The organism is Porphyrobacter sp. ULC335 (genome assembly GCF_025917005.1).
Classification (GTDB): Bacteria; Pseudomonadota; Alphaproteobacteria; order Sphingomonadales; family Sphingomonadaceae; genus Erythrobacter.
The window spans coordinates 1973656-2030417 of record NZ_CP078091.1 but is presented as its reverse complement, the minus strand read 5'-3'; the positions used below and the strand labels follow the sequence as shown (position 1 = coordinate 2030417).

Below are 56762 nucleotides of genomic sequence, written 5' to 3'. Positions count from 1 at the left end.
CAGGTCGAGCAGCTCGCCCATCGGCATCTTGCGGTACTTCTTCAGGTTCTCGCGGATGCGGTCATAGACCACGATGGTGTCGTTCAGCGAGTAACCGATGATCGCAAGGATCGCCGCGACGATCTGGAGGGAGAACTCCATCTGCGTCAGCGCGAACAATCCGACCGTCACCGACACGTCGTGCACCAGCGCGAACATCGCGCCGACGCCGAACTGCCATTCGAACCGGATCCAGATGTAGAGCGAAACCGCCGCCATCGCCGCCAACAGCGCGAGGATCGCCTGATCGCGGAACTCGCCTGCGACCTTGCCCGAGACAGTGTCGTTACCGTCGCGGCGCGCGTCGGGGTATTCGGCCTTGATCGTGGCGATCACCTTGTCGCCGATCGCGTCTGCGGCACCGGATTGATCCTCGACCCCCTCAGGCAGGGCCACGCGGATCGACACCTGATTGGGCGCGCCGAATTCCTGCACCACCGGATCGCCATAGCCGAGGCCGCCGACCAGTTCGCGCAAGCTCGCAATCGGTGCGGTCTGGCGCTGCTGGAAGGTCATGCGCACTTCCTGCCCCCCGGCGAAATCGACGCCGAAGTTGAGGCCGTTGACCGCCACCGCAGCCCAGCTGCCGATGATCAGCACCAGGCTGAGCACGAAGAACGGCACGCGCAGCTTCAGGAACTTGATGTTGGTATTGTCGGGGACGAGCTTCAGGAGTTTCATCGTCTCGTGCTCCTCAAATGTTGATGTCGTTGGGGCGCGCCTTGCGCAGCCAACCGGCGACGAACATGCGGGTCAGCGTCACGCCGGTGAACACCGAGGTCATGATGCCGATAATCAGCACCACCGCGAAGCCCTTGACCGGCCCCGAACCGAAGGCGAACAGCGCGACCCCGGAAATGACGTTGGTGAGGTTCGCGTCCCAGATCGCGCGGCTTGCTTCCTTGTAGCCGGTCTCGACCGCCGCGATCACCTTGCGGCCGCGTGCGCGTTCCTCGCGGATACGCTCGTTGATCAGCACGTTGGCGTCCACCGCCGCGCCGATCGTGATGACAAAGCCCGCGATCCCCGGCAGGGTCAGGGTGAACCCGCCCGCGGCCATCAGGCCAAGCAGCATCAGCACGTTGAACACCAGCGCGACGGTCGCATAGACGCCGAAGCGGCCATAGGTCGCGATCATCAACGCGATCACCGCAAGGCTGCCGATGCCCATCGCCAGCAGGCCCTTGCGGATCGAATCCGCGCCAAGGTCCGGCCCGACGGTGCGTTCCTCGACAATCGCCAGCGGCACCGGCAGCGCGCCGGATCGCAGCGCAATCGCCAGCTGGTTCGAGCTTTCCGGCGTGAAGCTACCCGAAATCTGCGCGCGCCCGCCCTGGATCGGTTCGTTGATATTGGGGGCCGAAAGCACCTGCCCATCGAGAATGATCGCAAAGGGCTTGCCGACATTCTCGGTCGTCAGCTTGGCGAACTTGGCCCCGCCTTGCGCATCGAAGGCAATGTTGACGACGCTCTGGTTGCTCTGCGGATCGACCCCGGCCTGCGCGCCGGTCAGATTGTCGCCGCGAATGCCGCCGAGGCGTCGGACCGCGATGAAGCTGCCCTGTTCCGGCGTGCCGGGGGCGAAGGGGAAAATCTCGCTACCAGCCGGGGCGATGCCCGCCTGCACATTGCTGGGCAGGGCATTGAGATCGACCAGCTTGAATTCGAGCTGCGCGGTCTGGCCGAGCAGGTTCTTCAAGGCCTCGGGGTCCTGAAGGCCCGGCACCTGCACCACGATGCGGGTGTCGCCCTGACGAATGATCGTCGGCTCGCGCGTGCCGAGTTCGTCGATACGGCGGCGCACCACTTCGGTCGCGCTGTCCATCGCATCGTCGATGGCCTGATTGACCCCGGCATCGGTCTGGCTGAGCACCATGCGCTGGCCATCGACCACCTTCAATTCCCACTCGCGCACGGTAGTCTGGCCCTGCATGGTCGGCTCGATCAGCCCGCGCGCACGATCAATGTCGGCCGCGCTTTCGAGCATGAAGGACAGCTCGCCGCCCGCGGTCGACACGTCGCCGATGCGGATGCGCGGCTTGGCGTTGCGCATCAGCTGGCGGACGGTCTCTTCCATGTTGGTGAGCCGCTGGGCGCGCACATCGCCCGCCTTGGCTTCGAGCAGCAGGTGCGAGCCGCCGGCAAGGTCAAGCCCGAGGTTGACCTGCGGGTTCGGCAGTGACGCGGGCCAATCCAGCCCCGCCACATTGAACAGCGAAGGCAGCGCCAGCAGCGATGCCGCCAGCGTTGTCGCCCACAGGGACAGCTTTTTCCATAAGGGGAAGTCGAGCATTGCGTCAGGGTCTCACACGCAAAGGGGGAGAATGGCGGGCGCCGCGCGCCCGGCCGGATCAATCGTTGGCGGGGCTGCCGCCGGGAGGGATGATGTCGCCGATGGTGGCCTTGATCGCCTTCACCCGCACATTGGTGCCCAGTTCCAGTTCGACATAGATGTCGTCGACCTTGATCACCTTGCCGACGAGCCCGCCCGCGGTGACGACCTGATCGCCCTTCTTGACGGCGGCGATCTTGGCCTGATGCTGCTTCTGCTTCTTCATCTGCGGAGCGATGATCAGGAACCAGAAGATCGCGATCATGCCGATAATCGGCAGGAAGCTGATCCATGCGGGCGGTGCGCCAGCGGCACCTGCGGCGGCGGCGAGAAGGTCGAATGTCATGCGTTAAAGCCTGTCAGGATCCCGTTGAAGATATCGGGGGCTGCGCTGTCCCGCACGCACCCGAAAATGCGGCAGTCCGGCGTCCCCTCCCGTTCAAGTGGGCGCGCCTAGCAGCATTGCAAGCGACCCGCAATCGCGCGGGGGCAAGAGCGGTGCATCGCAGCCACACCACTTCCCCGCCAAACCCGCTTGCAACCCTTGGCCCTCCCCCCTATAGGCCCCCCTCCACTGGTGACGGGACGTAGCGCAGCCTGGTAGCGCATCACACTGGGGGTGTGGGGGTCGGAGGTTCGAATCCTCTCGTCCCGACCAGTGGAATTTTCTTTTTTGCAGGCAAGATCAGGCGGCTGGGCCGCTGGTCTAGGCCGTCGGGGCGGCACCGCCCGTCGCACCGCCGCCGGTCGCCGCACCGCCTGTTGCAGCACCGCCTGTTGCCGCTCCACCTGGCGCAGCACCGCCTGTTGCTGCACCCCCGCCTGAACCGCCTCCCGACGCACCACCCGTTCTAGTCGGCAGAGTCGGCGCCGTGGGAACCTCGCCGGGCGCGAGTTCAGTCCGCTCGCGGCTGGCCCGCGCCGTATCGACCGCCTGATTGGCGCTGATCCGCGCGCGGTCGGTCTCGCCCGCTATCTCCATTTCGCGTTCGGGGTTGAGGGTGTTGAGCCGCAACCGGTCGACTGTTTGCGAGGAGGCAATCCGGTCAAGCGGCACCTGATCCGTGCGGAACTGTAATTCGACCGAGGAATTGAGGTCAGCCGAGGCATTGGTGCGCTCCTCGGTCTGGGTGTCGGTGGTGCGCACGAAGCCGATGCTCGAACTGACCGCGGCCGAGGCGCTGAACGGTCCCCACCCGCCAGAGGCACTGGCCGAAACCGAATGCCGCGTGTCAAACCCGGTATGCGCCTGTTCTGCCGCCGCCGAAGTCGCGTCGATATGAAACCGCATCGAAGCATGGATGCGCCCGGAATCGATCACGATCCGCTGCATCCCCATCTGGATCATCGTCGCCAGCATCCCCTGCCGGTTGCGCGCCAGCGAGCGTTTGACGAAGGCAACCAGATCCTGCGGACTGGTGGGCACTTCGGCATCGGCTTCTGTGCCCAGCGCGGCGCGGATCGCATCGGCGCTGGGGGCCGCACCGCGCGTGGTCAGCCGGATCGGATCAAGCTCCTCCTCGGGATCGAGCCGGGCGCGCTCCACATCCTCGGGATCGGGCTCTTCGATGGCGTAGCTTGATGGGAATTGCTCCGCCAGCCAGCGCTTTGCCGCGTCGTCACCCCCGCCCCCCAGCGAGGCATAGCCATCGAGCGACTGCGAGACTGCGCGCACCAGATCGAGATATTGCTGCAACTGCGCCTGATTGGTTTCCAGCATCGCGCGGAACACGCCCTGGATCAGTTCGGAGACAAATCGCGGGAAGCTGATCGCCTGGAGCGTGCGGCGCGCGGTATCGGCCATGTTGGCGACCGCGTTGCCACCATAGGCTCCGGCCGCATTCATTCCCCGAGCAAGAGGCTTCGCAGGCGGTGCGGCGGGCGTCGTGCCGTCGGAATCGAGCAATTGCGCGGCATGGGCGATGCGCACCAACGCGCGGGCAATGTCGCGGCGCTCGTCCTCGCCCAGTGCTTGTGCCGCACCGTCCCGCGTCAGCGCCTCGCGCACGGCGAGGCGGAGTTCGGCCGGGGGGCGCTCAAGCTCGGGCAGCGGCATGGGCCTAGCGCCCCAGATCGTGCCAGCCCGAGCTCGCCTGCGGCCTGCGTTCGGCGGGTGCAGCCGGAGGGCCATCGTCGCCGCGCACGATCGAAAGCGTTTCGTCAATCCAGTCGATTGCGGCATCGACCACCAGATCGCCGGCCGCGACCATGGGCCCGCCCGAAGATTCGAGCCGGTCGACATTGTCGGCAAGCCAGGCCAGCAGTGCCATACCCGCCCGCCCGCGCCGCAGATGGGTCAGGGTCGGGCGGGCAGGCCGTTTGAGGCGGCGGTCGATAGAGGCGACCGCATCCCACATCGTGCGCCCGCCAAGCATCATGCGCAGATCGGGGTGATTGAGGATCGCCACCGCTGCCGACAGGCTGGAGAGTATCTCGCCCGCCAGCATCTGCACCACGCCATTTGTGGCCTGCGCCAGATTCTCAGCGAGCGTAAGCGCCGCCGAACGCACCCGCGCATGGCTGCCACCCTCGACCGCTTTCATCAGCGCATCGCACAGGTTGAGCAACAGCTCCTCGAATTCGTGGTTGGAGCCGGTGGCTATGTCCTGCGGCCCTGCGGGCGCGCCGAACAGGCGGTCGAACAGCGCCAGCCGCTCGGTCTCGCTGGCGCGCTGGTGACGGTCGTCCCAGAAGGCCTCGATCAATGGGGCGGCCGTGCCGGGATCGCCTTGCACCGCGCCGCTGCGCAGCAGCCGGGTGAGATCGTCGGCCGCCTGGATCACGCCTGCCGCCTCCAGCGTCGAGGCGAGGTAGAGGCTTGCCGCCGCACGCAGCTGGATCGCGTCGGCGCGCGCGGCAGGAGGGAGTTCGGGCAAGTCGAGCTCGGCGAGCATCGTCGATTGCAGCTCGCACGACAGCAGCAGCGCGCCTGCCTCGTCCAGCGCCCGGCGCAGGCCGAACGGCGCGGTGGTATCGAGCGCGGCGACCATCCGTGCGTTCATGTTGTCCCCCCTGCGGCCGGCGCCGCTGCGGGCGCGCCTGCCGGCATGGACCGCGGCGCAGTCGGCTGGGCATTGCCCTGGATCGCGCCGATCATTTCAGGCGTCGCCATCTTTTCAAGCGGCAGGTAATCGGACTTGAAGTTGACCCGCACCTCGCCCTGCAACCGCGCCGACATTTCGAGCTTGGACTCGCTGGTCTCGTCCACCCCGGTGCTGACCGTGGCGACATGCGACTGTTCGTTGACGTTCACCGATCCGCCGCCAAAGCCGAGGAAAGTCCCGCCGAAGGCTGATGTGTTGCGGTTGCGGCTGGTTTGACGGTCGGAGGCCGATGCGCGGTATTGCCGCTTCGCCTCGTCGGTGGAGCGCATGTCGAACTTCACCTTGGCGTTGATCGTGCCGTCGGTCACGACGATGCGGTTGATCCCCAGCATCACCATCGAAGCGAGCAATTGCTGGCGGGATTTCGCCATCTGCAACCGCGCGGCGTTGACGAACACCGTCTCCGCTTCGGCATCACTGATGTCGGTCACCGGCTGGCCCGGCATGCCCAGCGTGTTGTGGATCTCGGTCAAGGCAGTCTCGCCGTCCTCGGCGATCACCTTGAGTGATGAACTGCCATCCTCGCCCACTTCGACGTCGACCAGATCGGGAAAGCGCTGCGCCAGATAGTCGCGGCCCTGCCCCATGCCGATATTCTCGGCCATGTATTCATCGGCCGTCTTGGCCACGGCGGCGACGAGTTCGCCGTAAGCCCGCATCTGCTCGATCGAGGTCTCGACGATCACCTTGAAGACATTGTTGATCAGCCCGCCGACGAACGCCGGGAAGTCGACCGTCTTGACCAGATTGCCGAACTGTTCGGTGCCTTCGCGCGCCGCCCCGCCGACAAAATCCTTGCCCGCAAAGCCGGGTGACCGGGAGAGGTTCTGGCGGGTCTGCTCGTTGGCATCGGGCCGGCGGTTCTGCGCTTCGGCGAGCGGCGCAGGGGACGCGGAGGATTGTTCGACCACCCGGTTGGGGTCGTTCATATAGGCCAGCACCTTGACCATGTCGTGCGCCAGCTTGCCCTGCTCTTCGCCGCTCAACTGGGCATAGGCGGGGATGCGGGTCAGCATCGCCTGCACCTGCGGGCGCACCGCTTCGAGCGATTGGGCCGATATGCCCGGCGGCGCCGTGGGGGTGACCGCGCTCATGGCTCAGGCCCTTGCCGGTACGGGTGCCGGTGCCGCCGCAGCGGCGGGCGCGGGTGCTCCGGGTGCCGGCGCGGGGGCTTGCGCCGGACCCGGAACATATTGCGGCTTGTTGTGATCGATCGGCTTCGAGCGCATCTGGATCGCCGCCATCATCTCGGGCGTCGCCATCTTTTCGAGCGGCAGATAATCCGATTTGAAGTTGACCTCGACGGCACCCATCAGGCTCGCTTTGGCCGAGAAGTTGTCGGTCTGCGTCTCGCTCGCCATCGATTGGGCGGTGATGATCGGCTTCTGGGCGTACTTGTATTTGCCCTTGGTGTAGTAATCGGCGTCGTAGCTGCCGGTGTAGGTGCCCTTCCCGCTTTCGTAGGTGTAATCGCGGGTGCGCTTTCCCTTGTCGCTGGTCTCGCTTTCGCCTTCCTCTTCGGTCGTCAGGATCATGTTGCCCTGCGCGTCGCGGGCAAAGTCCCGCGCCTGCGCGCTGCGCGACAAGACCCGCTGGCTGGACGCATTGAAATCGTACATGATCTTGGCCTGGATCTTGCCGTTGGTGACGACAATCCGCGACAGGCCCATCAGCACCATCGTTGCCAGCAATTGTTGGCGCGAGGTCGCGATCTGCTGGCGCGAGGCGAGGATCAGCGTCTGGGCGACTTCGGGATCGGACACATCAATGGATTCGATCGCGCTGTCAGTGTGCTGGCCCAGTGACTGTTGCACCTGCGCGAGCGCCGCGTCCTGATCGACCCCGTCCTTCAGTTTCAGCGTCGGTTCGCCTGCGCCCGTCAGCGCGTCGACGCCGATGTCGAACACGTCGGGGAAGGCATCGACCAGATTGTCCTTGCCGTCGTCGGACGTGGTGTTGTCATCGCGAAACTGGTTGAGCGACTTCGACACGTCGGCGACCATCTTGGAATAGGCTTCCATCTGCTGGATGTTCGACGTCACAATCGAATTGAACACCCCGTCGATCAGGCCGGACACGAATTCGACGAAATTGACCTGCCGCATGAACTCGCCCGCGACCGCCGCGCCCTCGCGCGCCGCGCCGGCGGTGAAGGGGTCTTCGCCGATGGCGGCGACAGCTTCCTGGTTCGACTCCCACTGGTCGTTTCCGCCCGCCATCGCCTGCGAGGAGACGGACGCAGCGCCCGGCACCTGACTACCCACCAAGGCATCAGCAATCAGCGCGGTGTCGCGCGCCACTTGCTGCTGGCGCGCGGGCGGCAGCTCGTGGAACGAGGGAGAGGCGCGGAGCAGATCGTGCACCTTGGCGCGCACTTCCGGGCGGGGCGCGGGCAGATCGGCGGCGGCAGGATCGGGCGATGGGGCAAAAGCAAGCGCGGTCATGGTGGTCATCCTTCAGAGCCGCTCGCCTCGGACAGCGACAGCGGCGGCGGGAAACTCAGGCGAGCGCGGGCGGAGTGCTGGCCGTGACCAGCGCGGCTGCGGGGCTGATTTCGAACTCGATCGGTCGCAGCGACAAGCCGATGCGCGGCGGGCCGGATGGGCCGATGCGGATCGTCAGGATGCTGAAGCGGCCGGGCCAGATGTTGTCTTCCGGCGTGAAGGCTTCGAGGAATCGTTCCAGCGAGGCCAGCTCGCGCGGGCGTTCGCGCAGGTTCATCGTCAGCAATTGCAGGAAGTTGGGCGGCACATCGGGGATCGCGTCGAGCATCACCTGCAGTTCGAGGCTGACCCCTTCCGGCCCGCGCCCGAAGGCGACCAGCGCCGCGCCCGACGGAATGTCGAACCGTCCGCCCAGCGCCACGCCCACCACCTGAAGGATCCCGGCAAGCCGCTGACCCAGCCCCAGCTCGTCGAGCATCGGCTGCATCTCCACCAGCCGGAAGCCGTTGGTGAGCAGGAACGTCACCCACTGGCTGCCGTAATCGCGGCCTGCGACCAGCGTGGTGAACAGCGGCCGCAGCCCCGGCATCGCCGACATCGAAGCCATGACAAGCCGCGCCAGATCGGGATTGATGCTGGAATGGCTGCCCACCCCGCCTTCATAGGTGATGGTCGCGCTTTGCAGGCCATCGCCATCGAAGCTCGACCCGAAGAACGCGCCGTAGTTCATAGCGCCGCGCCGGCAGAGCGAACGTTCGCTTTCGCTGGCCCTGTCGAGCCAGTGGAGCGCCGCATTGCCGAAGTTGTCGCTGACCAGCCGCCGCATCTCGCGGGTTGCCCCGTCGCGCCGGTCGGTAGGCGAGGCATCGGGGCCGAGCGGTTCGAGCGCGAAGGACAGCACCCGCTGCTGGGCGGATTCGTACTTCGGCAGGAACGGCGCGGCGCCCTGGACCAGATGATTGCGCAAGTATCGGCTGTCACCCATCGGCAGGGCGAAGCTGTCTTCGAGCAACCCGTTGACGTAACTCATCGGATTGGCCGTCCGCAGGGTTCGCGCCGCGTTTTGCAAGCGGGACTTGAGCGGTGCACTGAGCGGTTCGAAAGGCATGGCCTGTCTCCTGTGCGAGGGTGTCAGTAGACGCCGTAAGAACGGCCATTGGCGCGCGCCGGAGCTGCGCCATTGCCATTGCCGTATCCGCCGCCGTAACCGCCGCCGTATCCCATCCCCAGGCCCAGCCCCGTGCCTTCGAGCAGATCGCGCGCGATGCTCGGGATCTGGATCGGACGGCTGGAATGCTGCGGGCTTTCGCGCGGTTCGGACAGGATCGCCACCCGGTCCTCGCCCATCGCTGAATCCGCCAGCCACATCTCGCAGGCATTGACGAGATCATAGTCGGTCGGGTTCGATACCGCAGTCGCCCCGGAGGCGCGGGCCGGCGGATAGGCGACGTTCTGGAGGTCGATCATCGGCAAGGTCGGATCGCGCAGCCGGTCGGCATGATCGGCGATCCAGTTGGTGATGATCGCGCCCGACGTCGCCAGCATCCGGTACTTGGACGAATTGCGCGCCCCGCCCAGTTCGGTCTGGGCGACCTGCTCGATCACGTCATAGGGGCTGGTCGCGCCGAATACGCGCTGGAGCTCCTTGTTGCTGAGCAGCTGGATGATCTCGTTGATCTGTTTGTTGAGATCGGCCGCGGCATAGAACGCCATGCCGTAGCCGCGCGAAGACATGTTGTGCGCCAGATCGCGGGCCGCTTTCTTGACCTGTTGCTGGTTGACCGCCAGCGGAATGTTCGACCGCAGCAGGTTCTCCACCCGGCTTTCGCGCACCAGTGTCGAGATCGAGGAGACGAACCGCAGCCACAGGTCCTGGAAATCGGCGTTGACGCCGACGCCCGGCTGACCGGTCGGCAGGCCGAGGGTCATGGCGTAGAAGTTCTGGCGTTCGACCTCGCTCATCCGGTTCGGCGCCTCGCGCCAGTAATTGTAGAGCTGGGTGCCCGCCGGTCCGCGCATCAGCGGAATCTCGCCGCGCTGTGACAGCTCCACCAGCTTGTCGACCACCTGGAAGGCCTTCAACTCCTCGAAGGCGGAGGCGAAGATGAACGATCCCATCAGGCGGCAATGTTCGGGGATCACCTCGATATCGGTCGCCGCTTCGAGATCGGGCAGGTTGAGCACGAATTCATGCAGCGGCGTATCGGCACCGATGCGCTGGACGCGCTCGAAAGCGTCCTCGATCTGGAGCTTGATGCTCGGGTCGGAGACCTGCACGTCCCTGTCGAGCAGCTTCTCGAATGTCTTGGCGAAATCGACCGTCGAGATGTCGGGCGAGCGACGGTCTCCGGGAACGTTGACCGCATCGACCAGCGTCTTGAGCGTATGCGCCGCCAGCGGCAGGTTGGCCGAAGCGCGCGCCATCGCCCGCACCATCACTTCGCCAAAGCTGCTGTAGTTCTGGTGGGTCTTGTCCGGCACGGCATTGTCGGACTTGTCGGCCACAAGACGCGGGACCGGCGCGCCCCACAATTGCAGCAGGCCGAGCGTCAACGCGACGCGGACGACCTCGTTGCTCTGATCGGGTTTGGCGAGCGAGGGGAACTTCAGAACCGCCTCAGGCACCTTGCCGGTAAAGACATATTCGACATCGATCGGGTTCAAGCCGAAATTGTTGCTCGCCAGCAGCGTGCGGACCGAGGCGAACAGCGGGTCGATGAACTGCGGGGGCTTGCCAACCGTGCCATCGGCGATCGCCTTCAGGCTGGTCAGACGGGCGTATTCCAGCTGGTCGGCCGTGCCGAGCGTGCCGTTGCCGCTGGTGTTGCCACTCCCGTTATTGTTTCCGGCACCCTTGCTCTTGCGGTTGTCCAGCCGCTGCCATTCGTTCTCGAGACGGGCACGGGCTTCGATCTCCCGCTCGGCGAGATCGTAGAAACGGATATTCATCATCTTGAGTCCTCCTGAACCCGGTGAAGCACTGCGTCCGCCGGACCCGCCGCCGCCGCCCGAACCGCCACCGGTTGGCGGCGGAGGGGGTGGGGTCGGCGGAGGCGTGGGACCTCCGGTGGTTGCGGTTGCGGTGACGGGCGGGGGCGGCGGCGGGGCAGATGCCGCAGCAGTCGCGGGGGTGGGCGTTGCAGCGCTGCTGCCAGAAGTGGTGGGTTTAGCCATGATCGGTCCTTCCATTCGGAAAAGTTGCAACAAAAAGCGTGGTCGAGGGGTGCGGGTCATCCATCATCGGCGCCCCCGAATTCGGTGGTGTCATCGGCGTCGATCGCGGCATCGAGCAGTTCGAGCGCGCGGGCGGCATCGAGCACGCCGGTGCCATTGCCATCGGCAACCCCTGCGCGGTGGGGCGTGGCGCTCGCCATCAGCAGCGATTTGATCTGCGCCGGATCAAGTGCGGCGGCACGGGCTTGGGCGCGTTCGATCAGCAGTGCGGCAGCGCCTGTCACGAAAGGCGCGGCAAAGCTGGTGCCGGTCGCGTGCTGGTAACCCTCCCCCAGCCCGGCGGTGCGGATCCGCTCGCCCGGCGCACACAGGGCGACATGATCGCCGGTGGTCGAGAAGGTGCTGACCTGCCGGTCCAGCCCGACTGATCCGACGGCGATGACGCGCGGATCGGCGGCGGGCCAATAGGTGCGCTGATCGCCGCTATTGCCGGAGGCGACCACCAGCGTGCAGCCCCGTGCCTCGGCAAAGGCGACCGCCTCGCTATGCGGCTTGGGCGCGCCGGGCTCCAACGCCTCGTCATCGGTGCCGAAGCTGCAATTGACGACTTGCGCGCCAAGCTGCACCGCCAGCACCAACCCCATGTCGAGATCGCTCAGCGCGCCAACGCCGAGCGGTGTCTCGCGCCCGGGAAACAACGCCGCGCCGAGCGAGCGGACCGGGATCAGCGAGCACTGCCCGCCGATACCGGGCGGAATGCCGCGGCCCTGCCCGCCGATGATCGCTGCGCATCCCGTGCCGTGCCCGACATAGCGGTCACTGGGATCGGTATCGGCCCCGCTATTGTCGCCGAGCAGCTTGATGCCACCCGCAAGATCGCCGCGCCCCAGTTCGACCGTATCGACACCCCGGCGCAAGCGAGCCTCGAATTCGGGATGCGCCAGCGCAAGACCGCTATCGACGACGCCGACCACCACCCCGCTCTGCCCCGCCGAATAGGCGAGCGCACGGCGCGCATTGACCAGATCGCGGGCGGCCCAGCCGCCTTCGTCCTCGTCGTCACCCTGTCCGGGCATTGGCGGCAGCACGGGGCCATCAAGACCGACAGTGGCGACATAATTGGGGATCGCGGATTCAACGAGGTCGAGCTGCATCAGCGAGATCGCCATCGAGCCCACGTGAGTGCCGGGAGCGACATCGATCCGCAGCATCCGGGCCACACCGCTAACCTGCTCGGCCTCGCTGTAACCGACATGGCGCGCGCCAATCGTCCGCAGCGCGCGACCGGCCGCGTGGAGGCGCGAGATCTTGACTGCTGTGCCGAAGGTCGCGGTGACGCGGTCAAAGGCGCCATGCCCTGACGCGCCAGCCGCCTCCTGCGCGCCGCGCCGGACGTCCATGACCGCCGGAATGCCCTCGGGCACTTCGCCCAGTTTCAGGCGCACCACCAGGCTGGTCGGCAGGGCATAGGCGCCTGACCGGTGCGCCCAGGGCAGCAGGGGGCGGCCCGCGGCGCTCATTGCGTGCCTCCATTACCGGGCCGCGTCATGTCAGCACCCGCCATCCCGAAGGATGAAAGCTGGCTCTGGTCGAACCACACCTCGGTGCGGGCGCGTGGATCATATTCGAGGCTCATCTGCCCGGCGAACTGGTCGGGGCCAGGTTCGAGCAGGATCAAATCGTCGCTGGCCTGCACCACGCCGACCTCGCGCCCGCCGATCGCGACGCGCGGCGGAACCCCGTCACGCAAGAGATTGCGGCCGCGTACCCGGAGGCGCTGGCGCAGCTCGCTCGATCCCGAATTATCGCTTTCGCTCGATACGTCATCGACCATCGGCCGCGTGGCGCGCGACAGCACGCTTTCAAGCTTGTCGACCGGCAGGCGCGTGATCCGCCCCACCGAACCGGCCAGCCCCCGCCGCCGCATTTCCTCCAGCTTGGCAACGGTGCGGACACCGATGCCCTCAAGCCGCCGGCGTTCATCGGGCGCAAGATCATCGCCGAGCGAGTCGAGCGAGACATCCTGATCGTCATCGACCGCCAGCTGGATGGCGTTCTCCTCGATCATCGGCTTGGTGATCGCGGTGAAGCCGATACGGAGAACGGTGGTGTCCTTGTCCTGCGGCTGGGCCGGACGGATCCGCACCTCGCCATCGGCGAGTTCGACATGGGCCTTGAGGTCCATGGCAATGTCGCGGATCGCGAAGGTCAGCGGCAGCTTGTCGTTCTGCGCCTTCAGCGACATCCGGGTCTGCGCCGTATCCAGCTGCGATTGCACCGCCTGAATGAAATCCTCCAGCGCCACCGCCTGATTGTTGCCGAACCCGCTCATGACACGGCCTCCCAAGGCGTGACGCCGAGCGAGAGAGTGATGCGGCCCATCGGCAGGTCGAAATCGGTGCGGGTGTGGGTGCGCGGCATATCGGTCATGACGTGCAGCGCCCCGCCTTCGTCGGCCGTGCGCTGCTCAAGCCGGGTTTCGACGGGGAGCGTAAGGTCGATCGAAGTCGGCCGCACTGTTCCGCCCTGGAGCTGCGGCAAAAGGCCTTCGGCAAGTTCGCCGATCATGTCTTCAAGGCTGCGCCGTGCGCCAGTCATGGCCGTGGCTCCGCCGGAGTGGCTGGCGCCGGAACGGGCACCGGCGCGGCGACGGCCACGGGCGCTGGCACTGGCACTGGCGGGGCCATTGGCGCGCTGACTGGCACTGCCGGCGCGGGCATGGATGCCAGTGCAGGTGCAGGTGCAGGTGCAGGCGCTGTGATCTGCGCAGGCTTGGCCGCGCGTTCGAGCATCGTGCGCCGTGCGTCATCGACGAACCGGTCAAGCGGGATGGTCTCGCTCGCGAAGTTGATCTTCACCTCGCCGAACAACTCGGCGTTGAGCGTGGTGTCGGTCTGCGCATTGACGCCGACGGTCGAGACCTTGGTGACCGGAGAGGCATAGGCCGTGCTGCCCCGCGTCGACCAGCTGCCGGTCGGGGTCGCGCTCGCGGGATCATCGCTGACGGCATAATCGACCGCAGTCTTGTCCGCCGCCGAGGCCCGGAACTTGAGCCGCGCGGTGATCGAGCCGTCGCGCACGACGATGCGGTTCATGCCCATCATCACCAGCGTGGCGAGAGTCTGCATCCGGTCGCCCGCCAACCTGTCACGCGCAGCGGGGACCAGCACTTCCTCGATCAGCTCGGGGCTGAGCGGCTGGCCGTCCGCGCCGTATTCGCGCAGCCATGCAGGCGACGGCGCATCGCCGAATTCGTCGCTGCCGCCGCGCGGAATGACCAGCGGCTCGCTCTCGCCCCGCACCAGCGCCAGATCGCCAGGATATTGCGCCACCAGCCAGTCGCGCGCCTGATTGGCGGTGACGTTCTCGTCACGGAATTGCGACAGCGGCTTGGAGATCGCCGCCACCAGGTCGGCATAGGCATCCATCTGGCGGATCGAGCTGTCCACCATCGCATCCCAAGTGCCGTGGATCAGCGAGGCGACGAATTCAGGGAAATCGAGCTCGTCGGTAACCGCGCCCGCACGCCTGCCCAGGGTGGCCGTGGCAGGCTCGCGCGCGGCTACGGGCTGGGCCTGCTCTGGCTGTTCATCGGGGAGTGTATCGGGCGCGGTTTCTTCACCGCCCGAGCGGTCCCAGAACCCGGCCATCGCCTGCGGCATCGGGGCAAGGCCGGAGGTGGCCTGACGCCCCGATGCGGAGGGCGGAGGAGGAAGGTGGTGCCGGTCGGCCATCGTCAGGCGTGTTCAAAGGGCCGGACGACATTGGTCGGATTGCCGCCGCCGGGCCGCGAATGCTGCACCCACCGGCTCTCGATCGCGTGCGTCCCGTCAGCAAACAGCGACACGCGGGTGTTGGCGACCTGATCGGCAACGATCGTCTCGTCGAAGACGTAGTCGATGTTGATATGCAGCGCCGGAACCTGATCGGGCCCTGCTGCCCGCGCCTGCGACGAGCGGGCATAGAGGCGCGAATCATCCTCGATCGTGGCGGTAACGGTAAGGCCCCAGCCGACAGCGTCATCATGCCCGTCGGCCGTGATGTATACCCTGCCGAGCGAGGTGCCGTTGTATTGCCAACGGATCTTGAGCCAGCAGTAGATGTCGTCGATCCCGAAGGTGCCGCCGACCATCGGCCAGTCGCGCAGGTTGATCTCCCCGGCTTCGAACGTCGCCTCGCGGCGCGGGGCCTGATCGCGCGGATGCTTGATCCCGGACCAGTTGGCGAGGTTGGTCCTGATGTCGCCAGTATTGTTGGTGATCACGTCAATGGCGATCCCGGCGATCTCGGCCGCGCTCATTTCGCGCACGTGCGGCGCGGGCGGCGGCGCGAGCTTGCGCCCGGCAGACCCGCCGCCCATCGCGAAGCCGGTCGGTGCGGAGAGCGAGCGGTTGATCACCCGACCCGCAGGCACGCCTGCATAGATGATCTGGACGTACGCCGGATCGCCATCGGCCGCCATTTCGTACTCGGACTGGAAATCCTCGTACTTGATGATGTAGCGGCTGCCCTGCGTATGGCCGGGGCCGTGCGCGCCGGGAGCACCCGGGGTGCCCACCGCCCGATCCCATGGATCGACGACGCGGATGAAATGGTCCGTTCCGTCGGAATACATGCCCGCCACCAGCACCGCGTGACCCGACAGCGTGGTCGCACTCGCCATCTTGCCGACGTAGAGCGGGCCGTGGTTCTCGATCAGGGCCTTGAAGGCCTCGGGCATGAAGCATTGCGGGGGGACGGTGCCAAGGCCGAGCTGGCGGGCCACATCGGCACGCTCCGCCCACGGCAGGCCATTGGCGATGTCGCGGCCGCATTGTCCGGCGATGGTTTCCGGCGCGATGCTGACCTGATCACGCCAGCCGATCAGCATGGCGAGCGTCGTCGCCCAGCAGCCATTGTCGGTCGGCTGGGCCACCAGCTGGATATCGTCCCACTGGATCGACCACACCGGGCTTCCCATCGCCGTGCCGACCGGCTTGGCCGTGGCGGGCGGATCAAGCGTGTCGAGCAGCCGGGTCAGCCCATCGGGTTCAAGCCCGAGATCGAGCGCCTCGCCGATCCGCTGGCCAAAGCCGCCGCCAATCCGTTCCGCACGTTGGCGCGGATCGCCGGGAAGCGCCGGGGGAACGATAGCCGGGGCCGCCCCGGTTTCTTCAGCGCTGAGCTGGACCGAGAAGCCGACCCCGATGCTGACCGCACCGCCCAGCCCGCGCCCATTGCGGTCGAGCCAGACTTCGGCGCCGACAACGATCTCGACACCTTCCATCAACCCGGCGACTTTGCCGAGGCTCTCGAAGCCGTCCAGCCCGCCATTATTGTAGCCGAGCTTCATGCTGGCCGCGAGGGCCATCTTGAGGTTGTCGACGAGGTCGCCGAGGCTCGAAATGCTGATCTCGAAATCGGTCTGGCCGAACAGTGCAACCTGGCCGTCAGGGGCGAAAACAACGCCCACGCCCGCATCGAACATACCGCCACTGATCGTGGGCCCGATCGACAGCGTGACGCCGCTTGACCGCGCAAGACCGGGCAGCGCTTTCATGAAAGCATAGGTGGGATTGGTCCAGCCGAGCGGGGTCAGCACGGTTTCCCAAGCGGTGATGAAGGCGGCGCTATCGCTTCCCAGCCGCCAAAGCGACGGGGGCGTGGCGTCCGATCCGACCACATCGACCACCTGTTCGACCAGCCGCCGGATATAATCGAGCGCCTGCTGCGCGGTGTAGCCGCTGCCGAGCGCGAGCGCGGTGCGCCCTGCTCCCGCCCCATTGGAAGCCGCGGCGTGCGACAGCGGAATCCCGCGCAAGCCGCGTACATTGCCGCCATTCTGCGGGGCATAGCGGCTCTCGCGCGCCGGGATTTCCGGCATTGGGCCAAAGCCGTCATCATAAGGAACCGGCGGGAGAGAGCCGCCCGGTGTGCCACCGGCCACGGCGGGGCTGGCGGCACCGGAAGGCGCCGTCTCGCTTCCGGGACGCGGCTGATCGCCTGCCCATTCAAGCCGCGGCGCGGTGGGACGCATGCTGCCGAACGCGCGCCGCAGCGTGCGTCCGGTGAACCCGCGCAGTGACACGTAAGGGCTACCCTCGCGCGGCAAGGCATCGACCTGCAGGCCGCCGTTTCCGCTGCGGCCGGTGGCAAGTCCGAAATAGAGCTTCTCGCTGCCGATAAAGCGCGCCAGCACTTCGGGCGGCACCACGAACACGCCGTCACCGCGCGGCACTGTCAACGTGCCATGTTCGCGGCTGGTGTAGAAGTTTGCGGGTGTGCGCATCTGCCGGTTCTGGGTGCTGAACAGCGAGATATCGCTCGCGATCACCACCTCGGCCTCGACATCGGGCTGGCTGGTGCGAACGGCAAAGCCGAGCATCGGGAAGCGATCGCTGACTTCCATGCGATTGGGTGAGATTTGCGCGGTCATGAGCCTACCTTGTTGTTGGTTGGACGAACAGATTGCGCGGCGGCCCGAAGTGCGCGGGCGCGCGCCTCGAAGTCGCCGAGCGGCGCCAGCAGGTCTTCGCTGACAGTCGGAGGAAGGGGGTCGGAACTTGTCGGCAAAAGGATTTCGCCATGCTCGGTCTCGTGGTCGCGAAGCGAGCGGACGAGCATCTCGGTCAGCATCTTTGCGTAGGGGGGCGCCATCGCAAGGCGCGAGTGGATCACGGTCGTCCCGTCGCTATCAGCTTCGTTGCTGGCCATGCCGGGACGGAACTGGCCAAAGTCGATCAGGAATTCGAACGGGTTGTGACCCATCTCGAAGTAATTGACATAGAGCGCGGCCGGGGCGTCGGCGCCCAGGTGGCGATCCTGCTCCTGACCGGTCTTGAAACGCGTCATCGGTCCGCAACTCCTTGCATCGTGCAAAGCGGCGCAAGCCCCGTGCCAGATTCCTAAATGTCAGTTTTTCAGATATTTATGCCGGGTCCGAAGGTTCAGGCAGTGTCACATGATACGCCGCAACCTGCGACACGTGTCACAGCCCCAGCCCGCCGCGCGTGACGTGATGCTTGGTGAGTTTGCGGTACAGCGTCATGCGCGACCAGCGCAGCGCCTTGGCTGCTTCGGCCTTGTTCCAGTCTGTCGCCTCCAGCGCCGCCAGGATGCGGTCGCGCTCGTCGGTACCGCTACGCCGCCATGAACGCTGGAGCTGCATGAATGCCTGGGGGATGTGATCGACCCCGATCGCACCACGCGGCGGATCGATGAACACCCCTTCCACGAAATTGCGCACCTCGCGGATATTGCCCGGCCAGTCGTATTGGCTGAGCACATCAAGCAGCTCGGCATTCGGCCCGCCAACATTATAGCCGGTACGCTCGTTGAAATGACGGATGAAGTGGAGGAGATAGATCGCGATATCCTCGGGCCGTTCGCTCAGATCGGGAAGCACAATGCGGGCGACGTTGAGGCGGAAGTACAGGTCCGAACGGAAACTGCCTTCTTCCACCTGTTCCTCGACCGAACGGTTGGTGGCAGCCACGACGCGCAGATCGACTTTGACCGGGCGCGGGGCGCCAATCGGCTGCACTTCGCGCTCCTCCAGCATCCGCAAAAGCTTGGTCTGGCAAAGCGGCGACAGCTCGCCGATCTCGTCAAGAAACAGCGTGCCGCCGTCGGCCAGAACCGCCTTGCCCTTCTGGGCCTGGAATGCACCTGTGAAACTGCCGCGTTCAAAGCCGAACAATTCGGCTTCAAACAGGTTATCGGGAATTGCGCCGCAATTGATCGCAACGAAGGGCTTGCGTGAGCGGTGGCTATGCTGGTGGACAGCACGGGCAATGTGTTCCTTGCCGGTGCCGGTCGAGCCGGTGATGAGCAATGAGGCGTCACTGCGACCGAGCTTGGGCACGAAGTCGCGCAAATGCGCGATCGCACGGCTCGTCCCGAGAATTTCGGTCGCACACTCCGACATCCACTTGCTCTCCCATCCCCAGAGCGCTTGGTGCCAAATTCTGTTCTTGTAGTTACACGTCTGAAACACGCGCAGATGTGCCTGGCGGAAAGCGACGTTTCCGACTGACCAGACGACCTCGAGCGTGGCGCAGAAGCCGGCAAGGTCAGAGATAGCGGGAGCAAGGTCAATCGGGCCCGAGCCGACGATGCGGTCAATCGAGCCGTGCGCGCGCTCAGACGAGTAAAGCTTTTGCGTAAGTCTCCAAATATAATATGACTAATTTCATATCAATACTCTGTTCTTGTAAGAACTCGCCAAATGGTCATCAATCTGTCTTAGTAAACCACGCAGACACCTTTCCGGAACCGTATGAGTCGCATGGGCTGCCCGAGAGTGATTGCCCCGCTCAGCCCGCTCGGTTAGGCTCGCAGCTCTCTCTCGCAAAGGCCTGCCGGTTTCATGAATCCTTGGCGCAATGCCGCTCCCGTTGACGATATCCGCGCAGCTTTGCTGGCCGGTGGCGCGGTGCCAGAGCGTTTTGCGATTGCCACTCTGGTGGAAGTTGACGGCTCGGCACCGCGCGATGTGGGCGCTCAGATGCTCATCACCGTGGACGAATATTGGGGCTTCCTGTCGGGCGGCTGCATCGAAGCCGATGTCGCGCGCCACGGCCGCGAGGTCATGGCCGAGGGCGCGCCGCGCCTGCTCCGTTATGGCGAGGGCAGTCCGTGGATCGACATCAAGCTCGCTTGCGGTTCGGGGATTTCTGTTCTGGTCGAACCGGTCGCTGCGGATGAGGCCGCGGTGGCGGCTTTGCTCGCAGGCTGGCAGCGGCGGTGCCCGGTGCAATGGACCAGCGATGGAACGCAACGTCACGCCTTGGTCGGCACAGATGACACCCAGGCCGATAGCTGGGACGGCGCGCGCTACACCCGGCGGTTCACCCCGCCCTTGCGGTTGGTGTTAGTGGGCGAAGATGGTGCAGCGCTGACCGCGGCGACGCTGGGCCGCGAAATGGGTTGGGATGTTGTTCTTGTTACGCCAGGCGGGCCGGACGCATCGCCATTTCCGGGCATCACCTATCATCGTGCCGATCCGGCAGAAGCGCTTGCTGCCATCACGCCCGACCGCTGGACCGCCATCGCGGTTCTCTCCCACGACCGCGAGGACGACGAACGTGGGCTTGCCGCTGCCTTGCAGAGCGAGGCTTTCTATGTTGGCGCGATCGGCGCACGCGCCCGGCTCGACGTGCGGGTAGCGCGGTTGCGCGGGCATGGAGTCAGCGAGGCGCAGATTGCACGCCTTCACGCCCCCATCGGGCTCTATGGTTTCGGCAAGGCCCCGCGCGACGTTGCGCTGTCACTGGTGGCCGAGGTCGCGCAGGCGTTCCATGCGGCGACGGCAGCGGCGAGGTCATCCGGCGTGTCGATGTCCAGCAGCGCGCCGCTTTCGGCCGTGTCGCAATAGGCTACGTCTGCGCGCGTCCGCAGCAGTGCATTCGCACCCTGATCGCCTTGGAGCGAAAGCAGGTCGGTAAAGGCCGCGCGGGTGAAAGCGGCAGGATGCCCCGGCTTGCCGTCATGGCGGGGCCGCGCCGCATAGCCGGCCCGCTCTGCCGCTTCTGCGAGCGCTAGAGCCAGTTCCACCGGCACCAGCGGCATATCGCCGAGGAAAACGCACACGCCCGTTGCTTCAGGGTCAAGTCCTGCGATGCCCGTGCGCAGCGTCGCAGCCATGCCTTCAGCCCAATCGGGCGCGTGGATGATGCGCACCTCAATGCCTGCCAGCGAAGTACGGATGGCGGCGTCATCCGCCCCCGTCACCACCAGCGTTTCGGCAAACCCGCCCTGCACGACGCGTTGGGTCACGCGCCGGATCACCGGCGCGCCAGCGAGATCGGCAAGCAGCTTGCTCCCGCCGAAACGCCGCCCCGCCCCTCCGGCGAGGATCAGCGCGGACCAGCCGTCCAACTTACGCCTTGGCTTGCGTCAGCAACGGCAGGTTGCGGATGCGCTTGCCGCTCGCAGCGGCCAGCGCATTGGCCAATGCGGGTGAGGCAGGCGGCAGGCCGGGCTCACCGATGCCACCAGTCTCGGCCCCGCTCTCGATGAAGTGCACATCCACCGCAGGCGGCGCATCGGCCAGCTTGAGGATCGGATAGTCGGCGAAATTGCTCTCGACCACGGCGCCCTTGTCGAGCGTCACCTGCTCGCCAATCGCCGAGGACAGACCCATGATGAGGCCGCCTGCAATCTGCGCTTCGGCGTTGAGCGGGTTCACCGTCGTGCCGCAATCGACCACCGCCCAGGCCTTGAGCACCTTGGGGCTGCCGTCTTCCTTGACGCTCGCTTCGACCACCTCGGCTACGATTGTGCCGAAGCTTTCAACGATCGCGATCCCGCGCCCGACGCCTTCAGGCAGGGGCGAGCCCCAGCCCGACCGTTTGGCCACCATGTCGAGCGCGGCGACATGGCGCGATCCGGCGGGCAGGTGCTTGCGCCGGAACTGGTAGGGATCCTCGCCCGCCGCTGCGGCCAGTTCGTCCATGAAGCTTTCGGTATAGAACCCGATCTGGGTGGCGTTGACCGAGCGCCATGGCCCGTCAATCTGGTTCGACTGGTAGGCAAAGTGGCGCCGCGAGGTCGCGGGGATGGCATAGATGAAAGGCACCTCGCCCTCTGCATTGCCGCTCTGGGCGTAGTCCATGCGCATGCCGGTGATCTTGCCATCCTTGAGCGATGCCTTGAGCCCCGCCGAGGACTGCGGTCGATAGGTGCCGTGGCGAAGTTCTTCCTCGCGGCTCCAGATCAGCTTGACCGGATAGGGCACCTGCTTTGCGAGCACCGCGATCTGATCGATGATTTCGACCAGATCGGGGAAGCGCCTGCCAAAGCCGCCGCCCATGATCATCGGGTTGAAGACGACCTGATCGACCTCCAGCCCGGCCGCTGCCGCTGCCTTTGTGCGGGTGCTGAGTGGGTCTTGCAGACCGCCCCACAAGGTGAGCGTGCCGTCCCTGAAATGGCCGGTGAGCGCGAAGGGCTCCATCATCGCATGGTGGAGGAAGGGAACGCGGTATTCGGCCTCGACGACCTTTACGCCTGCGCCCTTGAAAGCCGCATCGACATCGCCTTCGCCGCCTTCATTATCCGGCTTCTCCGCCGTCTGGCGGAGCTTGGTTTGCGCGGCGTAGATCGCCGGGGTGGAGACTGCCGCATGGCCGCCATCAGAGAACTTCGGCGAAAGCGCGGCAAGGCCCTTTTGCGCCTGCCAGTAACCCTTAGCGACGACGATTACCGCATCAGGCAGCTTCACGACCTTTTCGACACCCTTGACCGCCAAGGCCGGAGCCTCGTCGACCGATTCCAGCTTGCCGCCGCGCACGGGCGCCGCCGCGATGGTGGCGACCCGCATTTCGGGCAGAGTGAAATCGATACCGTAGACCGCGGTGCCATCAACCTTGGCGGGGATGTCGCGGCGAACCACCGGCTTGCCGATCAGCTTCCACTGGTCGCGGGTCTTGAGAACAGGGTCGCTGCTGAGCGAACGCTCCGCCGCGCCTGCGGCCAGCTCGCCATAGCGCAGCGACTTGCCCGACTTGGCGTGTGTCACGACAGAATCGGCGGTGGTGAGCTCGCTTTCGGGAACACCCAGCCGGTCGGCAGCTTCCGCGATCAGCGCTGCACGCACCGCAGCGCCGGTGCGCCGCATCGCGACTTCGCCGGTGAAGCGGATTGCCGATGAGCCGCCGGTGATCATCAGCGGCATTGATCGCGCCATCATGCCGATCACCGCATCAGGGATCAGTCCCGCAGCAAATTCGCCCGTCATAGAAGGAAGAAAGCCCTTGGCGAGGGCCGAGTTGGCGAAAGACAGGTCAGCCGGGGCCTGCTCGATCTTCACCTTGTCCCACGCCGCATCAAGCTCGTCAGCCAGCATCTGGCCGAGCGCGGTGTGCGAGCCCTGGCCGAAATCGATATGCGGCGAGAAAACCGTGACGGTGTCATCCTCGGCGATCTTCATCCATGTGGCAAAGCCGTGCTCGCCCTCGCCCACAGTGAGCGTCCTGGCCTTGGCCTTGGCCGAGTTATCGGTCCACCACACGCCGAAGATTCCGCCGCCGACAAGCAGCGCACTGCCCGCCAGAAAGATGCGGCGCTTGACGCCCTTCTTCTTGGGCTTGGCCACGGGAGCATCGGCTTCGGGCAGATCAAGATCGGGATTGGGATTGTCAGCCATCATGCCTCTCCCGTCTGTGCGGCGGCGCCGGTGGCCGCAAGGATCGCCTTGCGAATGCGCGGGTAAGTGCCGCAGCGGCAGATGTTGGTCATCGCCTCGACAATCTGCGCGTCGGACGGCGATCCGACCTGCTCGATCAGTGCCACGGCGGCCATGATCTGGCCCGACTGGCAGTATCCGCATTGCGGCACCTGCGCGTCGATCCAGGCCTGCTGCACCTTGTGGAGCACGCCATCGGCGCCCTTCAGACCCTCGATCGTGGTCACGGCCTTGCCCGCGATGTCGCTGAGCGGCACGCTGCACGAGCGCGTCACCGCGCCGTCGATGTGCACTGAACAGGCCCCGCAAGCCGCGATGCCGCAGCCGAACTTGGTGCCGGTCATGCCCAGATCGTCGCGCAAGACCCACAGCAGCGGCGTATCGGCATCAGCCTCCACGCTCACCGGCTTGCCGTTGACAGAAAATGCGATTGCCACAGACGGCGCTCCCCCGCTGGTTGAATTCCCGTCCTTCATAGCAACCTGATCGCTCTGCGGCCAATGGAAAGACGCAGTCGCAATGCACAGGCCTGTGCGCGGCCAAGGTCAAGTGGCCAGATGCCTTATGAGCGGGCGATCCGTCCCGTCTGCGTTCGTCGATAGCCACATATGTTTGGACGAAGGCCTCAGGGCAGGATCTCGACATCGCGCGGCTTTTCCGATCAGGCGCCGGCCATGTCCAAAGCCCCCTACCGCTCTGCCGCCATCTTGTTTGTCGTAGCCAACAGCCTTGCCGTTCCCGCTTCGGCGCAGGATGGCAGCGCAGAACCCGCCGCGGCCGCCGCGACCACGCGCAGCACTTTCCTGCCCGAAGACTTCGCTCGCTTCGCCCCCCGCAGCGCGCTCGACATGGCCCAGCAAGTGCCAGGCTTTGCCATCCGCGAAGGCGACGGCGCGCGCGGACTGGGGCAAGCCGATACCAATGTCATCGTCAACGGACGGCGGATCTCGGGCAAGTCCAACGGCCCGATCGAGGCACTGCGGCGCATTCCGGTAGAAGATGTGGTGCGCCTGGAACTGGTCGACGGAGCGAGCCTTGAGATCGGCGGCCTCACCGGACAGGTGCTCAATGTCGTCACCCGGTCAAGCGGACGGATCACCGGGCAATATCGCTATTCGCCCGAATTCCGCACCTTCGGCACGCCCGCGCGTTTGCTCAACGGCAGCGTGGCCTTGGCGGGCGGCAGTGCGAAAAGCGAGTGGACGCTCGCGCTGCGCAACGAATCCAACCGGCGCGGTAACGAGGGGCTCGAAGAAGTCTTCGACGGCAGTGGCGCATTGACCGCACTGCGCGACGAGCAAGCCAACTTCAATTCCGACCGCGTCGGCTTGTCCGGCTCGTTCACGCGCACGGCTGACAATGGCAATGTCCTCAACCTCACAGGCCAGACGCAGGGCTACTTTTTCCGCGAAACCGAAGTCTCGCGCCAGAGCCTCCCCGGCGCAGGGCTCGAACGGGTGCGCAATCTTCGCCGCACCGAGGACGAGTTCAACTTCGAACTCGGCGCAGATTATCAATTCAGTCTGGGGTCGGGCCAGCTCAAGCTGATCGCCTATCACCGCTACGAGGACAGCCCCTTCACCACCGGCGTGCTGACTGAACTGGCGGCCGGAGGCGCACCCCAGGGCTCGCTGTTCGTACAGGATGCTGACGAGGCCGAAAGCATTCTGCGTTCGGAATACACCTTTGGCGCAGGCGGAGGCAATGTGGTCGCAGCGATCGAGGGAGTGCGCAATTTCCTCGAGATCAATTCATCGCTGGCGGTGCGCGATGGCGCGGGCGTGCTGAAACCGGTCCCGCTGCCCGGTGCGAGTGACCGGGTCGATGAAGACCGCATCGACGCTGGCCTCACCTACAGCCGCGCGCTTGCCGCCAATCTGCAATTGCAGATGTCAGCCGGCGCGGAATACTCGCGCCTCAGTCAGGCCGGACCGCAGGGCCTCACCCGCAATTTCTGGCGGCCAAAAGGTTTTGCCGCGCTCGATTGGAAGGTCACCCCGGCGCTCAACATCGCGGGCCGGGTGGAGCGGGTGGTCGGCCAGCTCAACTTCTTCGATTTCATCGCCTCGGTCGATCTCGATCAGGACCGCGAAGACGTAAGCAACGCCAATCTCGTGCCTGAACAAAGCTGGGTCTACGAGCTGGAGGCGAGTTGGCGGATGGGAGCGCTGGGCAACCTCAACCTGCGCAGCTTTGTCGAGGATATCACCGACATCGTCGACCAGATTCCGATCGAAGGTGGCGGGCAGGCCCCGGGCAACCTGCCCTCTGCGCGGTTCTACGGGATCGAAGGCAATGCCACGCTGCTGTCCGACGGCCTGGGTTGGAAGGGCACGCGGGCAGATTTCGGCGCGGCCTGGACAGAAAGCGAGGTGCGCGATCCACTGCTCGGTTTCGTGCGCGAGGTGTCGGGCAATGAATTGCTGACAATCAATCTGAACCTGCGCCACGATGTGCCCGCATCCTCCTGGGCTTTCGGGAGCACAACCGAGTGGCAGAAGAACGCGCGGCAGGTGCGGTTGGACGAGGTGTCCCTGAACCAGCCAAGCTTTGCCCTGCTTTCGGCTTTTGTCGAAAACAAGGATGTGGCGGGCATGACCCTGCGGGCGCGGGTGGGCAATCTGCTTGGCCAGCGCAACCGGTTCTCGCGCACGATCTTTGCCGATCGCGCAGCGGGGCAGATCGCCTTTTCCGAACGGCGCGACCGGCAGTTCGGGACGATCTTCAGCTTCGATATCGAAGGTTCGTTCTAAGGCTTGCCCCGAGGTGACGCGCTTCGTAAGCGAAGCCTCGAGAGGATCTTTTCATGGCCCACACCGCCCCCGCCCACCCGAAAATGCGTTCATGGCTGTTCGCGCCCGGCGATAGCGAGAAGAAGATGGGCAAGGCGATTGCCAGCCCGGCCGATATCGCGCTGCTCGATCTGGAGGATTCGGTATCGCCCGAAAACAAGGCGGCGGCCCGCGCGATGGTGGCCGAGCAGATCGCTGCGAGCGACAACCGCGCGAGGCTGTGGGTGCGGCTCAATCCGGTCAGCACGGCTGACTGCATCGCCGATCTTGCCGCGATTATCCCTGCGCGGCCCGGCGGAGTATTCCTGCCCAAGGCCGAAGGCGCGGCAGATATCACGCAGCTCCACCACTACCTGACCGCACTGGAGGCCGCGAACGGCATACCGAAGGGGCGCACGCTTATCGCCGCGCTCGTCACCGAGACAGCGGCGGCGATGTTCCGCACCGGCGAATATTCAGGCGACTATCCCGGCAAGACGCGACTGGTGGCGATGAGCTGGGGGGCGGAGGATCTCTCCTCGGCGCTCGGCGCGCGCGAACAACGCGGGGCCGATGGCGAATATTCGCATACCTACGAAATGGCGCGGAGTCTGTGCCTGATCGGCGCTTCGGCAGCGGGCGTGGCGGCTATCGAGACGGTGCAGCCAGAATTCCGCGATCTTGAGGCATTGGAAAAGCGTGCGCGGAACGTGCGGGCGCAGGGCTTTCGTGGAATGCTGGCGATCCACCCGGCGCAGGTCGATCCCATCAACGCCGCCTTCACTCCGAGCGCAGAGGAATTGGCTCATGCCCGCGCGGTGGTGCAGGCCTTCGCCGACCACCCCGGCGCAGGCGTGGTGGCGCTCGATGGCGCGATGCTCGACCGCCCGCATCTGGCACTGGCGCAACGGCTGCTGGCCGAGGCGGGCGAAGAATAGGTTAAAACATTTTCCTACTTTAACCAGATTGGTCATTCCTGCGGCGACTCATTGAAGGAGCGCAGGAACATGGCCCTACTCGACATTCTCATCGGCCCCATCGCCTCGATCATCGACAAGATCATTCCCGACAAGGAAGCACAGGCGCGCGCCAAACTCGAATTGATCGCGCTGGAGGGAACGCAGGAAATGCGCATGATCGAGGCGCAGCTCCAGGCGATCGTCGCCGAGGCGAACTCGAAAGACCCCTGGACCAGCCGCGCCCGCCCGAGCTTTCTCTACGTGATGTACATCCTGCTGCTCGCCGCGCTGCCGATGGGCGTGCTGAGCGCGTTCAGCCCAACCGCCGCGCGCGATATCGCAGCGGGGATGAATGCCTATCTCGCTGGCCTGCCTGAGCCGCTCTATGCGCTCTTCGGCACTGGCTACCTCGGTTACACGGCAGCGCGGCAGTGGGGGAAGGTCAAGGGGGTGGATCGGTAGGGGCGCTCTCCCGCGCGATCTCATGACAGATTTCGGTTTCGCCCACTTCGGCAAGCGCCGCGTTGATAAACGCCTCAAACGCCGGATCGTGAAGTCCGGGCCGCCACTCCACCAGAAAATCGCCCTTGAAATCGGAGAATGACTCGATGGCATCAAGCATCCGGGCGGCAGCATAATCACCCATGCTCTGCTCGGCTGTCAAAACGGCCCTGGTGAGAACTGTTACCAGTCGTTCGAACCGCGATTTTTCGGGCCGGTGTGCAATGAGGTCGGGCAATCTTAGCCGACCCACCGATCCCAGCCTAACGATTCCGGAAAACCCCTCCTCCAACACTTCAATCGGTCGTTGATCGATCTTCATACTCACAGGCTAGCAGTGGAGAAGGCCATATCAAACTCTGAAGTCTTTTGTGGATTTTGACCTGCCGGTTTTGATCGCTAAAGCCACCCCATGAGCAACCTCGTCTACGTCCTCAACGGCCCCAATCTCAATCTCCTCGGCACGCGCGAGCCGGAGATTTATGGCACCACCACGCTCGATGATATCGCCGGGATGCTCGAAGACCGCGCGCGCGAACTGGGCCTCGAAATCGAGATGCGCCAGACCAATCACGAAGGCATGCTGGTTGACTGGCTGCACGAAGCGCAGGCCGAGGGCGCGCGCGCAGTGCTGCTCAATGCGGCGGCCTATACCCACACTTCCATTGCGCTGCTCGATGCGATCAAGGCAATCCGCACGCCGGTGATCGAGGTCCACCTGTCCGACCCCAAAACCCGCGAAGCCTTCCGCCATCTCTCCTATGTCGGCATGGCTGCGGCGCTGACAGTGGAGGGCCACGGCGCGGATTCCTATCGCATCGCGCTCGAAGCCGTAGCGTCGGGCGCGGTGTAATTCGTCACCAGACTTTCACATTTTGCACCCTTGCCACTTGCCAGCCGCAATTCGCGGCAATAGTCCCCTGCGCTCAACGGGCGATACAGGATAACAAGGGACATACATGGCAAACGACGCTGGCCAAGGCAGCAAGGCGAACGGGCGCAAATCGGGCATGAACATCGACACCGCATTGGTGCGTGAACTGGCCGAACTGCTCAACGAAACCGGGCTGACCGAGATCGAGGTCGAGGATGACGACCGCAAGATCCGCGTTTCGCGCGGTGCGGTTGCCGCTGCTGCGCCGGTCTATGCCGCCGCGCCAGCCCCGGCCGCTGCTGCGCCTGCGCCTGCCGCTGCCGCGCCTGCCCCGGCAGAGCCTGCTGCACCCGCTGGTCCCGATCTCAAGAATGCGGTGAAGTCACCGATGGTCGGCACATGCTACCTCACGCCTGAACCGGGCGCTGCGGCGTTCGTCTCTGTCGGCTCGGCTGTGAAGGAAGGCGACACTCTGCTGATCGTCGAGGCGATGAAGGTGATGAACCCGATCACCGCGCCGCGCGCCGGCACCGTTACCGCGATCCTGATCGACAACGCCCAGCCGGTCGAATTCGATCAGCCGCTGGTGGTGATCTCCTAAGATCATGGGCATCAAACGCATTCTGATCGCCAATCGCGGCGAGATCGCCTTGCGCATCCACCGCGCGGCGCATGAAATGGGGATCGAGACGGTGGCGGTGCACTCCACCGCCGATGCCGACGCCATGCATGTGCGGCTCGCCGATCACGCGGTGTGCATCGGCCCGCCGCCTGCGACCGACAGCTATCTCAACATCGCGAACATCATCTCGGCGGCGGAAATCGCGCAGTGCGATGCGATCCACCCGGGCTATGGCTTCCTGTCCGAGAACGCCAAATTCGCCGACATCGTCGAAGCGCATGACATCATCTGGATCGGCCCCAAGCCCGAACATATCCGCACGATGGGCGACAAGATCGAGGCCAAGCGCACCGCTGGCGCGCTCGGTCTGCCGCTGGTGCCCGGCTCCGATGGGGCGGTCTCAGATATCACCGAAGCCAAGGCGATTGCCGAGGCGGCTGGCTATCCGGTGATCATCAAGGCGGCGTCTGGCGGCGGCGGGCGCGGCATGAAGGTGTGCAACGGCCCCGACCAGCTTGAAACGCTGATCCAGCAGGCCGGCAGCGAGGCGAAGGCCGCCTTCGGTGATGCGACCGTCTATATCGAGAAATATCTCGGCAACCCGCGCCACATCGAATTCCAGGTGTTCGGCGACGGCAACGGCAATGCCATCCATCTGGGCGAGCGCGACTGCTCGCTCCAGCGCCGTCACCAGAAGGTGCTGGAAGAAGCCCCCTCGCCCGTCATCAGCCACGAAGAGCGGATGCGGATGGGCGAAGTCTGCTCCAAGGCGATGCGCGACATGGGTTATCGCGGCGCAGGCACGATCGAGTTCCTGTGGGAAGACGGCGAGTTCTACTTCATCGAAATGAACACCCGCCTGCAGGTCGAACATCCGGTGACCGAAGCGATCACCGGTGTCGATCTGGTGCGCGAACAGATCCGCATCGCCGAAGGCCGCCCGCTTTCGGTCACGCAGGACGAGCTGGAGTTTCACGGCCACGCGATCGAGTGCCGGATCAACGCCGAAGACCCGTTCAACTTCGCGCCCTCGCCCGGCCTGGTGACCTATTTCCACGCCGCCGGCGGCATGCATGTGCGTGTGGATTCAGGACTTTACGCCGGATACAAGATCCCGCCCTACTATGACAGCATGATCGCCAAGCTGATCGTCTACGGCCGCACCCGCGAAGGCTGCATCATGCGCCTGCGCCGCGCGCTCGAGGAAATGGTGGTCGAAGGGGTGAAGACCAACATCCCGCTGCATCAGGAATTGCTGCGGCAGGACGATGTGCTGAACGGCGACTATTCGATCAAGTGGCTGGAAAAGTGGCTGGAAGAACGCGAGGTCTGACCGGCCAGCAGCTGGACACCCACGGAGCCGCACTCTTTGCGGGTGCGGCGCGGGAGATGCTTCCTGCGCTGAGCGACTGGTATGACAACGCTCCCTCGGCGCCGGGCACGCGGATCACGCGGCTTGGAGCGCTTGCGCCTTTCCTGACCGGGGACGGCCCGATTGCGCGGATCGCCAAGGGCCTGATCGGGCCGAACGCGCGCCCGGTCCGTGCCATTGCCTTCGACAAATCACCCGGTGCCAACTGGTCGCTTGGCTGGCATCAGGATCGGACGATCAACGTCGCGGCACGCGTGGAGGTGCCCGGGTTTGGCCCGTGGACCGTCAAGCAGGGCAGTCCCCATGTCCAACCGCCGTTCGCCCTGATCGAGGCGATGATAACCCTGCGCATCCATCTCGATCCGGTCACGATCGATAACGCACCGCTTGAAGTCGCGCTCGCTTCTCATCGGTGTGGCTACATCCCTGAAAGGGAGGTGTCGCGGCTGGTCGAGTCCAGTCAGACCCTCGCCTGTCTCGCGCGGCCGGGCGATGTCTGGGCCTATGCAACCCCCATTCTGCACGCCTCGCAGAAATCCACAGCGTCAGGACAAAGACGCGTCCTGCAAATCGACTTCAGTGCCGAGAGCCTGCCTACCCCGCTTGCATGGGCGCTGGACATCTCAGGCGCAGTCTAGGCTCAATGCGTGGAACCACTCTGGCGCTGATGCCTTAATGTTGCACTGCAGCAAGATTCGCGTGGAGCATGCGCTGATTTGACGCGATTTTGCCGTGGCTACAGGCTATGCCTTTGGCGGGATTGCGCTGCACGCTTGTGCGAAGGAGTATTGGATGAGCCGCAAGACCCAGATTGTCGTCGTCGGCGGGGGCGCGGGCGGGCTTGAACTGGTGCGGCGGCTCGGTGCGAAATACGGGCGCAAGCGGCACGACATCATCCTTGTCGACAAGAACCTCTCCCACATCTGGAAGCCCTTGCTGCACGAGGTCGCGGCCGGATCGCTTGACGCAAACCTCGACGAGGTCGGCTATCGCGGGCACTGCTACCGCTGGGGTTATCGCTTCTTCCAAGGCAGCCTCGACGGGATCGACCGCGAGGCGAAGACCATCAGCCTCGCGCCGGTAAAGGACGAGGACGGCAGCGACCTGATCGAGGCTCACACCATCCGCTATGACATTCTGGCGTTGGCGCTGGGTTCGGTATCGAACGATTTCGGCGTGCCGGGGGTGAAGGAACACTGCCTCTATCTCGATAGCCGCGAGCAGGCCGACCGCTTCCGCACGCGGCTGCTGAACCATTGCCTTCGCGTCAGCCGGGCGATGATGAACGATCCGGGCGCGGACGAGCAGGTGCGCATCGCCATCGTCGGCGGCGGCGCAACGGGCGTGGAACTTGCGGCCGAGCTCTACAACGCGGCTGGCGCGCTGCGGCACTACGGCCTTGAGGTGTTCGACGAGAGCCGGATGCACGTGACCCTGCTCGAAGCCGGGCCACGCATTCTGCCTGCCCTGCCCGACAAGCTCGCTGCTGCCGCGACCCACGAACTGGGCCAGCTGGGCGTGCAGGTCCGCCCCGACGTGCAGGTCGTCGAGGCGCGCCCACGCCAGCTCATTACCAAGACCGGCGAGGTGATCGAGGCTGATCTGATTGTCTGGGCCGCTGGCGTGAAGGGCCCGGAGTTTCTCTCAGGCCTCGGGCTGGAGACCAATCCGAGGAACCAGATCCTCGTCACCGACACGCTCCAGACCACGGTGGACACGTGCATCTACGCGCTCGGCGACTGCGCCAGCTACACGCCGCCGGGTGAGGATCGCCCTGTCCCGCCGCGCGCGCAGGCCGCGCACCAGATGGCCGAGACCGTGTTCGCCAACATCGTGCGGATGCAGAAAGGCCGTCCGCTCACCCACTTCGTCTATCGCGACAAGGGGTCTTTGGTATCGCTGAGCCGCTTCTCGACCGTGGGGAGTCTGATGGGCAACCTGATCGGCGGGAGCATGGCGATCGAGGGAAGGCTGGCGCGGTTCATCTATACCTCGCTCTACCGCCTGCACCTGATCGGCATCCATGGCTGGATGAAGGCGACCTTCCTGATGCTGGTGGGCCGCGTGAACCGCATTGTGCGGCCACGGCTGAAGCTGCACTAGAGCATTTGCACGAGACGGAGCACCGGGCCATACGGACCGTCAACCGAAGCTAAAGCCCGCAGCCTCCGCCTCCGCGATCACCTGCTCAGCGGTAAGCATCGGGCTTTGCTGGGCAAGATCATACCAATCGGGCTTCTCGTCGACAAAAATCTGCCGTTCGATTCCGAAGCCCGGCGGCAGGTCGAACAGCCCGGCAAGGAAGCTGCGGTTGCCGGTCGGCAGGAAGTGGTACCACAAGTTGCTGCCGCAGGTGCCACAGAAGGCGCGCTCGGCCCATTCGCTTGAGCGATAGACGGTGATCGCTTCCTCGCCTGTCACCGCGGCGACATCACCCTTGACGCCCGCGTAGAACGCGCCGCCCCAGCGCTGGCACATCGCACAATGGCAGACATCGACCTCAGCCTGCATGGCTTCAACCGTGATCGCCACCGCGCCGCACAGGCACCGGCCGGTCACGGCTCCGGTGAGGCGCGTTGCCTCGCTCACAGCGGGACGCCGGGTTCCTGTTTGGCGGTACGGATCGTCAGCGAAGTCTTGACGCTTTCCACGTTCGGCGCAGGCGTCAGCTTGCCGGTCAGGAATTCCTGGAAGCTCTGGAGATCCTTGCTCACGATCTTGAGAATGAAGTCGATCTCGCCGTTGAGCATGTGGCATTCGCGCACTTCGGGTAGTGCACGCATATGCTCCTCGAACTCGCGCAAGCTGGATTCGGCCTGGCTCTTGAGACTGACCATCGCAAAGACGGTGATGGCAAATCCCAACTTCGACGGATCGAGATCGGCGTGATAGCCGCGGATCACCCCGTCCTCCTCGAGGCCCCGCACGCGGCGCAGACAGGGAGGTGCGGTCAGCCCGACCCGCTGGGCAAGTTCAACATTGGTCACGCGGCCTTCAGCCTGCAGTTCCGATAGCAAACGGCGGTCGATATCGTCGAGATTGGCCACGTGGCTAAAGCTCCTCCAGCACGCCCCGACGCTCAGCGACGCAGCCCGTGCAACATGATCCCAAAGAAACAAGACGCGTGCCGCATGGCCCGCTTGGCTAATATTATTAGGTCTGGCAGCAATTGTCCCGCTTTGCAACGCGCCATTCGCGTCAAACTGTGACAATTCCCCTATCCTGCTAAGACGGATAGGTCGGCACTGGCTATGGTCCCGCTGCAGACGTGATCGGCCAGCGCGATTCGCTCCGCTGGCCGCTATTGAGGAGAGCCTGTGTTTTTCGATGACCGCCTTGCCACCGTGCTGCGCCAACGCGCCACAGGCGAGGCGAGCCTGCGTACGAAGTACAGGCAATTGCTCGATCTTCTCGGCAAGGAACGTCTCCATGAGCGGGGGCAAGACCAGAGCTTGATGGCAGCCGCATGGTTGCGGATGGATGCTCTGGCCGAAGCAATCCCTGCGGACACGCGCGCGCGCATCATCCGCGAACCCGGCTGGCGTTTCCGCAGCCCCGATCTCGCCTCGCATCTCGCCGATCACGAGCCTGAAGTAGCGGCCGCAGCGCTCACCCGGGCCGATCTCACCTCGGAGGACTGGGCCGCGCTGATCCCGCGCCTGCCTGTACGTGCGCGCGGTTTTTTGCGTCTGCGCCGCGACCTGCCGGTTGACGTCGAAGCGCTGCTGGCGCGCCTCGGCGTGCATGATCGTGGCCTGCCTGCCCCCACCCCCGCTGCCGCCACTTCTCCGGATGCAGAGCCGGTTAAAGACATTGTGACTCCGATCACACGTGCCGCGTCAGCCAGTGACCCGATCCCGCTGCGCAAGGTGCCTGCCGCGCCGGCCCAGGTCTCCGCCCGCAACCGCGACGATGCCGGTCGCACGGAAATCTCCGCACTGGTCGAGCGTATCGCCCAGTTCCGGCGCGAGCGCGGCGACAATCCCGTCGATAGCGAACGCTCGCCGCGCCTACCCCTTGGCGAAGTGACCGAACGGCCCGAACGTGTCGTCTCCAATTTCGGTTTTGTCTCGGATACGAACGGCCGGATCAGCTGGGCGACCAGCGATGTGGCACCGATGGTGGTGGGGTCCCGCCTGTTCTCCGCAACTCCCGGCGGCGGGGATAGCGCCGAGGGTGCAGGGATCGCCCGTGCATTCGCTCGCCGTCAGCCGATCGCACGCGGTCCTATCAGCCTGTCCGGCGCACCTGCCATCGCCGGAGAGTGGATCATCGATGCCGAACCGCGCTTCAGCGAGGAAGGCCATTTTACCGGCTATTTCGGCCGCTTCCGCCGTGTGCCCAAAGCCGCCGCCATCCCTGCCGGTGCAGAGGCGCGCGAAGCCGACCGCATCCGCCAGTTGCTGCACGAACTGCGCACGCCTGTCACCGCGGTTCAAGGCTATGCCGAGGTGATCCAGCAGCAATTGTTCGGCCCTGCTCCGCATGAATATCGCGCGCTTGCAGCCGCGATTGCCGCCGATGCCGCGCGCATCCTTGCTGGCTTCGAGGAGCTTGACCGGCTGGCGCGGCTCGAGACCGGCGTCATATGGACCGAGCCGGGCGAGGCCGATCTGGCCGCGCTGGTACGCCGCACCGCCGCGCAGCTTGATCCGGTGCTTGCGCCGCAGAATGCGGGCCTCGCGCTTGGCTTTGCCGAAACCACGACGATGCTGATCGGGATCGACCCTGACGATGCTGAAGCGCTCGTCTGGCGTCTCCTGGCGAGCCTCGGAGCGGCCTGTGCACCGGGCGAGACGATTGCGGTCAGGCTGAACCCGTTGATCGGCGGCGGCCGTGCGATGGCGCAATTGCGCTGCACCCTTCCCGCCCGGCTTGCGGCGGAGGACAATCTGTTCGCAGCCACAACCCGCGCGGCGGAAGGGGCGATCAATCCCGGGCTGTTCGGATCAGGCTTTGCCTTGCGCCTTGCCCGGGCCGAAGCGCGTGCGGCAAGCGGCGGGTTGGCGCGTGAAGGCGACGCGATCGTGCTCACCCTGCCGCTCTTCAGCGAAGACGCAAACCTGCCCGGCGCGGTGGGCGCGTAGCGCGCGCAAACGGCGGCAGCGCACAGCGGAAATGACCTCAGGCTCGATGCTCCAACCCCCGCCAGCAGGGCGCAGTGCTGCCTTTGCCCCCGGCTTCGGCCAGCGGGTGCTGCTGACAGTCGATACCGAAGAGGAATTCGACTGGAAAGGCCCCTTCCGCCGCGACGGGTACGGCCTGACCCATATTCCCGCGATTGCGCGCTTCCAGACCTTCTGCGAGCGGATCGGCGCGCAACCGGTCTACCTCGTCGACTGGCCGGTCGTACAAGACGCACGCGCTGTGGAGATCATCGGCGATGCGGTGCGGCGCGGCTGCGCCGAGGTCGGCGTGCAGCTCCACCCCTGGGTCAATCCGCCCTTTGATGAGGAGGTGAGCGGCCACAATTCCTTTGCCGGCAACCTGCCGCGGGATCTTGAAGCGGCCAAGTTCATGGCGCTGCGCGATGCGATCGAGGCAGCTTTCGGGGCCGCCCCGCTGATTTACCGCGCCGGACGCTACGGGCTGGGGCCACATACGGCCGATCTGCTCAAGCAGGCTGGAATCCGGATCGACACCTCCGTGCGATCACTCTTCGATTACACGGCCCAGGGCGGACCGGATTACAGCCGCCACCCGCTTGCGCCCTACTGGGTCGATGGCGCGATGCGGCTGCTGGAGTTGCCGGTGACGAGCGTCCACTCGGGACTTCTGCGCGGCGCGGGGCGTCCCTTGCAGCGCTTTGCCGAACCACTCTTTCGAGCGATGGGCGTGCTGTCGCGGCTTGGCTTGCTGGAACATATCGCGCTGACCCCCGAAGGCGTTTCGATCGAGGAGGGCCTGCGCGGCGTGGACATTGCCGTGCGTGCCGGACTGCCCGTGCTGGTATTGTCATTGCACAGCCCCACGCTTGCCCCGGGCCACACTCCCTATGCCGCCGACGCATCGGGGGTAGAGGCGCTCTACGCCTGGCTTGAAGCGGTCTACCGGCACCTGGCAGCGCGCGGCGTGCAAAGCTGCACCGTCGCAGATATCATTGCTGCAACCGGCGGATAGAGGTCAGTTTGCGCGCTTGTCTCAACGCCGCCGCCAGAGTAGGGGCTGACCGTCGCCCTGTCTTCCGGTGCCTTGTGCGCAAGGGCCTGTAGCTCAGCGGTTAGAGCTGGCCGCTCATAACGGCTAGGTCGCGGGTTCGAATCCTGCCGGGCCCACCGGAAGGGCGAGAAGAAGAGTGTCGGGGAGTAGCGCAGTCTGGTAGCGCGCCTGCTTTGGGAGCAGGATGTCGCAGGTTCGAATCCTGTCTCCCCGACCATTTTCTTTTCTCAGTAGACCCCATATTGCGCCATCGCGTTCATTTTATCTCATATTTTCATGTAGATAATTGAGCCACGTTGTATCAGCGCATTTCATGCAATTTCACGAGTTACCTGCACTTTGTTGGTAAGAATTTTGGTAGCGAAGCTGGGATCCGCTAGCTTGTCTCAATGCTTAGCGTTGCGAAAATCCGCAGCCTGAAGGCCGGCCCCAAACCAACCAAGCACGCCGATGGCGGAGGCTTGTTTCTCTTGTCGAACCCCGACAGAAAGAAGTTCTGGCGACTCAGCTACCGCTTTTGCGGCAAGGCCGTGATGGCCCGGGTCCGTGCCGAGCGCGACCGCTTTGTCGGCTTGGTGGTTGAAGATGTCGAAGGCTGGCCGGATGCCCACAAGATCAGCGGATCAGCCCGCTTCACTGCCCCCGACCGTCTGATCCTGGACGATGGAACCGCAATCGAAGCTGGGCGCGTGGTGATCGCAACCGGATCGCGTGCCGTCTGGCCTGCGGCATGGAATGCGCTGGGCGATCGGCTCATAATCAATGACGATGTCTCCGACTGGGATGACTTGCCCGGCAGCTTCAACGGTTTTCTCGCCATAAGGCGACATTCTGAAAGCGACCCCATTGCGGACGTTGACAGGCGCAGCCGTGAATGCCGAATAGGATTATGAACAAGGAAGCTTTTGACGCTCTTTTCGAGGATCGCGTGGCTAGGAGATTAGCTTCGCTCGGCTTTGCGCCTAAGGGTAAAACGCTCGTCTTTTTCGACGGGTGCCAAACACTTGCGCTTTTCCGACTGGGCGGTCGGATGAGTGCTCCAGGATCGATCTCGCATATTCTTTGCTTCCGACATTCCATTTTGCGGGACAGATCAGAGAAAGTCCCTACAGGTTTCACAAAAGAGATTTTCGACTATCCTTACAAACTAAGGCCGCTGGAGGATGGCGGAAGTGAACTGATCTACCGGCCCCAAAATCTAAGTTACCATTACGAGCGACTTCACTGGGAAGGCGCGAGTGAGGATGCTGTGCTGCAAAAGCTGGATCGGATCACCAGTAATATCGAAGATCACTTCCTTCCTTGGGCCATGACGTTGCCGCTGACGCAGGTGAGGTCAGAAATCGAACAGCATGGTGAGAACGCTTGGTGCGAGCGCATGTGGATTGAAGATTACGCCGAGCATCTTTCTCTGAATGGCAGCTAACCACCCACTACCGGTCATGAGCGAGGCTGTTGCGCGATCCGGAAAGCGGACTTGCGGCTTTGCATCGCTTCCGAAAAATTCCTGCCCTTCTGAAATCGACCCCATTGCTGCCGTCATGTCCAATGTGGCACCTATCATCAGATGAAGCTGCCTAGCCCCGCCGTATCGTGCCTCCTGATCGGTCTCATTGTCGGGACGCTACTTTGGTGGTCTGGTTCTAAGACTTCGGCGATCATAATCTTTGTCGCAGAAGCCTTGGCATGGGCAGGCCTTTATGCGGCGACATCAGCTAAAGATGATTGACCGTTTTCCACCCACTTGTTGCCGATTCAGTGATCGTCGAACTTCGACAAAAGCGGCCATCGGAGCTTGCCGACGGCCGCCAGTATTGTCAGACCTCGATGCGCTCCGCCAGGACAAGAGCATCCTCAACGTCGACCCCGAGATACCGGACCGTGTTCTCGATCTTGGAGTGACCAAGCAAAATTTGGACCGCCCGCAGATTTCCGGTTGTCCGGTGGATCATGGCCGCCTTGGTGCGGCGCATGGAGTGGGTGCCGTAGTCTTCCGTCCGCAACCCGACCGCGGTGACCCATTCATCGACGAGCCGGGCATACTGCCGCGTGCTCATCGGTTGGCCGGAATGAATTCTGCTTGGGAACACGAAATCATCGATGGTGCCGCCCCGTCGCAGTAGCCATGTCGCCAGGCTCGAGCGGGCGTCAGCGGTGATCTCAAATTGCACGGGTCGACCGGTTTTCCGCTGAATGATCATCGCGCGGTCGCGGACTTCAGTTCCGGCCACGAGATCGCCGATCTTGAGCTTTACCAGATCGCAGCCCCGCAGTTTCCGGTCGATCGCCAGGTCGAACAGAGCGCGATCTCGCAGTCGCTCGTCGCGATCGAGGAAGAACCGGATCGCCTAAATCTGCCTTTGGGTAAATGGCCGCTTGGTGCCGACGGTTCTGCCAGCATTCCACGAGACCCGGTTTTGCATGGCGGGGTCGAGGTGAGAGTAGGTCATCATCTTTCTCCATGGCCTTGATTGGCCAGGAAGAAAGAACGCGCGCCAAGCCAAGCACATAGCGCTGGGCACGCCGAGGCACCGTAATAACGGTCTACGCGGCCTCAGGCGCATGCTCGCAAAAGGGCAGTGTTCGGGATCGCGCCTCTGCCCAGCTCATGGCAGCTCATGGGTGGATTTGCGAATGGCGGCTTTTGGCGCGCCGTGCACTGCCGAACTTGACGTTAACTAGAGACGACGCTGGGCGCTGGTCGGCAAACGCAGATTCTCGTTCACGCGCGCTGTTCAAAGACGATCGCTCGTCGAAGCCTGTCTTTCAAGCAAACGCAGCGCCGTGCTTATGAGCTGGTCGCGTTCCACCCATTCAAATTCGCTGATTGTGATCAGGTTCAATGCGGCGCCATGCACAAATCCGACCAGAACCTGTAGCAGTGTTACCGGATCGCCAGGTATGATCTCGCCCGCTGCTTGGCCTTCTTCGATCGCGGTCAACAAGGGATGCAGCCGGGACTCCATCGAAAAACGATGAACAAACAGCGGCTCTCCTTGCTCGGACCGATCCTCATTGAAGAACACCATTCGGAACCTGTCTGGATGCTCGAACCAATACTCGGCGTAAGCGGTCGCCATCGCCTTTAAGGCCGCAAGCCCGATCTTTCCTTGGCTGGCATCCGATATCTGGCTGAAGATCTCATCGAAGAAGTCTGCCCAGACGTGGCGCAACAAGTCCGCCTTTGAGGGAAAATACTCGTAAATCGTGGCGACACCGCGGTTCGTTTCGGCAGCCAGTCGCCGCATCGAGACAGCACCATAACCTTCTGTTTGGAAGAGGGTCTTGGCGCGATCGATGATCTGTTGGCGCACGTCCGCAACCGCAGAATCGCTCATCCGCGGCCGCCCCCGCACAGATTTGCCGACAGCCATGTGACGAACAGGATCAACCATCCTGCCTCGGTAGCATGAAGTTTCGAGGATTGACATATCCGAACGCGTTCGATTAATTCGGAGTCGAATGGAGATTGCGATGGCAACCGGTTTTGTTTGGCATGAACGAATGATGTGGCACGACGCGGGGCCGTCGGTCGCGGTCCTACCCGCGCGGGGAATCTATCAGCCGGGCGTCCACTTCGAGAGCGCTGAAACGAAGCGTCGCCTGAAGAACCTCATGGACGGTTACGAACTCACACCCCGCCTCAAGCCCGTACCTTTCGCCCCCGCTGCCCTCGCCGACATTCTTGCGGTTCATGATGCCGCCTACGTCGAGCGCGTGCAGCGGTTGAGCTCAGGCAGCGGCGGCGATGCAGGCGAATTCGCGCTGGTTGGCCCGGGCACTTATGAGATCGCCTTGCTCGCTGCTGGCGGGGCGATGGCCGCACTGGCGGCTGTGGCCTCCGGTGAAGTCCGCAACGCCTATGCACTCTGCCGTCCGCCCGGGCACCACGCCGGGCCGACCATGGGCCGCGGGTTCTGCATTTTCAACAATGTGGCGATTGCCATTCACCACTTGCGCAACACTTCCGACGTGCGGTGCGTAGCCGTGATCGATTGGGATGTGCATCACGGAAATGGAACCGAGAGCGCATTTTTGACCGACAGCGAGACGCTGGTCATTTCGGTACATCAGGATGGCCTCTATCCGATGGCACGCGGAGGAACAGACGCTGTCGGCGAAGGCGCCGGAGTTGGCTTCAACATCAACGTCCCGCTTCCGGCAGGTTCGGGCGGGGGTGCATATCTCCACGCGATCGACCAGATTGTGCTCCCGGCGCTCGACGCGTTCGATCCTGAAATCCTGATTGTATCGTGCGGTTTCGATGCCTGCGCCATGGATCCGCTTGCGGCAATGATGCTCAGTTCGGCCCATTACCGCCTTATGACCGAGAAGCTTTTGGTCTGGTCAGATCACCGGATCAACGGGCGCGTATGCTTCGTGCATGAGGGCGGATATTCTGCCGAATATGTTCCCTTTTGCGGGCTCGCCGTGGTGGAAGCGCTGAGCGGCGTGTCGACCGGATGCATTGATCCGTTTGCGCCGATGATCGACGCGATGCCGGGGCAGGAGCTACAATCGCACCAAAGAGCGGCCATCGACGCCGCACGCGCCGCTGCGCCGCTGCTGCGACCTGTATGCTGAAAAATGTCCCCATTCGCGCCCGTCGGCTGATGGCGCTTCCGCTGGCTGGTGTCAGTTCACTTGCAAAAGGGCCATGCGCCATGCCTGATGTCATCATTATCGGAGCGGGCTTTTCCGGCCTCGCGGCGGCGGCCCGACTGATGGAGAAAGGCTGCGACGACTTTATCGTGCTCGAGGCGCGGGACCGGGTTGGCGGTCGGACCAAGCACGGCAAGTTGGCCGGCCTCGAGATCGATCTTGGCGGCATGTGGCTCGGTCCGACGCAGGCAAGGCTTGCCGCGCTGGCGCAACAGTTTCAGGTAGAAACATACCCCACACATCTCGACGGCAAGAGCATATTCCGGCTGCACGGCCGGGAGCATCATGGCGAGCGCGAGCGGATGGACGGGTTGCTGACCTGGTGGGATAAGCTTTCCTACCTTACCGCAAGCCGGAAGCTGGACCGCCTTGTGGCCGCTATCGACTGCGAACAGCCCTGGTCGCATGAACAAGCAGCGGTGCTGGACGCGCAGACGGTCGAGCAATGGGTCATGGACAACGTCCGAAGCGAGAGGGTGCGGCAGCTTTACCGGCTTCTTTGTTTCTCTATCCTCTGCGCCGAAGCCGATCAGATTTCGCTTCTGTTCTTTGTGAACTATCTCAAGTCAGCAGGTGGGCTTGAAATCCTAATGTCGGCCGAGACGGGCGGCGCGCAGAACTTTCTGTTTCATGGCGGGGTTCACCAGATCGCGCGCAGGATGGGGGAGGCAATCGGAGCGCGCCTCCATCTTGATGAACCCGTTACGGCCATTGATTGGAAAGGTGCGTGTGCCACCGTCCATTCCCAGCGGGGCACATATCAAGCCTCGCGAGTGATTGTCGCGGTGCCTCCGACCCTTGTTCCGCGAATTGGATTTTGCCCGCCTCTCCCGCAGCCAAAAGCATCGCTTCATGCGCGGGTGGCGATGGGATCGGCAATTAAATACTGGGTAGCTTATGATCGTCCTTTCTGGCGCGATTTGGGCTTCAATGGTTCCATTGTGCGGGACGATGCGCCTTGCTCTCCCTGCTTTGATGTCTCCCCCACCGGTCAGCCGCTTGGCGTAATTGCGGGCTTCTTTGATGGCGATCACGCCCTGCGCCATGGGGACAGCAGTGCAAATCATCGGCGCAATGCCGTGCTGTCGATGCTGGCCGATCACTTCGGTCCTGCTGCGATGACGCCGGTGGATTACGTGGAGGCCGATTGGACCGCAGAGGTATGGTCTGGCGGATGCTATGGTGCTTATTTCCCGCCAGGGATGTTTGCCCGGCACGGGTCTTGGCTCCGCCAGGCGGTCGGCCCAATAGTCTGGGCGGGAACAGAAACGTCTCGACACTGGACCGGCTACATCGAAGGGGCGATCCAGTCAGGGGAATGTGCTGCAGAAGAAGTGCTGTCTGCTCTTTCGCAGGCCACAGACGCGGCCAGAAATGACCCCGGCCTTAAAGAGAGACACGCTTGAGAAGGGCTGGACAAAGACGAAGATCACATACCCTTTGTTAGGTCCGATTTGAGGTCGATTCCCGAACGGCAGCTTTTTCCCAAAGGTGCACAAAAGCAGACGTACAAAGCCCCGCACAATTACAGGACCTTGTCGGGCTTCGCTTTTGCCTCGGCTCTGAAACTCTCGATCCGCTCCGAGCAGACCTCGTGCACGACGCCTCCGAGCTCCTCAACCTGTGCACCGAACCATTCGAGATCCTCTTTAGTCACGCGGTAATGCTTCGAGTAGCGCGCCCGATCCTTCTTGAGTTCTCGCGGCCAACGGCGAGCGCGGTCTCGGCGTCGTCGTTGGCTAAGCCGGGACCGGCAAGAGCGCGATGCTCGGCGTCGCACGCGAGGCAAGCGCTTCAGCTTGAAACTGAGCTGCGCACTGATCCGCACCGCCGACATGCCCGGCTACAGGGCAACGCGCTCTGCGATCGGCGACATGGCAAAAAGCCTTGGACACGATCCGCACCTGAAGTCGATCCTTGCCAACCGCAAGCGCGAGCTCGGCCCCAGTTTCGAGTCAGGTCGCAGTCTTGGTTGCGAGCTCGCGGTCACTCATGGCGCCAATCTTGGTAGGGGAAGCGGGATCGGGATTTAAAGGATTCATCTAATGCGGCATCGACCACAGGCTCACATGGGACCATCGGCCAACACGCGTTGGAAGCCGATTTTCCTCGAATTTTGAAATTCACTCGGTGCTTGCTGTGACGGGATGCACTTAGATCGCCCGAGCCACAGCGAGATTGTGGATAACTGACAGGCCGCGCAAGAGTTGCGATAAAATGCCTGTTGGTAGCGGTGCCGGTAAGTCGGAAAATGCGGTTAACATTTTAAAATAATTGCATATTTATGCACTAAGAGGTTCAAATCCTGTCTCCCCGACCACTTTTTGCGATAATCATCCAAGAAATAACGCATTTCCCCCTTGCGGAAAGACAAGGTGGTGCGGTCCCCGCCGGCAGAATACAGCTGTGATCACGGGCAAGACTCCGTGTGACGGCAATGGCCGCACCTGGGTGCCACTTCCTGTGGCTGAACTGCGCTCAAGCCTCAAAAGCGTGCAACCAGGCTGATCCTTGCGATGCCACGTTCGAAGCCGGTAGAGGATGCCGCGCTCGAAGAACTGTAATCATAGGCAGCTTCGATATCGATGGCTTGCGAAAGTTGCTGGCGCAGATAGACCGTGCCGCTGACAATGAAGCGTGCGGCACTACCCGCATCGCGTTCTGCACCCGCGTTGGCACGAAACCCATACCAGGTGCGCGGGCCCGCCTGCCCATCGAACCGCGCCGTGGCTTCCATCGCGTGATATTCACTGGGGCTGAAATAGCCCGGTTGATTGACCAGCCGAAAGCTGGTGCCGGTATAGCGCAGACCGACATGGACGCGCGGCGCCATGGCGACGCGCTGTTCGAACTCGGCTTGCCACCACGACTGGCGGTTGCCGTCTGTGTAATCGGCATGGGCAGCGCGCACTGTCAGGCGGCTGCGCTCGGTCGGCAGGACATCAGCAGAGATCTTGAACTGGTCGACCACCACGCGGCTGCGCAAGGTTGGCTCGCTGTCGAGCGTGAAACGCTGTGCACCGAGGTCGATCCGCACCCGATCTTCGGGGAAAAGGGTCAGATAAGCGTCATAGGTGAGATAATCCTGTGTGCGCCCGGGCCCCGGTTCGTCGATGCTGTCCACCCCGATGGTTGCGTTCAGATCGACATTGTCTGACAGTCGCCAGCCCCCGCTGGCGGCGATGCGGGTGACGGTGATGGTATCACCGGGGCCATCGAAGGGGTCGAAGGCGGCATAGGCCAGCCGCGGCCCGACCCGTCCCCGACCCCCGGCGAAACGGTAATCCGCGCCGAGATTGTACTGTTCCACATCGAGCCCATCCGACTGGTCGAAGCGCCGCGCATCGAAGCGCGCTTCGTGGCGTGTATCGCGCGCCAGCCGTTCTAGCAGCCAGCGCGCGCGGGAATCGTCGGGCACGGCGCCAAGGCGGGCGCGCAACGTGGCAGCGGCGCGATCGGGACGGCCGAGCCATTGCTGGGCTTCGGCGGTGATGGTGGTCGCCTCGACTGGATCTGCGGGCTCACCCGGAAGCCGCCCCAGCGTCGCCAGCGCCGCGCGCTGCCGTCCGCGCCAGCTTTGTACACGGGCAAGGCCGAGCAGCGCGCGCTCGTCTGCCGGATCGCGTGCCAAAAGGGCGATATAAGCAGCCTCGGCTTCGGCCTGCCGGTTGTCCCAGGACAGGGCCTGCGCGCGCAGTAGCGCCGCCTCGCGGTCCGACGGATCGAGCGCCAGCGCGGCATCGAAAGCTGCAACCGCGAGAACATACTCCCCGCGCCGCGCCAGTGCACGGCCCAAGCCGGTCTGCGCCTTCTCCATCAAATCGCCCTGCCCGCTGGCGATCACCTGACGGTATTCCGCAACAGCCGCATCAAGGTCCCCCGCCCACGTCAGCTGCTCGGCGAGCTCAAGCCGCCAGTCGGGCCGCGCGCCTTCCGCCTGGCGCAAAGCTTCACGGTAGGGGGCTATGGCCTCGGCATTGCGCCCGGCATCAGCGGCGCGGCGGGCTTCGGCAACGGCTGCTTCGGCGGCATCCTGTGCGGTCGCCGAAGTGGCAGCCAGAGCAACGCCGAGTGCGGTACCCAGCAGCAGGCGGATCATGGCATTAGCAGGCATTGGCAGGTTCCTTGGCACGCATGGAATTGAGGAATGGCGCGGCTCTGAGGCCGACCACGCAGACGAGAATCCACACGGACCAGAAGGCGGCGAAGACCTGCCCGGCATGGACAAAGAATGCGGCCCAGACGACGAGCGTCAGACAGAAGAACAGCTCGAACTTGAGGTAACTCGCGTCCTTGATCGTCGTCTTGGGCCGCGGGGCCCTTCCCGCACCGGCGGCGCCTGCCGCACCGGTCGAGGCGGTTTTGGGGGTGCGCACGAATTCGGCGTGGAGCGGCCCCAACATCCCTTCAAGGAAGGCGCAGAAGTGGTGCGGCATCATGCCGGTATTGAGGATCATGTACGGTACCACTCGGCCAATGCGCAGCAGCCGCGCCCGCCAGCCGTTGCGGCCCTGCAGCGCATAGGTCGGGCGGGCCTCGTTGGCGGCGATGGTCCCTGCAAACGCCGCGAAGAACATCGGCGGGAAAACATAGGCGGCGACCGCGTATTCCATCGCCACAGCACCCAGCCACATGCCGCTCGCGATCAGGAAGGGCAGGACCATGATCCAGATGGTCCACAGGAACCACTGCCATGAAATCCCGGCGAAATAGGCAAGGTAGAGCCGGCGCGCGAAGGATGCGGGGTATCGCATTAGCAGGGTCGGCATATGCAGCCGCTGGAGTTGAGCCCAACCCTGCGTCCAGCGCTTCTGCTGCGAGCGGTAGGCGGCGATGGTGGAGGGCAGCTCTGCGGGCGCAACGATAGTGCCGACGAAGCGCGTGCGGTATCCGGCGAACAGTGCGCGGATACTGAGCTCGCAATCCTCGACGAGGCTTGCCGCGCGCCAGCCGCCCGCGGCCTCGATCGCCCGGCCGCGCCACACCCCGGCGGTGCCGGTGAAGTTGACGAACCCAATCACCCCGCTGCGCCAGGTCTTTTGCAGAGTGTGGTGATCGTCCACCCACAAGGCCTGCGCACAGGTCAGGAAGCTCTCGGTATCATTGAGGTGCCCCCACTGCGCCTGCACAACCGCAAGGTCGGCGAACGGACGCCCGGTTATGTCGTAGAAATGCGGGATTGCGCGGGTCAGAAAGTCGGTCGGGGGGACGAAGTCGGCGTCGAAGATCGCAAAGTATTCCGCATTCGTCTGATGCCGCCCCGCTTCCAGTGCGCCGGCCTTATAGCCTTGCCGGTCGGTACGATGGACCCAGCGGCAATCGACCCCGGTACGCACGGCGATCTCCTCGCAGAAGGCCCGCACCCGGCGGCAAGTTTCGGGATCGGTGGAATCATCGAGCACCTGCACTTCCAGCGCATCGCGCGGCCAATCGAGCGCGCAGGCCGCAGCGATCACCCGCTCAGCCACGGCATCCTCATTAAACATCGGCAATTGCGCACAAACCTTGGGCGTTCGGAGAGGAAGCTTGCCAGGACGCGGGGGGCGTGCAGCGATCCGGAAATAGTCGAAACGCTCGATCAGGCCGAAAAAAAGGAACGAAAGAATTGCGAGGAAAGGTGCGTGCAAAACCGCAGCAATCAGCCATTCGCGCCAATCCGCAGGGCGGGCACCGGGCTCGTGGTGGAAGCTTGCCAGCGCGAAGGCGGTGGACCAGGCGATCATCGCGACAAGGATCGCGGCATCGGCGCGCTTCATGGCCGGCATCCGCAGGGTGTGGCTGGCTCCAGCAAGGCGGAGCACACGGGGGGTCGTCGTGGCATGCACGGGCTTCTCCTGAGCGTGAGGGGAGGCCCGCCGCCGACCCGTGGCGGGACCGATGCCAACCGGACGGGTCGATCCGGCTGGCATCTGGTTAACGGTTCACAAGAGGTGCTTATTCCCGCCCGGCTTGAGAAAATGTTTCCCGTGAAACCTCGGAACAACGCCGACCTAGAGGGGGCCTAGGCGAGGCTAAGCGGGGTCTAGAAGGGGTCAAGGAGGGGTCAGGGGGACGAACAAGGCGAGGTCTGGCACCCGCCAGCCCCCGCCCGCGGTCCCCCAGGCACCCGGGCTTTCAGAAACGTCGGCGATCAGGCCGCAAGCGGCACCGAGCTGGCCCACGCCTCGGCCACGCGTCCGGCACCGCGGTGCAGTGCTGCACCCAGATCGCGGAGCGGGCGCACTCCGGCATAGCGATGATGGTGCCCCGCCCAGCGCGCCTCCCGCTCCCGTTCGCGCTGCTGGCGCAAGACCCGATCGACCCGCGCGCCAAGGCCGGCGCCATTGACGTTCTGGATTTCGAGGCCGGGATAGGCATTGCATTCCAGAACCTGCACGCCGCGCGTCGCATCGATCACCAGATCGACCCCGACATAGCCCAGCCCCAGCGCGCCCGAGCAACGCTGCGCTGCCTGTACCGTCTCGCGCCAGTAAGGGAGGCGCGCTCCGATCAGTGCAACTTCGGTTGAGGGGTGATCCCACACTTCATCCTGCCCCAGAACCGCGCGGAAAATCGAACCGTCACGGAAATCGATCGCCGCGCCAACCGCGCCCTGATGCAGATTTGCGCGCCCTCCTGATTCCTCTGTCGGCAGGCGTGTCATCGCCATCAGCGGCACATCGCCAAGGCAGATGATCCGGATATCGGGAAGGCCGAAGGGAACCATTCGGGCAAACGCGGGATGGGTGCGGATCAGCGGCTCGATCAGGGCGGCATCGGAATTGCTGCCTTCCAGCGAAAGCTCCCCGGCAAGAATGCGCGTCACATGCGCACGTAGCATCCGCACCGTCAGGGTTTCGCCATTGAGCTTGCGCCAACCGCCCCCCTCGCTGGCGGGCAAGCGACCATCGACGAGGATCACCCCTTCCCCGCGGCGCCCGCGATTGGGTTTGATGGCGAAAGCATCGGGCAGGCTGCCATAATCGAACGCGGCCGCCTCGGCCTCGTCGGCGATCAGCGCAACGGTCGGAGGCACCGGCACGCCCGAAAGCGCGAGCCGTTCCTTGGTTTCATACTTCTGGTTCACTCCCTTGATTGCCTCGCGCGGGTTGAGCCGGGCGATCAGGGCATTGCGGCGGTTCATTCCGAGAACGGTCATGTCAGGCTCCCTTGGCAGCAGCGCGGAAACGCGCAATTTCGGACAGGCGCAGGCCCTGATATCGGCCCAGCAGGATCATCAGCACGATGCACACCAGCGGCAGCGCAAGCGGGCGCTCGGCGGCGAGGCTTACCACCGGCGGAGCGGCGACAAGGGCTTGGATAGCGAGCGCGACGGCAAGCGTGGTCGCCGTCATGCGCAGCGCCTTTTTCGGGCCATCGGCTTCAAAGGCATTCCACCACCGCTCGACAATCAGCGCCGTGACCACCACCGGAAACGCACTGACCAGCGCAGGTTGATGGAACTCCAGCGCCATCCCGCCGAGCGCGGAGACCACGATCGCGATGAGCGTGCCGAGAAATCCCACGCGCGAGAGGTTGAGCAGCTTCAGGAACGGCACGGCGGCCATGCCGATCAGGATCGCGGTGGTCGAAATCACCGGCCCGGCAATCGGTCCGGATTGAAGATAGGCCAGCGCCAGCAGCATCGGGGTGAACAGGCCAAAGGTCTTCCACCCCAGCACAGACCGCACGAACACCACCACGCAGGCCCCCATCGGCATCACCAGCAGCAGATGCAGTCCGGGCAGATCCCAAGGGCGTGAGGGATCGCCGAACATGGCGATAACGGCATCGGTGATGATGTTGTCGGACCGGTCGAACAGCGTCCAGACAACCGCGCCGAAGGTCGCGACCAGCGCTGCGGCCAGAGCATAGGCGGTACGCAGCAATGCGATGTCGCCCGGCAGGTGGAGATCGTCAGAACGCATGGCTCACCTCCACTTCGAAGCGATAACCAGAGCGGTCGAATGCCGGATCGGTGGAATTGCGAACAATGTAGCGCGCCTCGCCCGCGATGCGCCACGCGCCCGGGCTCCAGATCAAGGTCAGCTCCGGCCAGAACAGATCGTCCTGACGCGTGCCCCCGCCCGCCACCGGACGGCCGGTGAAGTCGAGCTTCTGGTAGCTCAATTCGCCGCGCAGCCTGAGATCGGCCGCAAGCGGGCGCTGGTAACTGGCTTCGGCCAGCCAGCGCGACAGATCGCGGCGGGCCTCGGCGGAATTGATTTCGTCGTAACGGCCGCGCAGGAAGGCAAAGTGGTTGGCGCCGAAGCGGTAGCGATATTCGCCATCGACCCGGATACCATCCCCCTTGGAACCGGCGGCGTCATCATAGCTGCGCTCCCGCCAGCTCGCGCCGATCTGGACCCGGTTGGCCGCGTCGAGACTATGCATCAGCTCGCCGCCGAACTCCCATTCGTCGGTCGATGTGAATTCGGCAGCAAGGATATTGTCGCTGCGCTCGCCAAAGGCGGTCACGCGGGTCGCATCCGACAGATCGTAGTTGACGCTGAGCCGTGCGGCGTTCTGCCAACGATCGGCGCGGCCCGGATCCTCGAATTCGAGCCGCGTGGTGGCATTGCGAAGCGTCACCGTGACATCGTCTCGGGTCAGCATCAGCGAGGGCGCGGCGACCAGCGCGATCGCATTGCCATCAATCACCTCGTCTTCGCCCGGCGCGGTGGTGCGCGCGGTAATGCCGCGCATGGTGAGCCTGAGGCCCGGCTCGAGCCGCCAGGCCGAGCCGTCCGTGCCATCCTTGGCCTTGGCCTGTGCTTCGTTTTCGTCGGCATCGATGCCGCTGCCCTGTTCGGGCTCATCACTCTGGCCCGTCTCGGCCAGCGCGGCGCCGGCGAAGCAGAACGCCGGGATGCCAAGCGCCAGCGCCTGCATCAGTCTGGGAATTATTTGTTTGGAAGAGGTCACCGAAAGCTCCTGTTGCGGTCCGGCGATTGCGCCGGTTCGTGAAGCAAACGGGGCTGACAGGGGGCTTATTCCCACTGCCTGCAAAGACATCTTTTTTGCCGTGATCGGGAATAGTCGAAGGCCGCCGCACGTTCGCAGAGGTCAGCCTTGCGACAGGAGCCCTGCCGTGCCGCAGCGATCATCAAGGATAATTCTCCGCCACGCGGACGATGGGCGATGATGCGGTCGTGGCTGACGTTCGACGATAGCGTCGGCTGCCTTCGTAGCAGCAATGGCGGGCCTATCGGACGCATCAGAGCGCGCGCCGACCTTTCACAATGATGGCACAAAACTTAACATAGATTGTTATATGCAAAACTTGGCCCTTCGGCCGCTAATTGAAGGTTTAACGATGAAGACAACAACAGCGATCCGCGGCCTTGGGCGCACCACCCTGCTCGGCGCGATGATCGCCATGTCCTCGGCGGCGCAGGCTGACGAGGCTCTGCCCCGGCTCGAGGTGCAGTGGCAGGGCTTCGACATTCGCCTGACCGGCGGTGCTGCATCCCAGGCGGCGGTGTTTGACGACAACGATCCGGCGACCGATTCCCCCGATGCCAAGGTTGATCTCTTCGCGCGGATCAACGCGCAGTGGACCTCGCCCGGCGGGATCATCATCGGGGTAAATGCCGAACAGAACAGCCGCCGCCGTGCCTCCGAAGTGCTCGAAGCAGGCGAAATCTACGGCTTTGTCGCAAGCGATTATGGACGCGTCGAAGTGGGGCTTCAGGACGGCCCCGCCGACACCCTCGCCTTTGCCGCTCCGCTGGTGGCGCTCGGTCAGGTGCGCGGTGAATTCTCGCGCTACGCCGGTACCCAGGCGCTGCTGCGCGCGCTTGATACGCAAGATGCCTTCAAGGTGATCTACCTCTCGCCTCCGGTCGAGGGCCTGCGCGGGGGCGTATCCTACTCGCCCAAGGTGCGCCGCAATCCCGCCGCAGTGGACTCGCGCGAGCGGATCGAGGTGAACGATGCCTTCGAATTTGGCGTGCAATACCAGAAGCCCGTCGGTGACTGGATTCTGGGCGCGAGCGGCGGCTATGCCACGGGACAGGCCGACCCGCTGACCACTCGCGCCGATCTCAACAGCTGGAGCGTCGGCGCAGAGGCGCGGCGCGGGTCCTTGCGGATCGGCGCGGCCTATGTCGATCGCGGCGATTCCAACCGGCTGGACCGCGGGTTCGACCAGTGGGAAGTGAACGGCGGGGTGGGCTGGATCACGCCCGGCTGGGGCGTTGCGGGAAGCGTGGCGATGACCCGCTCATCGGACCGCGAGAATCGCCTCATCGGCGTCGGCGGTTTCTACCGCCTGCATCCCAATATCGAAATCCGCGCCGATGTGGTCTCGTTCCGCGAAGAACGCTTCCTGTTTGCAGTGGACGAGGGCTTTGCCAGCGTGCTCGAGATACAGTTCACGATCTGACGACCCCTGCCATCGAACACGAAAAGCCCGGGCGGTCTGGCGACCTGCCCGGGCTTTTTTGTTGGATCAGCCCCTTACTTTTTGCCGAGTTCGGCCAGTTCGTCCGCGCCGATCAGCGGATCGCTGTCGATCATCGCATCGACTGCCGCGACGACTGCTGGAGCGGCATCACCGCCGGCCAGCTTCATCTCGCCCGCCGGTGCGGCGCGGCGACCATAGGCCTCGATCTGCCAACCGGCATCCGTGCCGCCCGTGCAGGCGAGCGCATCGCTGGTCGCGCCCGCGGGCGCCGCGATCGTGAACTGACGGCATAGTTCGCCGTCGGCATTGCGGAAGGTCAGGACCACTTCACCTTGCCCGAGTGCGGCGAGATCAACCTTCTGCCCGCTCGGCGCAGTGGCGAGCATCGCGTCGAGATCGGCGCTGGCCAGCACCAGTTCGCCGCCGCCCGTGGCCTTCCCGCCGTTGCCTGTCAGAAGCGGACCGCCGATCATCACGCCCAGCGCAAGGCTGGCGGCCATCGCGCCGAATTGCGGCCAGCGCCAGCTGCCATGTCCGGCATCATTGGCAGGCGTCGGCAAGCTGCGCGGCTGGGCAGCGCGCGCAGCGGCCAGATCGACCACCTGCGCAACATCGGGAGCCTCGCGCGCTGTGACCGCCGCGACCAGGCGTTCCGGCACCGGCGCTGCGAGCACCGGGGCATAGGCATCGCGCACGGCCGATCCGGCTGGCTCGGCTGCGGCCAGCCCCTCGGCTCTTGCGGCCAGCGCCGGATCGGCATTGATCGCCGCCTCGATCGCATCGATCAGCGTCTCGTCCTCAAGCGTCCCGTCGAGGAACGCAGCAAGCTGGGCATCGGTGAAGGACTGGCTCATTGAACTGCCCTTTCCTCGGTCATGCGTTTCGCCAACGCCGCCTTGGCGCGCGACAGGCGGCTCATTACCGTGCCGATCGGCAAGCCGAGCAAATCGGCCGCCTCGCGATAGCTCAGCTCCTCGAGCATCACCAGCGCGACCACATCGCGCTGTTCGGGCGGCAAGCCGTCCACTGCGGCACGCACCATTCGCGCCTCGGCGCTGGCTTCGACCACCGCCACACCATCATCGCCAGCCAGATCGAGCATCTCGCCGATATCATCGTGGCCCATCCGGTTATGCGCCCGGCGCCGGTCATCAACCCAGTGGTTACGGGCAATCCGGAACACCCAGGCATCAAGCCGGGTTCCGGGCTGCCATTGGTTCAAATTCAGCATCGCTTTCTCCAGGCTCGCCTGGACGACATCGTCCGCATCGGCGATCGACCCCGTCAGCACCCGGGCGAAACGGCGCAGGCGCGGGATCAGCGCGATCAGCGCCTGCCTTGTCGTTTCGTCCGGAGTCATCGGGCGGTTCATGAGACCAACGGTTCAGCGAGTGGAAACATTCCGTCCATAGACAGGTCAGCGGAATAAAAGAACAGTCAGTTTCGTATCTAAGAAGAATAGGAACGAAAGACCGCTTCCGGCTTTATTTGGCGGGGGCTTTGGGGACAATCGATGCAGATCAGGATCATCGTCGCATATCTGCTGATGCTGGGTATGGTGGGCGGCACCATCATTATGGCGTGGCCGGTCCCGCTCGCAGCGCAGGATGCGGGTGGCGATGATGATGACGATGACGACGACGATGGCGGTGACCCTGACGATCAGGACCCTGGTGAGGGCGACCCCGACGGCGACGATCTAGGCGACGACGATCCTGGCGGCGATGACTTGGGTGATGACGATCCGGGGGGTGATGACGATCCGGGGGGCGGCGACGATGCCGGAGATGACGACGGCGCAGGTGGCGACGGCGGCGATGACGGCGGAGCAGGCGGCGGCGATGACGACGACGGCGCTGCTGGCGGTAATGATGATGACGGGGCTGCTGGCGGCGACGATGACGACGGCGCAGCCGGCGGCAACGACGGTGATGACGATGATGGCGGCACAGCCGGCGGAGACGATGATGGCGGCGGCAATGACGACATCACCGACGATCGCGGTGACACAGACGACGGCGGCGATGATCTCGACGATGACCCCGGCCAATGGCTGCTTACCAGCGGCGAGACCGAGGCCGAACGCGCCGCACTCGACGAGCGCGACCGTATTGACACCGATGGCGACGGTTTCCGCTATCGACGCGGCGAGTTCATCGCGCTTGATCTGACCAGTGGCGATTTGGCTGAACTCAAGACCGGCGGCTTCACCGTCGTCGAGAGCACCCGCCTCGCATCGGTCGACGGCACGCTCTTGCTGCTGCGCGGCCCCGCCCAGATGAGCGATCAAGCCGCGCTCGACGCGCTTGAAGCGATCGCCGATCCCGACACCATCGGTTATAACCACCTGTTCGACAGTTCTGCGGTACAGACCAAGCGCAGCAAGCAGGGCAGCCCCCCGCAGCGGATCGCCTGCGGGTGCCAGATCGGCCTGATCGATACCGGGATCGCCACCGACCTGGCCTATTTCAAGCATGTCACTCTGAGCCAGCGGGCCTTCAACAGCAAGGCCGCCGAGCCCCGCTTGCATGGGACGGCGGTCGCGCACCTGATGGCCGGAACCAAAGCCAATCCGGCAGCGCGCACGAAGCTGTTCGTCGCCGATATCTTTGCCGGCCCGCGCGAGACGGCGGGATCGAGCCTTGCGCTGATCAAGGCGCTGGACTGGCTGGCTGCGCAGGGCGTGCCGGTGATCAACATCAGCCTGTCCGGCCCGCGAAACCCGACCGTGGCCGGTGCAATCGCGCGCATCAACAAGCGTGGCCATGTGATCGTGGCGGCAGCGGGAAATGATGGTCCCGCCGCACCGCCAGTATTCCCCGGCGCCTATGACAATGTCGTTGGCGTCACTGCGGTTGACGCGCAGAACCGGGTCTATCGCTACGCCAACCGCGGCGAGCACGTCGACTTTTCGGCCCGCGGCGTAGCCGTTGCCGCGATCGACGCCAAAGGCCTTCTGCGCGATGCAACCGGCACCTCCTTTGCCGCACCGGTTGTCGCAGCAAGGCTCGCCAGCCAGATGACCAAGCCCGATCCCGCCGCAGCCCGGCGCGTGATCCGCGCGCTTGAGACCGAAGCGCGGGATCTCGGCGCGCGCGGGCGCGATCCCATTTATGGTGCGGGCCTCGTCGGAGCCGATCAGTGATGGCGGGACATATCGCCGCGGCATCGCTGTCCGTTGCCGCCGCCGCTGCCTTTGCCGCGCCGGTCCCTCTGCCCGATTACGAGCCGGGTGATGCCTTCGTCTTTTCGGATGGCCGGGTTGAACGGGTGATCAATGCCGAGGGCGCGACGATGACCTGGGCGGGCCTTGGCGGTACGAGCTACCAGCGCAGTCGCAACTTCGTCGTTCCCGTCTTGGAATGGCGCAACGGGCGCTCCACCGGCCGGCGCGAGGTGCACGGCAAGCCCGACGCCCTGTGGCCGATCGGCAAGGGCAAATCGGCGCGCTTCCGGGTCGTGACCGAAACCAAGGCAAATGCCCAGTCGCCGGTCCGGCGCTCTGTCAGCCTATGGGTCTGCAAGGCCGGCAAGCTCAAAGCCTACACTGTCAAGGCGGGCACTTACGATACGATCCCGGTCAAGTGCGATCGCTACTCCCCGACGACCATGCGCCTGCTCGAACAGCGCGAATGGGATTATGCGCCCGAACTCGGTCACTATGTCCGGCGCGTCACGGTCAATTACCTGCGCGGCACCACCCGCACCGTCGAACTGGTGGCGGCCCTATCGGGGCCGGCGGCGAGCAAGGCACGATTGACGGCATTGGCACGCGCGGCGCGCCAGTCAGGCGCGACCGGCAAGCGGCAGTAGGGCCATTGCCTCGCCTGCGCCCTGCCCGGCGGCCCCCCGGATCGATCAGACGCTCACCCCGAACAGCCGCCCGACGGCGGCGGTGACAGCCATGGCGAACACCCCCCAACCGACCACCCGCGCGACGGCCGGGACCATCGGCGCCGCGCCTGCCTTCGCTCCGAGCGCGCCGAGGATCGCGAGAGCAAGGATCGACACGGCGACCACCGTGACAATGATGGCCGCCGCCGGGGCCAGCCACGCCGCAACCAGTGGCACCGCCGCAGCGGCGCTGAAGGTAACGCCAGACGCCAAAGCCGCCTGCAACGGCCGCGCCGCAAGATGCTCCGAGAGGCCGAGTTCATCGCGCACATGCGCGGCCAAGGGATCAAGCGCGGTCAGTTCACGCGCCACGGCAGCGGCAGTCTCTGCGCTCAGGCCGCGCGCGCGGTAGATGCCGGCCAGCTCGGCCTCTTCGGCGGCAGGTGTTTCGGTGAGTGCTTCGCGCTCGCGGCGGATATCGGCGCGCTCGGAATCTGCCTGGCTCGAAACCGAGATATACTCGCCCGCTGCCATCGACATCGCCCCCGCCATCAGCGCGGCAATCCCGGCGATCATGACTGCCTCCGGCTCAGGCGTTGCGGCCGCCACTCCGATAATCAGCGAGGCAACCGAGATGATCCCGTCATTGGCACCCAGTACCGCTGCCCGCAGCCAGCCGGTGCGGTGGACATAATGCGGATCATCGGGATGGGCGCTGTCCGCTGCCATGACTTGCTGCTTCTGATAAGAGGGGTTTGCGTGTCCCGTTGTCCGCCTTCCGCCCCGCGAAAGCAAGCGCGGACGGCCGTTCAGACGGCCGACCACCCGGCGTCGATCGTCAGAGCTGACCCCGTCACCACCCGCGCTGCCTCGCTCACCAGATACATGACTGCCGCCGCCGATTGCTCGGAACTGATCTTCTCCTTGATAAGATGCGGGGTCAGCTGGAGCTCGTAAGCCTCGTCGACGCTGAGCCCCCGGGCAGCGGCGACTTCGTCCGTGGCATGGGCCACCATCGGGGTATCGACCAATCCCGGGCACAGCGCGTTGACGGTGATCCCGTGCGGCGCAAGCTCGCCCGCCATCGCCCGCGTCAGGCCCATCAAGCCGTGCTTCGAGGCGCAGTAATGGGCATAGCCGGGCGTCCCGACATGCCCCGCGACCGAGGCGATGTTGACGATCCGCCCGCCCTGCTGCTGCGCGATCATATGCGGCACCGCCGCGCGCGCCATGCGCCAGGCGCCGGTCAGGTTGACGTCGATCATGGTCGTCCACATCGCGTCATCAAGCTCGTGCGCAGGGCGTCCGCCCGTCAGGATCCCGGCATTGTTGATCACGATATCGATCCGCCCGAAGGCCTCA

At 64.5% G+C, this 56762-nt stretch carries 51 protein-coding genes, 3 tRNA genes and 2 pseudogenes (2 of these 56 only partly in view); 22 read left to right on the top strand and 34 right to left on the bottom strand.

The genetic code is table 11. From position 1 onward, the window contains the following. The 3 genes in view from secF to yajC are tightly spaced (at most 58 nt apart) and all read right to left on the bottom strand, a layout consistent with a single transcriptional unit that may run on beyond the window. Positions 1 to 720 carry the 5' portion of a protein translocase subunit SecF gene (gene secF / locus KVF90_RS09655; RefSeq protein ID WP_264391376.1) on the bottom strand. The gene continues 258 nt to the left of window position 1, outside the view, so 720 of the gene's 978 nt are visible here — the first part of the coding sequence; its start codon is at positions 718 to 720; its stop codon lies beyond the left edge, outside the window. Between the two features lie 13 nt (positions 721 to 733). Then, the gene (secD, locus tag KVF90_RS09650) at positions 734 to 2332 is read right to left on the bottom strand and encodes a protein translocase subunit SecD (RefSeq protein ID WP_264391375.1); all 1599 of its coding nucleotides are present in this window, start codon (positions 2330 to 2332) and stop codon (positions 734 to 736) included. A 58-nt stretch (positions 2333 to 2390) separates the two neighbouring features. Next, on the bottom strand, positions 2391 to 2717 hold the full coding sequence (gene yajC, locus KVF90_RS09645) for a preprotein translocase subunit YajC (protein ID WP_264391374.1): 327 nt from the start codon (positions 2715 to 2717) through the stop codon (positions 2391 to 2393). 235 nt (positions 2718 to 2952) lie between these two features. Between yajC and KVF90_RS09640 the strand changes: the two genes are divergently transcribed. Beyond that, a tRNA-Pro gene (locus KVF90_RS09640) sits at positions 2953 to 3029 on the top strand. 48 nt (positions 3030 to 3077) lie between these two features. On the opposite strand, the gene KVF90_RS09635 is transcribed toward KVF90_RS09640, so the two are convergent. The 13 genes from KVF90_RS09635 to KVF90_RS09575 form a co-directional block, all read right to left on the bottom strand. Then, positions 3078 to 4427, bottom strand: a complete 1350-nt coding sequence (locus tag KVF90_RS09635) for a hypothetical protein (RefSeq protein WP_264391373.1) — start codon at positions 4425 to 4427, stop codon at positions 3078 to 3080. 4 nt (positions 4428 to 4431) lie between these two features. Beyond that, entirely contained in the window at positions 4432 to 5373 is a 942-nt protein-coding gene (locus KVF90_RS09630) for a hypothetical protein (protein WP_264391372.1), read from the bottom strand. Further along, complete coding sequence (locus KVF90_RS09625) at positions 5370 to 6569, bottom strand: hypothetical protein (protein WP_264391371.1); 1200 nt, start codon at positions 6567 to 6569, stop codon at positions 5370 to 5372. Before KVF90_RS09625 ends, KVF90_RS09630 begins: the two co-directional genes overlap by 4 nt. Positions 6570 to 6572: 3 nt before the next feature. After that, positions 6573 to 7919, bottom strand: a complete 1347-nt coding sequence (locus KVF90_RS09620; protein WP_264391370.1) for a hypothetical protein — start codon at positions 7917 to 7919, stop codon at positions 6573 to 6575. Between the two features lie 55 nt (positions 7920 to 7974). Next, a complete protein-coding gene (locus KVF90_RS09615; RefSeq protein ID WP_264391369.1) occupies positions 7975 to 9027 on the bottom strand; it encodes a hypothetical protein in 1053 nt (350 codons plus the stop codon). 23 nt (positions 9028 to 9050) lie between these two features. After that, positions 9051 to 10871, bottom strand: a complete 1821-nt coding sequence (locus KVF90_RS09610) for a hypothetical protein (protein WP_264391368.1) — start codon at positions 10869 to 10871, stop codon at positions 9051 to 9053. Positions 10872 to 11149: 278 nt separating this feature from the next. Continuing rightward, on the bottom strand, positions 11150 to 12613 hold the full coding sequence (locus tag KVF90_RS09605) for a S8 family peptidase (protein ID WP_264391367.1): 1464 nt from the start codon (positions 12611 to 12613) through the stop codon (positions 11150 to 11152). After that, positions 12610 to 13425 (bottom strand): hypothetical protein, encoded by an 816-nt coding sequence (locus KVF90_RS09600; RefSeq protein WP_264391366.1) that lies wholly within the window; start codon positions 13423 to 13425, stop codon positions 12610 to 12612. Before KVF90_RS09600 ends, KVF90_RS09605 begins: the two co-directional genes overlap by 4 nt. Then, positions 13422 to 13691: a hypothetical protein gene (locus KVF90_RS09595; protein ID WP_264391365.1), complete on the bottom strand. Its 270-nt coding sequence runs from the start codon at positions 13689 to 13691 to the stop codon at positions 13422 to 13424. The genes KVF90_RS09600 and KVF90_RS09595 overlap by 4 nt, the downstream gene beginning before the upstream one ends. Continuing rightward, positions 13688 to 14827, bottom strand: a complete 1140-nt coding sequence (locus KVF90_RS09590; RefSeq protein ID WP_264391364.1) for a hypothetical protein — start codon at positions 14825 to 14827, stop codon at positions 13688 to 13690. Before KVF90_RS09590 ends, KVF90_RS09595 begins: the two co-directional genes overlap by 4 nt. A gap of 2 nt (positions 14828 to 14829) precedes the next feature. Beyond that, positions 14830 to 17508: a papain-like cysteine protease family protein gene (locus KVF90_RS09585; RefSeq protein ID WP_264391363.1), complete on the bottom strand. Its 2679-nt coding sequence runs from the start codon at positions 17506 to 17508 to the stop codon at positions 14830 to 14832. Next, a complete protein-coding gene (locus KVF90_RS09580; RefSeq protein ID WP_264391362.1) occupies positions 17505 to 17924 on the bottom strand; it encodes a DUF3467 domain-containing protein in 420 nt (139 codons plus the stop codon). Before KVF90_RS09580 ends, KVF90_RS09585 begins: the two co-directional genes overlap by 4 nt. Positions 17925 to 18060: 136 nt before the next feature. Continuing rightward, on the bottom strand, positions 18061 to 18999 hold the full coding sequence (locus KVF90_RS09575) for a sigma-54 interaction domain-containing protein (protein ID WP_264391361.1): 939 nt from the start codon (positions 18997 to 18999) through the stop codon (positions 18061 to 18063). Positions 19000 to 19440: 441 nt separating this feature from the next. Here KVF90_RS09575 and KVF90_RS09570 point away from each other — a divergent pair, with 441 nt between their 5' ends. Then, a complete protein-coding gene (locus tag KVF90_RS09570; RefSeq protein ID WP_264391360.1) occupies positions 19441 to 20448 on the top strand; it encodes an XdhC family protein in 1008 nt (335 codons plus the stop codon). A gap of 20 nt (positions 20449 to 20468) precedes the next feature. On the opposite strand, the pseudogene KVF90_RS09565 reads toward KVF90_RS09570, so the two are convergent. From KVF90_RS09565 to KVF90_RS09555, 3 genes and pseudogenes are all read right to left on the bottom strand, one after another. Beyond that, positions 20469 to 20951, bottom strand: a pseudogene (locus tag KVF90_RS09565) (nucleotidyltransferase family protein); the annotation flags it as partial. Position 20952: 1 nt separating this feature from the next. Beyond that, complete coding sequence (locus tag KVF90_RS09560; protein ID WP_264391359.1) at positions 20953 to 23223, bottom strand: xanthine dehydrogenase family protein molybdopterin-binding subunit; 2271 nt, start codon at positions 23221 to 23223, stop codon at positions 20953 to 20955. Continuing rightward, a complete protein-coding gene (locus KVF90_RS09555; RefSeq protein ID WP_264391358.1) occupies positions 23220 to 23735 on the bottom strand; it encodes a (2Fe-2S)-binding protein in 516 nt (171 codons plus the stop codon). Before KVF90_RS09555 ends, KVF90_RS09560 begins: the two co-directional genes overlap by 4 nt. 198 nt (positions 23736 to 23933) lie before the next feature. Here KVF90_RS09555 and KVF90_RS09550 point away from each other — a divergent pair, with 198 nt between their 5' ends. From KVF90_RS09550 to KVF90_RS09540, 3 genes are all read left to right on the top strand, one after another. After that, positions 23934 to 26012, top strand: coding sequence for a TonB-dependent receptor plug domain-containing protein (locus KVF90_RS09550; RefSeq protein ID WP_264391357.1), 2079 nt, complete (start codon positions 23934 to 23936; stop codon positions 26010 to 26012). A gap of 53 nt (positions 26013 to 26065) precedes the next feature. Next, positions 26066 to 26968, top strand: a complete 903-nt coding sequence (locus tag KVF90_RS09545; RefSeq protein WP_264391356.1) for an HpcH/HpaI aldolase/citrate lyase family protein — start codon at positions 26066 to 26068, stop codon at positions 26966 to 26968. A 69-nt stretch (positions 26969 to 27037) separates the two neighbouring features. Then, positions 27038 to 27451, top strand: coding sequence for a holin family protein (locus tag KVF90_RS09540; RefSeq protein ID WP_264391355.1), 414 nt, complete (start codon positions 27038 to 27040; stop codon positions 27449 to 27451). On the opposite strand, the gene KVF90_RS09535 is transcribed toward KVF90_RS09540, so the two are convergent. After that, a complete protein-coding gene (locus KVF90_RS09535) occupies positions 27432 to 27812 on the bottom strand; it encodes a hypothetical protein (RefSeq protein WP_264391354.1) in 381 nt (126 codons plus the stop codon). The genes KVF90_RS09540 and KVF90_RS09535 overlap by 20 nt on opposite strands. A 90-nt stretch (positions 27813 to 27902) precedes the next feature. On the opposite strand from KVF90_RS09535, the gene KVF90_RS09530 reads away from it, so the two are divergent. The 5 genes from KVF90_RS09530 (at position 27903) to KVF90_RS09510 (ending at position 32461) form a co-directional block, all read left to right on the top strand. Beyond that, positions 27903 to 28343 (top strand): type II 3-dehydroquinate dehydratase, encoded by a 441-nt coding sequence (locus KVF90_RS09530; protein ID WP_264391353.1) that lies wholly within the window; start codon positions 27903 to 27905, stop codon positions 28341 to 28343. Positions 28344 to 28449: 106 nt separating this feature from the next. Further along, positions 28450 to 28965, top strand: coding sequence for an acetyl-CoA carboxylase biotin carboxyl carrier protein (gene accB / locus KVF90_RS09525; protein WP_264391352.1), 516 nt, complete (start codon positions 28450 to 28452; stop codon positions 28963 to 28965). A 4-nt stretch (positions 28966 to 28969) separates the two neighbouring features. Further along, positions 28970 to 30319, top strand: a complete 1350-nt coding sequence (accC, locus tag KVF90_RS09520; protein ID WP_264391351.1) for an acetyl-CoA carboxylase biotin carboxylase subunit — start codon at positions 28970 to 28972, stop codon at positions 30317 to 30319. After that, positions 30295 to 30996, top strand: a complete 702-nt coding sequence (locus tag KVF90_RS09515) for a phytanoyl-CoA dioxygenase family protein (RefSeq protein WP_264391350.1) — start codon at positions 30295 to 30297, stop codon at positions 30994 to 30996. Before accC ends, KVF90_RS09515 begins: the two co-directional genes overlap by 25 nt. A gap of 154 nt (positions 30997 to 31150) precedes the next feature. Beyond that, positions 31151 to 32461: an NAD(P)/FAD-dependent oxidoreductase gene (locus KVF90_RS09510; RefSeq protein WP_264391349.1), complete on the top strand. Its 1311-nt coding sequence runs from the start codon at positions 31151 to 31153 to the stop codon at positions 32459 to 32461. Positions 32462 to 32500: 39 nt separating this feature from the next. Here the strand turns inward: KVF90_RS09510 and KVF90_RS09505 are convergent, their stop codons facing one another. Next, entirely contained in the window at positions 32501 to 32947 is a 447-nt protein-coding gene (locus tag KVF90_RS09505; protein WP_264391348.1) for a GFA family protein, read from the bottom strand. Then, positions 32944 to 33405, bottom strand: a complete 462-nt coding sequence (locus KVF90_RS09500) for an Lrp/AsnC family transcriptional regulator (RefSeq protein ID WP_264391347.1) — start codon at positions 33403 to 33405, stop codon at positions 32944 to 32946. Before KVF90_RS09500 ends, KVF90_RS09505 begins: the two co-directional genes overlap by 4 nt. A gap of 270 nt (positions 33406 to 33675) precedes the next feature. Between KVF90_RS09500 and KVF90_RS09495 the strand changes: the two genes are divergently transcribed. The 6 genes from KVF90_RS09495 (at position 33676) to KVF90_RS09470 (ending at position 37943) form a co-directional block, all read left to right on the top strand. Next, positions 33676 to 35445, top strand: a complete 1770-nt coding sequence (locus tag KVF90_RS09495; RefSeq protein WP_264391346.1) for a histidine kinase dimerization/phospho-acceptor domain-containing protein — start codon at positions 33676 to 33678, stop codon at positions 35443 to 35445. Between the two features lie 31 nt (positions 35446 to 35476). Continuing rightward, positions 35477 to 36478 carry a polysaccharide deacetylase family protein gene (locus tag KVF90_RS09490; protein ID WP_264391345.1) on the top strand — a complete coding sequence of 334 codons (1002 nt, stop codon included), beginning with the start codon at positions 35477 to 35479 and terminating at the stop codon, positions 36476 to 36478. Between the two features lie 82 nt (positions 36479 to 36560). Next, a tRNA-Ile gene (locus tag KVF90_RS09485) sits at positions 36561 to 36633 on the top strand. Positions 36634 to 36657: 24 nt separating this feature from the next. After that, positions 36658 to 36734: transfer RNA gene (locus KVF90_RS09480), tRNA-Pro, on the top strand. Positions 36735 to 36906: 172 nt separating this feature from the next. Next, positions 36907 to 37410, top strand: coding sequence for an Arm DNA-binding domain-containing protein (locus tag KVF90_RS09475; protein WP_264391344.1), 504 nt, complete (start codon positions 36907 to 36909; stop codon positions 37408 to 37410). Further along, positions 37407 to 37943 carry a hypothetical protein gene (locus KVF90_RS09470; RefSeq protein WP_264391343.1) on the top strand — a complete coding sequence of 179 codons (537 nt, stop codon included), beginning with the start codon at positions 37407 to 37409 and terminating at the stop codon, positions 37941 to 37943. The genes KVF90_RS09475 and KVF90_RS09470 overlap by 4 nt, the downstream gene beginning before the upstream one ends. 391 nt (positions 37944 to 38334) lie before the next feature. Here KVF90_RS09470 and KVF90_RS09465 read toward each other — a convergent pair. Continuing rightward, positions 38335 to 38967: pseudogene (locus tag KVF90_RS09465) on the bottom strand (tyrosine-type recombinase/integrase). Positions 38968 to 39252: 285 nt separating this feature from the next. Continuing rightward, positions 39253 to 39855 (bottom strand): TetR/AcrR family transcriptional regulator, encoded by a 603-nt coding sequence (locus tag KVF90_RS09460; protein ID WP_264391342.1) that lies wholly within the window; start codon positions 39853 to 39855, stop codon positions 39253 to 39255. A 166-nt stretch (positions 39856 to 40021) separates the two neighbouring features. Between KVF90_RS09460 and KVF90_RS09455 the strand changes: the two genes are divergently transcribed. After that, the gene (locus KVF90_RS09455) at positions 40022 to 41101 is read left to right on the top strand and encodes a class II histone deacetylase (protein ID WP_264391341.1); all 1080 of its coding nucleotides are present in this window, start codon (positions 40022 to 40024) and stop codon (positions 41099 to 41101) included. An 80-nt stretch (positions 41102 to 41181) separates the two neighbouring features. Further along, a complete protein-coding gene (locus KVF90_RS09450; RefSeq protein ID WP_264391340.1) occupies positions 41182 to 42585 on the top strand; it encodes a flavin monoamine oxidase family protein in 1404 nt (467 codons plus the stop codon). Between the two features lie 119 nt (positions 42586 to 42704). On the opposite strand, the gene KVF90_RS09445 is transcribed toward KVF90_RS09450, so the two are convergent. Next, positions 42705 to 42836: a hypothetical protein gene (locus KVF90_RS09445; protein WP_264394712.1), complete on the bottom strand. Its 132-nt coding sequence runs from the start codon at positions 42834 to 42836 to the stop codon at positions 42705 to 42707. 142 nt (positions 42837 to 42978) lie between these two features. Between KVF90_RS09445 and KVF90_RS09440 the strand changes: the two genes are divergently transcribed. Continuing rightward, entirely contained in the window at positions 42979 to 43212 is a 234-nt protein-coding gene (locus KVF90_RS09440; RefSeq protein ID WP_264394710.1) for a hypothetical protein, read from the top strand. Between the two features lie 452 nt (positions 43213 to 43664). Here KVF90_RS09440 and KVF90_RS09435 read toward each other — a convergent pair whose 3' ends face one another. The 5 genes from KVF90_RS09435 to KVF90_RS09415 form a co-directional block, all read right to left on the bottom strand. Further along, the gene (locus KVF90_RS09435) at positions 43665 to 45293 is read right to left on the bottom strand and encodes a tetratricopeptide repeat protein (RefSeq protein WP_264391339.1); all 1629 of its coding nucleotides are present in this window, start codon (positions 45291 to 45293) and stop codon (positions 43665 to 43667) included. Continuing rightward, on the bottom strand, positions 45283 to 46935 hold the full coding sequence (locus KVF90_RS09430; protein ID WP_264391338.1) for a glycosyltransferase family 2 protein: 1653 nt from the start codon (positions 46933 to 46935) through the stop codon (positions 45283 to 45285). Before KVF90_RS09430 ends, KVF90_RS09435 begins: the two co-directional genes overlap by 11 nt. A 374-nt stretch (positions 46936 to 47309) precedes the next feature. After that, a complete protein-coding gene (locus KVF90_RS09425; protein ID WP_264391337.1) occupies positions 47310 to 48317 on the bottom strand; it encodes a sugar-transfer associated ATP-grasp domain-containing protein in 1008 nt (335 codons plus the stop codon). Between the two features lies 1 nt (position 48318). Then, positions 48319 to 49086 carry a 7TM domain-containing protein gene (locus tag KVF90_RS09420; protein WP_264391336.1) on the bottom strand — a complete coding sequence of 256 codons (768 nt, stop codon included), beginning with the start codon at positions 49084 to 49086 and terminating at the stop codon, positions 48319 to 48321. Beyond that, on the bottom strand, positions 49076 to 50083 hold the full coding sequence (locus tag KVF90_RS09415; RefSeq protein ID WP_264391335.1) for a hypothetical protein: 1008 nt from the start codon (positions 50081 to 50083) through the stop codon (positions 49076 to 49078). The genes KVF90_RS09420 and KVF90_RS09415 overlap by 11 nt, the downstream gene beginning before the upstream one ends. A 391-nt stretch (positions 50084 to 50474) precedes the next feature. On the opposite strand from KVF90_RS09415, the gene KVF90_RS09410 reads away from it, so the two are divergent. After that, positions 50475 to 51545, top strand: coding sequence for a porin (locus KVF90_RS09410; protein WP_264391334.1), 1071 nt, complete (start codon positions 50475 to 50477; stop codon positions 51543 to 51545). Between the two features lie 74 nt (positions 51546 to 51619). Here KVF90_RS09410 and KVF90_RS09405 read toward each other — a convergent pair whose 3' ends face one another. Together KVF90_RS09405 and KVF90_RS09400 are read right to left on the bottom strand one after the other, a co-directional pair. Then, positions 51620 to 52420, bottom strand: coding sequence for a hypothetical protein (locus tag KVF90_RS09405; RefSeq protein ID WP_264391333.1), 801 nt, complete (start codon positions 52418 to 52420; stop codon positions 51620 to 51622). Continuing rightward, the gene (locus KVF90_RS09400; protein ID WP_264391332.1) at positions 52417 to 52938 is read right to left on the bottom strand and encodes an RNA polymerase sigma factor; all 522 of its coding nucleotides are present in this window, start codon (positions 52936 to 52938) and stop codon (positions 52417 to 52419) included. Before KVF90_RS09400 ends, KVF90_RS09405 begins: the two co-directional genes overlap by 4 nt. 141 nt (positions 52939 to 53079) lie before the next feature. Between KVF90_RS09400 and KVF90_RS09395 the strand changes: the two genes are divergently transcribed. Both KVF90_RS09395 and KVF90_RS09390 read left to right on the top strand, forming a co-directional pair. Further along, positions 53080 to 54711 carry a S8 family serine peptidase gene (locus tag KVF90_RS09395; RefSeq protein ID WP_264391331.1) on the top strand — a complete coding sequence of 544 codons (1632 nt, stop codon included), beginning with the start codon at positions 53080 to 53082 and terminating at the stop codon, positions 54709 to 54711. Continuing rightward, complete coding sequence (locus KVF90_RS09390; RefSeq protein WP_264391330.1) at positions 54711 to 55379, top strand: hypothetical protein; 669 nt, start codon at positions 54711 to 54713, stop codon at positions 55377 to 55379. The genes KVF90_RS09395 and KVF90_RS09390 overlap by 1 nt, the downstream gene beginning before the upstream one ends. 45 nt (positions 55380 to 55424) lie before the next feature. Here KVF90_RS09390 and KVF90_RS09385 read toward each other — a convergent pair whose 3' ends face one another. Continuing rightward, positions 55425 to 56129 (bottom strand): VIT family protein, encoded by a 705-nt coding sequence (locus KVF90_RS09385; RefSeq protein ID WP_264391329.1) that lies wholly within the window; start codon positions 56127 to 56129, stop codon positions 55425 to 55427. Positions 56130 to 56209: 80 nt separating this feature from the next. Further along, positions 56210 to 56762: the 3' portion of an SDR family NAD(P)-dependent oxidoreductase gene (locus KVF90_RS09380; protein WP_264391328.1), read on the bottom strand. 269 nt of this gene lie beyond the right edge of the window; 553 of the gene's 822 nt are visible here — the last part of the coding sequence; its start codon lies beyond the right edge, outside the window; the stop codon is at positions 56210 to 56212.

Coding starts and splice junctions, on each gene's coding strand:
- secD (WP_264391375.1), bottom strand. CDS start 2,332: ATGCTCGACTTCCCCTTATGGAAAAAGCTGTCCCTGTGGGCGACAACG.
- yajC (WP_264391374.1), bottom strand. CDS start 2,717: ATGACATTCGACCTTCTCGCCGCCGCCGCAGGTGCCGCTGGCGCACCG.
- KVF90_RS09635 (WP_264391373.1), bottom strand. CDS start 4,427: ATGCCGCTGCCCGAGCTTGAGCGCCCCCCGGCCGAACTCCGCCTCGCC.
- KVF90_RS09630 (WP_264391372.1), bottom strand. CDS start 5,373: ATGAACGCACGGATGGTCGCCGCGCTCGATACCACCGCGCCGTTCGGC.
- KVF90_RS09625 (WP_264391371.1), bottom strand. CDS start 6,569: ATGAGCGCGGTCACCCCCACGGCGCCGCCGGGCATATCGGCCCAATCG.
- KVF90_RS09620 (WP_264391370.1), bottom strand. CDS start 7,919: ATGACCGCGCTTGCTTTTGCCCCATCGCCCGATCCTGCCGCCGCCGAT.
- KVF90_RS09615 (WP_264391369.1), bottom strand. CDS start 9,027: ATGCCTTTCGAACCGCTCAGTGCACCGCTCAAGTCCCGCTTGCAAAAC.
- KVF90_RS09610 (WP_264391368.1), bottom strand. CDS start 10,871: ATGATGAATATCCGTTTCTACGATCTCGCCGAGCGGGAGATCGAAGCC.
- KVF90_RS09605 (WP_264391367.1), bottom strand. CDS start 12,613: ATGAGCGCCGCGGGCCGCCCCCTGCTGCCCTGGGCGCACCGGTCAGGC.
- KVF90_RS09600 (WP_264391366.1), bottom strand. CDS start 13,425: ATGAGCGGGTTCGGCAACAATCAGGCGGTGGCGCTGGAGGATTTCATT.
- KVF90_RS09595 (WP_264391365.1), bottom strand. CDS start 13,691: ATGACTGGCGCACGGCGCAGCCTTGAAGACATGATCGGCGAACTTGCC.
- KVF90_RS09590 (WP_264391364.1), bottom strand. CDS start 14,827: ATGGCCGACCGGCACCACCTTCCTCCTCCGCCCTCCGCATCGGGGCGT.
- KVF90_RS09585 (WP_264391363.1), bottom strand. CDS start 17,508: ATGACCGCGCAAATCTCACCCAATCGCATGGAAGTCAGCGATCGCTTC.
- KVF90_RS09580 (WP_264391362.1), bottom strand. CDS start 17,924: ATGACGCGTTTCAAGACCGGTCAGGAGCAGGATCGCCACCTGGGCGCC.
- KVF90_RS09575 (WP_264391361.1), bottom strand. CDS start 18,999: ATGTCGGAGTGTGCGACCGAAATTCTCGGGACGAGCCGTGCGATCGCG.
- KVF90_RS09570 (WP_264391360.1), top strand. CDS start 19,441: ATGAATCCTTGGCGCAATGCCGCTCCCGTTGACGATATCCGCGCAGCT.
- KVF90_RS09560 (WP_264391359.1), bottom strand. CDS start 23,223: ATGATGGCTGACAATCCCAATCCCGATCTTGATCTGCCCGAAGCCGAT.
- KVF90_RS09555 (WP_264391358.1), bottom strand. CDS start 23,735: ATGAAGGACGGGAATTCAACCAGCGGGGGAGCGCCGTCTGTGGCAATC.
- KVF90_RS09550 (WP_264391357.1), top strand. CDS start 23,934: ATGTCCAAAGCCCCCTACCGCTCTGCCGCCATCTTGTTTGTCGTAGCC.
- KVF90_RS09545 (WP_264391356.1), top strand. CDS start 26,066: ATGGCCCACACCGCCCCCGCCCACCCGAAAATGCGTTCATGGCTGTTC.
- KVF90_RS09540 (WP_264391355.1), top strand. CDS start 27,038: ATGGCCCTACTCGACATTCTCATCGGCCCCATCGCCTCGATCATCGAC.
- KVF90_RS09535 (WP_264391354.1), bottom strand. CDS start 27,812: ATGAAGATCGATCAACGACCGATTGAAGTGTTGGAGGAGGGGTTTTCC.
- KVF90_RS09530 (WP_264391353.1), top strand. CDS start 27,903: ATGAGCAACCTCGTCTACGTCCTCAACGGCCCCAATCTCAATCTCCTC.
- accB (WP_264391352.1), top strand. CDS start 28,450: ATGGCAAACGACGCTGGCCAAGGCAGCAAGGCGAACGGGCGCAAATCG.
- accC (WP_264391351.1), top strand. CDS start 28,970: ATGGGCATCAAACGCATTCTGATCGCCAATCGCGGCGAGATCGCCTTG.
- KVF90_RS09510 (WP_264391349.1), top strand. CDS start 31,151: ATGAGCCGCAAGACCCAGATTGTCGTCGTCGGCGGGGGCGCGGGCGGG.
- KVF90_RS09490 (WP_264391345.1), top strand. CDS start 35,477: ATGACCTCAGGCTCGATGCTCCAACCCCCGCCAGCAGGGCGCAGTGCT.
- KVF90_RS09475 (WP_264391344.1), top strand. CDS start 36,907: ATGCTTAGCGTTGCGAAAATCCGCAGCCTGAAGGCCGGCCCCAAACCA.
- KVF90_RS09470 (WP_264391343.1), top strand. CDS start 37,407: ATGAACAAGGAAGCTTTTGACGCTCTTTTCGAGGATCGCGTGGCTAGG.
- KVF90_RS09460 (WP_264391342.1), bottom strand. CDS start 39,855: ATGAGCGATTCTGCGGTTGCGGACGTGCGCCAACAGATCATCGATCGC.
- KVF90_RS09455 (WP_264391341.1), top strand. CDS start 40,022: ATGATGTGGCACGACGCGGGGCCGTCGGTCGCGGTCCTACCCGCGCGG.
- KVF90_RS09450 (WP_264391340.1), top strand. CDS start 41,182: ATGCCTGATGTCATCATTATCGGAGCGGGCTTTTCCGGCCTCGCGGCG.
- KVF90_RS09435 (WP_264391339.1), bottom strand. CDS start 45,293: ATGCCTGCTAATGCCATGATCCGCCTGCTGCTGGGTACCGCACTCGGC.
- KVF90_RS09430 (WP_264391338.1), bottom strand. CDS start 46,935: ATGAAGCGCGCCGATGCCGCGATCCTTGTCGCGATGATCGCCTGGTCC.
- KVF90_RS09425 (WP_264391337.1), bottom strand. CDS start 48,317: ATGACCGTTCTCGGAATGAACCGCCGCAATGCCCTGATCGCCCGGCTC.
- KVF90_RS09420 (WP_264391336.1), bottom strand. CDS start 49,086: ATGCGTTCTGACGATCTCCACCTGCCGGGCGACATCGCATTGCTGCGT.
- KVF90_RS09410 (WP_264391334.1), top strand. CDS start 50,475: ATGAAGACAACAACAGCGATCCGCGGCCTTGGGCGCACCACCCTGCTC.
- KVF90_RS09405 (WP_264391333.1), bottom strand. CDS start 52,420: ATGAGCCAGTCCTTCACCGATGCCCAGCTTGCTGCGTTCCTCGACGGG.
- KVF90_RS09400 (WP_264391332.1), bottom strand. CDS start 52,938: ATGAACCGCCCGATGACTCCGGACGAAACGACAAGGCAGGCGCTGATC.
- KVF90_RS09395 (WP_264391331.1), top strand. CDS start 53,080: ATGCAGATCAGGATCATCGTCGCATATCTGCTGATGCTGGGTATGGTG.
- KVF90_RS09390 (WP_264391330.1), top strand. CDS start 54,711: ATGGCGGGACATATCGCCGCGGCATCGCTGTCCGTTGCCGCCGCCGCT.
- KVF90_RS09385 (WP_264391329.1), bottom strand. CDS start 56,129: ATGGCAGCGGACAGCGCCCATCCCGATGATCCGCATTATGTCCACCGC.